This is a genomic window from Gallaecimonas xiamenensis 3-C-1 (genome assembly GCF_000299915.1).
Classification (GTDB): Bacteria; Pseudomonadota; Gammaproteobacteria; order Enterobacterales; family Gallaecimonadaceae; genus Gallaecimonas; species Gallaecimonas xiamenensis.
Genome location: NZ_AMRI01000001.1, coordinates 54364 through 110388 on the forward strand (window position 1 = coordinate 54364; position 56025 = coordinate 110388).

Annotated in this window: 48 protein-coding genes and 2 tRNA genes (2 of these 50 cut by a window edge); 17 read left to right on the forward strand and 33 right to left on the reverse strand. The window is 62.5% G+C overall.

Annotated elements, in window-relative coordinates; all coding sequences use genetic code 11:
* Positions 1-386: the final stretch of a lytic polysaccharide monooxygenase gene (locus tag B3C1_RS00310; protein ID WP_008482126.1), read on the forward strand. It extends 1048 nt beyond the left edge of the window; the window shows 386 of its 1434 coding nt (coding positions 1049-1434); its start codon lies off the left edge, out of view; it ends in the stop codon at positions 384-386.
* Positions 387-463: 77 nt separating this feature from the next.
* Positions 464-1249 (forward strand): thioesterase family protein, encoded by a 786-nt coding sequence (locus tag B3C1_RS00315; RefSeq protein ID WP_035480683.1) that lies wholly within the window; start codon positions 464-466, stop codon positions 1247-1249.
* 43 nt (positions 1250-1292) lie between these two features.
* Here B3C1_RS00315 and B3C1_RS00320 read toward each other — a convergent pair whose 3' ends face one another.
* Both B3C1_RS00320 and B3C1_RS00325 read right to left on the reverse strand, forming a co-directional pair.
* Positions 1293-1787, reverse strand: coding sequence for a DUF1543 domain-containing protein (locus B3C1_RS00320; RefSeq protein WP_008482130.1), 495 nt, complete (start codon positions 1785-1787; stop codon positions 1293-1295).
* Positions 1788-1838: 51 nt separating this feature from the next.
* Positions 1839-2777, reverse strand: coding sequence for a LysR family transcriptional regulator (locus B3C1_RS00325; protein WP_008482131.1), 939 nt, complete (start codon positions 2775-2777; stop codon positions 1839-1841).
* Positions 2778-2882: 105 nt separating this feature from the next.
* On the opposite strand from B3C1_RS00325, the gene B3C1_RS00330 reads away from it, so the two are divergent.
* Together B3C1_RS00330 and B3C1_RS00335 are read left to right on the forward strand one after the other, a co-directional pair.
* Positions 2883-4106 carry an efflux RND transporter periplasmic adaptor subunit gene (locus B3C1_RS00330; protein ID WP_008482132.1) on the forward strand — a complete coding sequence of 408 codons (1224 nt, stop codon included), beginning with the start codon at positions 2883-2885 and terminating at the stop codon, positions 4104-4106.
* A gap of 11 nt (positions 4107-4117) precedes the next feature.
* On the forward strand, positions 4118-7276 hold the full coding sequence (locus B3C1_RS00335) for an efflux RND transporter permease subunit (protein ID WP_008482133.1): 3159 nt from the start codon (positions 4118-4120) through the stop codon (positions 7274-7276).
* A gap of 58 nt (positions 7277-7334) precedes the next feature.
* Here B3C1_RS00335 and B3C1_RS00340 read toward each other — a convergent pair whose 3' ends face one another.
* Positions 7335-8321, reverse strand: a complete 987-nt coding sequence (locus tag B3C1_RS00340) for a CobW family GTP-binding protein (RefSeq protein ID WP_008482134.1) — start codon at positions 8319-8321, stop codon at positions 7335-7337.
* Entirely contained in the window at positions 8318-8617 is a 300-nt protein-coding gene (locus B3C1_RS00345; RefSeq protein WP_008482136.1) for a DUF440 family protein, read from the reverse strand. The genes B3C1_RS00340 and B3C1_RS00345 overlap by 4 nt, the downstream gene beginning before the upstream one ends.
* A 309-nt stretch (positions 8618-8926) precedes the next feature.
* On the opposite strand from B3C1_RS00345, the gene B3C1_RS00350 reads away from it, so the two are divergent.
* The 3 genes from B3C1_RS00350 (at position 8927) to B3C1_RS20705 (ending at position 12573) form a co-directional block, all read left to right on the forward strand.
* Complete coding sequence (locus B3C1_RS00350) at positions 8927-9376, forward strand: Fur family transcriptional regulator (RefSeq protein WP_008482137.1); 450 nt, start codon at positions 8927-8929, stop codon at positions 9374-9376.
* Positions 9377-9486: 110 nt separating this feature from the next.
* Positions 9487-11037, forward strand: a complete 1551-nt coding sequence (locus B3C1_RS00355; protein ID WP_008482139.1) for a methyl-accepting chemotaxis protein — start codon at positions 9487-9489, stop codon at positions 11035-11037.
* A 162-nt stretch (positions 11038-11199) separates the two neighbouring features.
* Positions 11200-12573: a family 43 glycosylhydrolase gene (locus B3C1_RS20705; protein WP_083858227.1), complete on the forward strand. Its 1374-nt coding sequence runs from the start codon at positions 11200-11202 to the stop codon at positions 12571-12573.
* Positions 12574-12623: 50 nt separating this feature from the next.
* Here the strand turns inward: B3C1_RS20705 and B3C1_RS00365 are convergent, their stop codons facing one another.
* Positions 12624-12875 (reverse strand): hypothetical protein, encoded by a 252-nt coding sequence (locus tag B3C1_RS00365; protein ID WP_008482141.1) that lies wholly within the window; start codon positions 12873-12875, stop codon positions 12624-12626.
* 157 nt (positions 12876-13032) lie between these two features.
* On the opposite strand from B3C1_RS00365, the gene B3C1_RS00370 reads away from it, so the two are divergent.
* Positions 13033-14136 (forward strand): adenosylhomocysteinase, encoded by a 1104-nt coding sequence (locus B3C1_RS00370; protein ID WP_008482142.1) that lies wholly within the window; start codon positions 13033-13035, stop codon positions 14134-14136.
* 104 nt (positions 14137-14240) lie between these two features.
* Positions 14241-15794, forward strand: coding sequence for a methyl-accepting chemotaxis protein (locus tag B3C1_RS00375; RefSeq protein ID WP_008482143.1), 1554 nt, complete (start codon positions 14241-14243; stop codon positions 15792-15794).
* Positions 15795-15821: 27 nt separating this feature from the next.
* Here the strand turns inward: B3C1_RS00375 and B3C1_RS00380 are convergent, their stop codons facing one another.
* The 8 genes from B3C1_RS00380 to B3C1_RS00415 form a co-directional block, all read right to left on the reverse strand.
* The gene (locus B3C1_RS00380; protein ID WP_008482144.1) at positions 15822-16604 is read right to left on the reverse strand and encodes a siderophore-interacting protein; all 783 of its coding nucleotides are present in this window, start codon (positions 16602-16604) and stop codon (positions 15822-15824) included.
* Positions 16597-16854 (reverse strand): hypothetical protein, encoded by a 258-nt coding sequence (locus B3C1_RS00385; RefSeq protein ID WP_156804407.1) that lies wholly within the window; start codon positions 16852-16854, stop codon positions 16597-16599. Before B3C1_RS00385 ends, B3C1_RS00380 begins: the two co-directional genes overlap by 8 nt.
* A 110-nt stretch (positions 16855-16964) precedes the next feature.
* Positions 16965-18239: a sugar MFS transporter gene (locus tag B3C1_RS00390; RefSeq protein WP_008482148.1), complete on the reverse strand. Its 1275-nt coding sequence runs from the start codon at positions 18237-18239 to the stop codon at positions 16965-16967.
* A gap of 214 nt (positions 18240-18453) precedes the next feature.
* Positions 18454-19782: a sugar MFS transporter gene (locus B3C1_RS00395; protein WP_336391097.1), complete on the reverse strand. Its 1329-nt coding sequence runs from the start codon at positions 19780-19782 to the stop codon at positions 18454-18456.
* A 109-nt stretch (positions 19783-19891) separates the two neighbouring features.
* A complete protein-coding gene (gene ybaK, locus B3C1_RS00400) occupies positions 19892-20359 on the reverse strand; it encodes a Cys-tRNA(Pro) deacylase (protein WP_008482150.1) in 468 nt (155 codons plus the stop codon).
* On the reverse strand, positions 20356-21273 hold the full coding sequence (locus B3C1_RS00405; RefSeq protein WP_008482151.1) for a bestrophin family protein: 918 nt from the start codon (positions 21271-21273) through the stop codon (positions 20356-20358). Before B3C1_RS00405 ends, ybaK begins: the two co-directional genes overlap by 4 nt.
* A gap of 79 nt (positions 21274-21352) precedes the next feature.
* Positions 21353-23494: a M3 family metallopeptidase gene (locus tag B3C1_RS00410; RefSeq protein ID WP_008482152.1), complete on the reverse strand. Its 2142-nt coding sequence runs from the start codon at positions 23492-23494 to the stop codon at positions 21353-21355.
* Between the two features lie 263 nt (positions 23495-23757).
* Positions 23758-25914, reverse strand: coding sequence for a M3 family metallopeptidase (locus B3C1_RS00415; RefSeq protein ID WP_008482153.1), 2157 nt, complete (start codon positions 25912-25914; stop codon positions 23758-23760).
* A 493-nt stretch (positions 25915-26407) separates the two neighbouring features.
* Here B3C1_RS00415 and B3C1_RS20050 point away from each other — a divergent pair, with 493 nt between their 5' ends.
* The 3 genes from B3C1_RS20050 to B3C1_RS00425 all read left to right on the forward strand — a co-directional run bounded on the left by B3C1_RS20050 (position 26408) and on the right by B3C1_RS00425 (position 27675).
* Entirely contained in the window at positions 26408-26545 is a 138-nt protein-coding gene (locus B3C1_RS20050) for a hypothetical protein (RefSeq protein ID WP_156804408.1), read from the forward strand.
* Positions 26546-26660: 115 nt separating this feature from the next.
* Positions 26661-26891, forward strand: coding sequence for a hypothetical protein (locus tag B3C1_RS00420; RefSeq protein ID WP_156804409.1), 231 nt, complete (start codon positions 26661-26663; stop codon positions 26889-26891).
* A 22-nt stretch (positions 26892-26913) separates the two neighbouring features.
* Positions 26914-27675, forward strand: coding sequence for a nuclease-related domain-containing protein (locus tag B3C1_RS00425; RefSeq protein ID WP_008482156.1), 762 nt, complete (start codon positions 26914-26916; stop codon positions 27673-27675).
* Between the two features lie 390 nt (positions 27676-28065).
* Here the strand turns inward: B3C1_RS00425 and B3C1_RS00435 are convergent, their stop codons facing one another.
* The 3 genes from B3C1_RS00435 to B3C1_RS20060 form a co-directional block, all read right to left on the reverse strand.
* A complete protein-coding gene (locus B3C1_RS00435) occupies positions 28066-28998 on the reverse strand; it encodes a chemotaxis protein (RefSeq protein ID WP_008482160.1) in 933 nt (310 codons plus the stop codon).
* Between the two features lie 115 nt (positions 28999-29113).
* Positions 29114-29992: a spermidine synthase gene (locus tag B3C1_RS20055; RefSeq protein ID WP_008482161.1), complete on the reverse strand. Its 879-nt coding sequence runs from the start codon at positions 29990-29992 to the stop codon at positions 29114-29116.
* The gene (locus B3C1_RS20060) at positions 29989-30621 is read right to left on the reverse strand and encodes a fused MFS/spermidine synthase (RefSeq protein ID WP_051012856.1); all 633 of its coding nucleotides are present in this window, start codon (positions 30619-30621) and stop codon (positions 29989-29991) included. The genes B3C1_RS20055 and B3C1_RS20060 overlap by 4 nt, the downstream gene beginning before the upstream one ends.
* Positions 30622-30844: 223 nt before the next feature.
* Here B3C1_RS20060 and B3C1_RS00450 point away from each other — a divergent pair, with 223 nt between their 5' ends.
* Positions 30845-32485: a hypothetical protein gene (locus B3C1_RS00450; RefSeq protein ID WP_008482163.1), complete on the forward strand. Its 1641-nt coding sequence runs from the start codon at positions 30845-30847 to the stop codon at positions 32483-32485.
* A gap of 45 nt (positions 32486-32530) precedes the next feature.
* On the opposite strand, the gene B3C1_RS00455 is transcribed toward B3C1_RS00450, so the two are convergent.
* The 5 genes from B3C1_RS00455 to B3C1_RS00475 all read right to left on the reverse strand — a co-directional run bounded on the left by B3C1_RS00455 (position 32531) and on the right by B3C1_RS00475 (position 40823).
* Positions 32531-35386, reverse strand: a complete 2856-nt coding sequence (locus B3C1_RS00455) for a hypothetical protein (RefSeq protein ID WP_008482164.1) — start codon at positions 35384-35386, stop codon at positions 32531-32533.
* Positions 35387-35578: 192 nt separating this feature from the next.
* Positions 35579-38560 carry a hypothetical protein gene (locus B3C1_RS00460; RefSeq protein WP_008482165.1) on the reverse strand — a complete coding sequence of 994 codons (2982 nt, stop codon included), beginning with the start codon at positions 38558-38560 and terminating at the stop codon, positions 35579-35581.
* Positions 38561-38727: 167 nt separating this feature from the next.
* The gene (locus tag B3C1_RS00465) at positions 38728-40545 is read right to left on the reverse strand and encodes a DUF885 domain-containing protein (protein WP_008482166.1); all 1818 of its coding nucleotides are present in this window, start codon (positions 40543-40545) and stop codon (positions 38728-38730) included.
* 108 nt (positions 40546-40653) lie between these two features.
* Positions 40654-40730 (reverse strand) — tRNA-Val (locus tag B3C1_RS00470).
* A 16-nt stretch (positions 40731-40746) separates the two neighbouring features.
* Positions 40747-40823 (reverse strand) — tRNA-Val (locus B3C1_RS00475).
* 270 nt (positions 40824-41093) lie between these two features.
* Between B3C1_RS00475 and B3C1_RS00480 the strand changes: the two genes are divergently transcribed.
* The gene (locus B3C1_RS00480; protein WP_008482168.1) at positions 41094-42635 is read left to right on the forward strand and encodes a S8 family serine peptidase; all 1542 of its coding nucleotides are present in this window, start codon (positions 41094-41096) and stop codon (positions 42633-42635) included.
* A gap of 41 nt (positions 42636-42676) precedes the next feature.
* Here the strand turns inward: B3C1_RS00480 and B3C1_RS00485 are convergent, their stop codons facing one another.
* The 3 genes from B3C1_RS00485 to dacB form a co-directional block, all read right to left on the reverse strand.
* A complete protein-coding gene (locus B3C1_RS00485; protein WP_008482170.1) occupies positions 42677-43657 on the reverse strand; it encodes a DUF3080 family protein in 981 nt (326 codons plus the stop codon).
* Positions 43654-45027, reverse strand: a complete 1374-nt coding sequence (locus B3C1_RS00490; RefSeq protein ID WP_035480636.1) for an MATE family efflux transporter — start codon at positions 45025-45027, stop codon at positions 43654-43656. The genes B3C1_RS00485 and B3C1_RS00490 overlap by 4 nt, the downstream gene beginning before the upstream one ends.
* Positions 45028-45109: 82 nt before the next feature.
* The gene (dacB, locus tag B3C1_RS00495; protein WP_008482172.1) at positions 45110-46519 is read right to left on the reverse strand and encodes a D-alanyl-D-alanine carboxypeptidase/D-alanyl-D-alanine endopeptidase; all 1410 of its coding nucleotides are present in this window, start codon (positions 46517-46519) and stop codon (positions 45110-45112) included.
* A 69-nt stretch (positions 46520-46588) separates the two neighbouring features.
* Between dacB and B3C1_RS00500 the strand changes: the two genes are divergently transcribed.
* From B3C1_RS00500 to B3C1_RS00510, 3 genes are read left to right on the forward strand one after another with little or no spacing between them, the layout of a single operon-like run.
* Entirely contained in the window at positions 46589-47167 is a 579-nt protein-coding gene (locus B3C1_RS00500; protein WP_008482173.1) for a DNA-J related domain-containing protein, read from the forward strand.
* A complete protein-coding gene (locus B3C1_RS00505) occupies positions 47168-47773 on the forward strand; it encodes a riboflavin synthase (RefSeq protein WP_008482174.1) in 606 nt (201 codons plus the stop codon). It abuts the gene before it with no gap.
* Between the two features lie 51 nt (positions 47774-47824).
* The gene (locus tag B3C1_RS00510) at positions 47825-48190 is read left to right on the forward strand and encodes a hypothetical protein (RefSeq protein ID WP_008482176.1); all 366 of its coding nucleotides are present in this window, start codon (positions 47825-47827) and stop codon (positions 48188-48190) included.
* Here the strand turns inward: B3C1_RS00510 and B3C1_RS00515 are convergent.
* The 9 genes from B3C1_RS00515 to B3C1_RS00555 all read right to left on the reverse strand — a co-directional run.
* Positions 48171-48773, reverse strand: coding sequence for an HD domain-containing protein (locus B3C1_RS00515; protein WP_008482177.1), 603 nt, complete (start codon positions 48771-48773; stop codon positions 48171-48173). The genes B3C1_RS00510 and B3C1_RS00515 overlap by 20 nt on opposite strands.
* Positions 48773-49642: a serine hydrolase domain-containing protein gene (locus B3C1_RS00520; RefSeq protein ID WP_008482181.1), complete on the reverse strand. Its 870-nt coding sequence runs from the start codon at positions 49640-49642 to the stop codon at positions 48773-48775. Before B3C1_RS00520 ends, B3C1_RS00515 begins: the two co-directional genes overlap by 1 nt.
* On the reverse strand, positions 49636-50607 hold the full coding sequence (locus B3C1_RS00525; protein ID WP_008482182.1) for a Gfo/Idh/MocA family protein: 972 nt from the start codon (positions 50605-50607) through the stop codon (positions 49636-49638). Before B3C1_RS00525 ends, B3C1_RS00520 begins: the two co-directional genes overlap by 7 nt.
* A 67-nt stretch (positions 50608-50674) precedes the next feature.
* The gene (locus tag B3C1_RS00530) at positions 50675-51097 is read right to left on the reverse strand and encodes a CBS domain-containing protein (RefSeq protein ID WP_008482183.1); all 423 of its coding nucleotides are present in this window, start codon (positions 51095-51097) and stop codon (positions 50675-50677) included.
* An 84-nt stretch (positions 51098-51181) separates the two neighbouring features.
* Positions 51182-51580: a hypothetical protein gene (locus tag B3C1_RS00535; RefSeq protein ID WP_008482184.1), complete on the reverse strand. Its 399-nt coding sequence runs from the start codon at positions 51578-51580 to the stop codon at positions 51182-51184.
* 82 nt (positions 51581-51662) lie between these two features.
* The gene (locus tag B3C1_RS00540; protein WP_008482185.1) at positions 51663-52826 is read right to left on the reverse strand and encodes an alpha-hydroxy acid oxidase; all 1164 of its coding nucleotides are present in this window, start codon (positions 52824-52826) and stop codon (positions 51663-51665) included.
* 42 nt (positions 52827-52868) lie between these two features.
* Positions 52869-53600 (reverse strand): SDR family oxidoreductase, encoded by a 732-nt coding sequence (locus B3C1_RS00545; protein WP_008482186.1) that lies wholly within the window; start codon positions 53598-53600, stop codon positions 52869-52871.
* A gap of 100 nt (positions 53601-53700) precedes the next feature.
* Positions 53701-54333: a DUF4253 domain-containing protein gene (locus B3C1_RS00550; RefSeq protein ID WP_008482187.1), complete on the reverse strand. Its 633-nt coding sequence runs from the start codon at positions 54331-54333 to the stop codon at positions 53701-53703.
* A gap of 80 nt (positions 54334-54413) precedes the next feature.
* Positions 54414-56025 carry the 3' portion of a carboxypeptidase-like regulatory domain-containing protein gene (locus B3C1_RS00555; RefSeq protein WP_008482188.1) on the reverse strand. The gene runs 689 nt beyond the window's last position, so the window shows 1612 of its 2301 coding nt (coding positions 690-2301); its start codon lies off the right edge, out of view; its stop codon occupies positions 54414-54416.

Consider the following 56025-nt stretch of genomic DNA (forward strand, 5'->3'; position numbering starts at 1 on the left):
TTGCCAGCAGTAACGGCTGGCAAGGGCAGTTGCTGCTGAGCCGGGACGGCAGCATCTTGGCCCAATGGCCCCTGTCCCTGACTGCCGGCGCCAGCCTGGACCAGGCTTACCTGCTGGCAGAGACAGGCCAATACCAGCTGAGCCTGCAGGGGGAGGGGGGTGATAGTCAGCAATGGACTTTCATCGTGCAGGCCAGCGGCGACTACGACTATGTCTATCCCCAAGGCCTTGGCAGCTACCAGGCCGGTACCCTGGTACTGGGCAGCGACAACAAGCGCTATCAGTGCAAACCCTTCCCCTTCAGCGGCTGGTGCAACCTGGCCCCAGACTACTACGGTCCTCCTGACGGCAGTGCCTGGCAAGACGCCTGGACGCCCCTGGAATAACCGGCTTTGAAAGGAGAGGCGGGGATGCAGCTGGCCGTGCTAGAGTGGGCTCTCGACTGGTAATGGAAGCAATGTCCATGGCATTCAATCTTTTACAACAGGCCTGGCGCCAAGGAATGCAGCCCCTGCAGATCCCAGAGGGCTGGAGCCAGGGTAGGGCTACCTTCGGTGGCCTGGTGGCCGCCATGCTTTACGAAAAACTGGCCAGCAAGGCGGCCCAGGGCAGCTTGCGCTCCCTGTCCTTCTCCTTTGTGGGTCCGGCGGTGCCGGGCAAAGTGGAAATGACCGCGTCCATACTGCGTGCCGGCCGCTCGGTCACCCAGGTGGAGGGCCGAGCCTGGCAGGGTGAGTCAGTGGTGTTGGCGGCCCAGGCCAGCTTTGGGGAAGGCCGGGCGTCCAGCGTCGTGGTGAGCCCAGCCGCAGCGCCGGCTTTTCCCGCACCGGAGCAGTGCCAGCCCATGCCCAAGGTGCCTGGGGTGATCCCGGAGTTTACCCAGTTCTTCGACTACCGCATCGCCGCCGGTGCCTTGCCTTTCTCGGGGGCCAGCAGCACCCAGTTGGGTGGCTGGGTGCGTTTTCACGAGGCACCGGAAGCGGTGACGGTGGGCCACCTGCTGGCCCTTATCGACGCCTGGCCGCCGGCGGTGCTGCCCATGCTGGCGGCGCCGGCGCCGGCTTCCAGCCTGACCTGGACACTGGAATTCATCGAACCTTTGCCGGCCCTTAGCGGCCAGCATTGGTGGCAGTACCTGGCCGAGGTGGAGCAGGCCGGTGACGGTTACGCCGTCACCCAGGCCAGGCTCTGGGACGCCGAAGGACGCCTGGTGGCACTGTCGCGACAAACGGTGACCGTATTCGGATAAATAGCCGCAAAAAAGGCCCCTGATGGGGCCTTCTTCATGGCATTCAAGACAATATGATGTAGTCGCTTTGCTGCAGCGTGCCGTTGTGGGGCCCCTGGTGCAGTTGGACATAACGACCGTCGATACAATCGATGGGAATACAGTCGTCCACGTCCAGTAGGGCGTCGGTGTGGGGCTTGTCCCAGTGGCTGGCGATACGGGTCTTGCCTATCTGCTTGGCTTCGGCTTTGTCCTTGGCCACCACCAGCAGGTATTGGTGGGCTTCGCCGAAGCTGCCGTCTTCGTAGCCTCCCAGGTTGAGGAAAAACAGCCGCAGGTCATCCTCGCCCGGCGCCTGATCCCCCAGGCGCACCTGGTAGTTGTCTATGCCATCCACCGTCAGCCAGGAGTCGATATGCAGACCCTTGGGGCTGCCAAACCACTGTTGGCGCAGCTGTTCGAAGGTCCCTTCGAATTCGTCAGCGACGGCAAACACCACGTCGTGTACTTCGATCTTGGCCTTGGGGTGTCTTCCCCCCAACATCACCACGTATAACATTGCGCGACTCCTTGATTTGCAAGGACATCTTAAAGCACCTCGGCATCCTTGTCAGCTAGCCAGCAGGCACTGGGGCAGGGGATTGTCGTCCCTGAGCTGCTGGGTAATGTCCGCCAAGGCCTCCCTGAGCCAGCGGTGGCCGGGGTTACGCTCGTTACGCTCATGCCATATCAGCGAGACGGGTTTGATGGGGATCTCTATGGGGGGCTTGGTCACGAACAGCTCGCCGCATTGGCTGTACTCGAAGATGGCCCCGAACGGCAGGGTGGCAATGAGGCTGCTTTCCTTGAGGAGCTTGGGCACCGCCGAGAAGTGGTTGGTGGTCATGGCCACCCGCCTTTCCAGCTTCTGGTCGGACAGCAGGCAGTCCACTATGCCCTGGGCATCTCCCGACAGTGACACCATCAGATGGTCTGCCTTGATGAAGTCATCCAGTCCCAGGGGTTTTTGGGCCAAAGGATGGTGGTTGCCCATGGCGCAGGCGTAATAGGAGTCGAACAGGTGCATGTGCCGCAGCTGAGGTGCCATATTGGGGCTGGCCTGGGCCAGGGTGAAATCCACCTCGGCATTGAGCAGCATGGACTCCATGCTGTTGGTGGTGAAGGGTACGGCGATGATATCGACCCCTGGGGCCTCCTTTTCCACCCGCTGGCGCAGCCGGCTCCAGTAAATATCCACCATCAGATCGGCCACCCCCAGCCTGAAAGCCTGGCGGGTACTGACCGGATCAAAGGGCTGGGGATCCACGGCGTCTTTGAGGGACTGGAGGTGCTGGCGGGTCTGCTGCCACAGGCCCTGGGCAAAGGGGGTAGGCACCACGCCCCGGCCGTCTTTGACGAACACCGGGTCGCCAAAGCTGACCCGCATCCTCGAGATGGCGTTGGACACCGCCGGTTGGGTCATGGCCAGGTGGTTGGCGGCCCTGGATACCGAGCCCTCGCGCATGATAGCGTCAAAAATCACCAGCAGGTTCAGGTCCAGTTGTTTCATAACATCACCAGAATCTATGTTTGATATTCAATATATAAATTAGACGTAATGGGTTTGCACCGCAAGAATACGTGACCTTAATCACGTTTCCCTGGAGTGCGAACCATGAAAGCTTTCCCCTCCCTTGCCCTCATTACCCTGCTGGTCATGGCGGGCTGTTCGCCCCAGGCGCAGCAGCCGCCAGCTGGCGCCCAGGCGCCGGCCGTTACCGTAGCCAAGGTGCTGCAGACCCCCATCAACGAATGGGACCAATTCACCGGCCGCCTTGAGGCACCCCAGCAGGTGCAGATCCGTCCCCGGGTGTCGGGCTTTATCGACAAGGTCGCCTTTAACGAGGGCAGCCTGGTGCAAAAGGGCGATCTGTTGTTCCAGATCGATCCTCGCCCTTTCGCCGCCGAAGTCAAACGTTTGCAGGCCGAGCTGCAACGGGCCCAGGCCCAGGCGCGCCAGGCCCGGGCTGAAGCGGCCAGGGCCGAGCGCCTGCGGGGCAGCCGTGCCATTGCCACCGAAGAAGCCGACGCCCGCCAAACCACCGCCATGGCGGCCGACGCCCAGGTACTGGCCACCGAAGCGGCCCTGGATGCGGCTCGCCTCAACCTGGAATACACCCAGGTGCGTGCCCCCGTGTCCGGGCGGGTCTCCCGCGCCTACATTACCCAGGGCAACCTGGTGAGTGCCGGTGACAGCCTGCTCACTACCCTGGTGTCCACCGACGCCATCTATGCCTACTTCGACGCCGACGAGCAGGTGTTCCTCAAGTACAACGAGTTGGCCCGCCAAGGGCTGCGCCAAGGCAGCCGTGATCAGAACCAACAGGTGCTGATGGGCCTGTCCAATCAGGACGATTTTCCCTTTAGCGGCCATGTGGATTTCCTGGACAACCAGGTCAACCCCCAGACCGGCACCATCCGTGCCCGGGCCGTGTTCAGCAATGAAGATGGCCGCCTTACCCCCGGCCTCTTTGCCCGCCTCAAGCTGGTGGCCAGCAACACCTACCCGGCGCTGCTTATTCAGGACAAGGCCATAGGCACCGACCTGGGTAAGAAATTCGTGTTGGTGGTGAATGACCAGCAGCAGCTGCAATACCGGGAGCTGACCCTGGGGCCGCGCCTGGAAGGGGGCCTTCGCATCGTCCGTGACGGCCTGAGCGCCGCCGACACCATCGTCATCAACGGCCTGCAGCGGGTGCGCCCAGGTATGACGGTGGCGGCCCAGACCGAACCCATGGCCTCTGAACAGCAATTGGCACTGCTGGCCCAGCGTGCCCAGGTCAGCCAGCAGGTACCTGACCGTGGCGCCGGCCACGACAGTGCCCTGGCGGCCCGTTAAGGAGACTTTGAGTGAACTTTTCCCAGTTTTTCATTAAAAGACCCATCTTCGCGGCGGTGCTGTCGCTGATGCTCTTGATTGCGGGCCTGCTGGCCGTGTTCAAGCTGCCCATCAGCGAATACCCCGAGGTGGTGCCCCCCACTGTGGTGGTTACCGCCAACTACCCGGGCGCCAACCCCAAGGTCATAGGGGAAACCGTGGCCACGCCGCTGGAGCAGGCCATCAACGGCGTGGAAGGCATGCTCTACATGTCCTCCCAGTCCACCGCCGACGGCCGCATGACCCTAACCGTCACCTTCGGCCTGGGGACCGACCTGGACGATGCCCAGGTGGCGGTACAAAACCGGGTGGCCAGGGCCCTGCCGCGCCTGCCTGAAGAAGTGCAGCGCCTGGGGGTGGTGTCGGAGAAGTCGTCACCTGACTTGACCATGGTGGTGCACCTTACCTCCCCCAACAACCGCTATGACATGCTCTACCTGTCCAACTTTGCGCTCCTTAACGTCAAGGACGAGCTGGCCCGCATCGACGGGGTAGGGGACGTGCGGCTGTTTGGCGCCGGTGACTATGCCATGCGTATCTGGCTGGACCCGGACAAGATTGCCGCAAGGGGCTTGACTGCCACCGACGTGGTCAATGCGGTGCGCGCCCAAAACCGCCAGGTGGCCGCCGGCTCTCTGGGGGCGCCGCCCAAGGCCAGCGCCTCGGATTTTCAGATCCTGATCAACGTCAAAGGCCGCCTCACCGACGAGGAAGAGTTTGCCAATATCGTGGTCAAGGTCGGTGACGACGGCGAAATTACCCGCATCCGCGACATCGGCCACGTGGCCCTTGGCGCCGACTTCTATGCCCTGCGCTCCTTGCTGGACAACAAAGAAGCGGTGGCCATTCCCATCTTCCAGCGCCCCGGCTCCAACGCCATCGCCATTTCCGATGCGGTGCGCGCCAAGATGGCCGAGCTGAAGAGAGACTTCCCCGAAGGGGTGGACTACGACATCGTCTACGACCCGACGGTGTTCGTGCGCGGCTCCATCGAAGCGGTAGCCCACACCCTCTTGGAAGCCATAGTACTGGTGGTGCTGGTGGTGGTGCTGTTCCTGCAGACCTGGCGCGCCTCCATCATTCCCCTGGTGGCAGTGCCCGTGTCCCTGGTGGGTACCTTCGCGGTGATGTACCTGTTCGGCTTCTCCCTAAACGCCCTTAGCCTCTTTGGCATGGTGCTGGCCATAGGCATCGTCGTGGACGACGCCATAGTGGTGGTGGAGAACGTGGAGCGCAACATCGCCCTTGGCAAGGGGCCCTTGGAGGCCACCCAGCAGGCCATGCGCGAGGTCACTGGCCCCATTATCGCCACCGCCCTGGTGCTGGCGGCGGTCTTTGTGCCTACCGCCTTTATCTCCGGGTTGACCGGCCAGTTCTACCGCCAGTTCGCCCTGACAATTGCCATTTCCACCTTTATCTCGGCCTTTAACTCCCTGACCTTGAGCCCGGCCCTGGCGGCCATCCTGTTAAAGCCCCACGGCGCCCCAAAGGACAGGCTGACCCGCATCATCGACGCCCTGTTTGGCTGGCTGTTCCGCCCCTTTAACCGCTTTTTCAACAAGGCGTCGGGCAGCTATGTGTTCGGGGTGCGCAAGCTTATCCGTGGCAGCGCCATCACCCTGGTGGTGTACGGCGGCCTGTTGGCCCTGACCGGCTACAGCTTCAACAAGGTGCCCACCGGTTTCGTGCCGGCCCAGGACAAACAGTACCTGGTGGCCTTTGCCCAGTTGCCGGACGCCGCCACCTTGGACCGCACCGAGGCGGTTATTCGCAAGATGAGCGAGATCGCCATGAAGCACCCCGGGGTCGCCAACTCGGTAGCCTTCCCTGGCCTGTCCATCAACGGCTTTACCAACAGCCCCAACAGCGGCATCGTCTTTACCCCGCTCAAGCCCTTTGCCGAGCGGACCGATCCCAGCCTGTCGGCGGCGGCCATCGCTGCCCAGCTCAACGCCGAGTTCGCTCAGATAAAAGAAGCCTATATCGCCATCTTCCCGCCGCCGCCGGTGCAGGGCCTGGGTACCATAGGGGGCTTTCGCCTGCAGGTGGAAGACAGAGGCAGCCTGGGCTTTGAGGAGCTCTACAAGCAGACCCAGGGCATAGTGCAGCAGGCCTGGCAGACGCCGGAACTGGCCGGGGTGTTCTCCAGCTTCCAGGTGAGCGTGCCGCAACTGGACGTGGACGTGGACAGGGAAAAGGCCATGACCCATGGGGTCGCCCTGCCCAGCATCTTCGACACCCTGCAGGTCTACCTGGGCTCGCTTTATGTCAATGACTTCAACCGCTTTGGCCGTACCTACCAGGTCAGCGCCCAGGCCGGCCCCGAGTTTCGCCAGGACCCAGAGCGCATCCGCCAGTTCAAGGTGCGTAACGACAAGGGTGACATGGTGCCCCTGGGCAGCTTCGTGACCCTGAGCCAGACCGCCGGCCCGGACCGGGTGATGCACTACAACGGCTATCCCACCGCCGAGATCAACGGTGGCCCGGCGCCGGGGTTCAGCAGCGGCCAGGCCCAGGCGGCCATCGAGAAGCTGCTGGCGCAGAACCTGCCCAACGGCATGACCTTCGAGTGGACCGAGCTGACCTACCAGCAGATCCTGGCCGGCAACACCAGCTACCTGGTGTTCCCCTTGGTTATCCTGTTGGTGCTGCTGGTACTGGCGGCCCAGTACGAGAGCTGGTCGCTGCCGCTGGCCATCATCCTTATCGTCCCCATGACGCTGCTTAGCGCCATGCTGGGGGTGATGCTGCAAGGAGGGGATAACAACATCTTCACCCAGATAGGCCTTATCGTGCTGGTGGGCTTGGCCTGTAAGAACGCCATCCTCATCGTCGAATTTGCCAAGGAGCAGGAAGAGCACCACGGCCAGGGTATCGTCGAGGCGGTACTGGAAGCCTGCCGCCTGCGCCTGCGCCCCATCCTGATGACGTCCATGGCTTTCATCATGGGGGTAGTGCCCTTGGTGATCTCCAGCGGCGCCGGCGCCGAAATGCGCCAGGCCATGGGGGTCGCGGTGTTCTCGGGGATGATAGGGGTGACCCTGTTCGGCCTGATGCTGACCCCGGTGTTCTACGTGGTGATCCGCAAACTGGTGGAACGTCGCCGCGCCCGCAAACAGACTGCGCACTGACAGGGTTAACGGAGCTAACCTGTGTTTTGCCGGCCCAAGGGCCGGCTTTTTTATGGGCTCAAGCCGGTAGCAGAGCGGCCCTGAGCCCTTGTTCCAGGGCCTCGGCGTCCAGAGCCTCAAGGTCGATAAGTTCCACTTTGCTGTCGCCGTCCACCCCAAGCTCGGTGATGGCCAAGGCGCCGTCCACGGCGTTAAAGGCCATCATGCCCTTTTCGGTCATCATCACCGCCTTTAAGCGCAGCACATCGAAGGCGCTGAACAGGAACCAAAGCTCGCGAAAGTCGAAGACGCAGCCGGGGGCGAACAGCAGCCCCAGGCTATGGACGCCGTCCTGTTGCTGGCTGCGGCTGATAAAAAGCTCGCCTTCGGGCACGCTGAGGCTGGCGGGCAGCACGCTGTCCACCGCCTGGGCCGGCGTTTGGGCCAGCTTTTGCGCCACCGGCCTGGCCGCAGTATCCAGGGCAGCAGGGGGCACCTGGCCCTGGCTGAGCCATAGGCGGTTTGGGGTCAGCCCCAGGCTGTCGGCCTTGGCAAAAGCCTCGGCTTTGTCCGGGCAGGCGGCCAAGTCGGTCTTGTTGAACACCAGCAGGTCCGCCAGGGCCAACTGCTGGCAGAAGGTGTCGTTGGTGAGATAGCGGTTGTCAAAGAGCGCCTGGGGATTGACCAGGGTCAGGGTAGCGCCCAGGGCCAACACCCCCTGGTACTGGCTGGCGCTTAGCTGCTGGACCAGGCTGGCAGGGTGGCCAAGGCCGGTGGGCTCGATCAGCAGCAGGTCGGGGCGCTGCTCGCGAATAAGCTGGTTCAGGGCCACCTGCATGGGCAGGCCCTGGGCGCAGCAGATACAGCCCCCCGGCACTTCGCGGATGGCGGCGCCGGTGTCGGACAGCAGGGCACCGTCTATGCCCACTTCGCCAAATTCGTTGACCAGTACCGCCCATTTCTGGCCCTGGGGTTTGTGGGCCAACAGGTGGCGGATGGCGGTGGTTTTACCGGTACCGAGGAAACCGGTCAGCACATGGGTGCGGATAGGGGCACTGAATGTCATGACTTCCAGATAAAACGGGGGGGCTGGCTGCCGTCAAGGGCGATAAGGATGCGGCAATGGATCACTTCGAACTCGTCCTGCTCGTCCAGCAGGCCGACCTGGATCTCGGTGTAATTGTCGGCGGCGAAGGGGCCGCCCAGTTCTTGGATCCATTGGGCACCGGGCAGCACGGCTTCAACGGCGCCCCGCTCTTCGAATTCCAGGGTGATATCCACCACGTCTTCCGGTGGCAGGTGGTCGGCGGCCTTGGCCAGAAACAGCTCGTAGCCCCAGTCGATGGCGTCGTCGATGGACATAACAGCTCCTTGGTATGAAGGGGCTATTGTCGCGCAAAAGTGGGGGTTTGGCAGGGGTTTTGTCCGTAGCGCCGGACCTTTCGCCGAAAAAAAGCCATCCATGGCAGACGGAAGTCCCAACACCAGGGAGAAACGTGGTGTGGGCTAAATCTAGCGGGCCGGTTGCCGGGCCAACAGGGCAGGGCGGCGCAACAGAGAAGGCTAAATGCTTGCTTACAAAGCTATTTTTGGATGACACCCGTCGCAGGTTGTGAAGCCGGGAGCTTTGGGCTGATAATAGCCCCCATCGCCACGACCGACACTGACCCCATGAAACGCCAAACCAGCCAACTGCTCCGTGAAGCCGAAGATCGCTGCCGCCAGTCGGGCCGCCAGTGGACAGCGCAACGTGCCGACGTGCTGGCGGTGATGGCCGATCAAACCGGCCCTGTGACCGCTTACGAGTTGCTGGACGCCATCAAGTCGGTGCACCCCAATCCCAAGCCTGCCACCGTCTACCGGGCCCTGGAGTTCTTTATGGAACTGGGGCTGGTGCACAAGCTCGATTCTGCCAACCGCTTTGTGCTATGCAGCCATCAGCACCAACACCACACCGCCCAGTTCCTGATCTGCGACGGCTGTGGCCATGTGGACGAAATTCCGGTGCCGGCCAAGCTGCTGGACGTATTGGAAGAGCAATCGGCGCGCCTGGATTTCGAAATGGCCGACAAGGGCCTGGAGATCCACGGCCACTGTAGCAACTGCCGCCACCAGCACTGACTGGCGGCCTTTTGACCGCTTTGTTCAATCCCTCGGCAAACGGTTGCTAAGCCCTTTCAGTTTGTAGGTCGCCTGTCGTTAAATAATGGCGTCTTATCCGAGTAGTAATCATGCGACAGAACCTGCCGGTGACAGGGAAGGAAAGGACTTTCAGCCCTAACACCAAACTGATCTCCACCACCGATCTGAGCAGCCATATCAGTCATTGCAACGACGCCTTCGTTGCCGTCAGCGGCTATAGCCGGGACGAATTGATTGGCCAACCCCACAATCTGGTCCGCCACCCAGACATGCCCAGCGCCGTCTTCAAGGTGATGTGGGAACATCTCAAGGCAGGTAAGCCCTGGATGGGCCTGGTGAAAAACCGCTGCAAGAACGGCGATCACTACTGGGTCAACGCCTACGTTACTCCCATCACAGAGCAAGGCCGATTGGTGGGTTACGAGTCGGTGCGCAGCTGCCCCAGCCGCGAGCAAGTGGCCAGGGCCGAGGCACTGTACCGGCGTATCCGTGATGGCCGCCCACCCAGTGCCTGGCACCTTGAACCCCAGCTGCTGGGCCTGGGGCTGGGCCTGGCCTTGTCCGGTGGGCTCTATGCCACCGGCTGGCCTGGTGCTTCCGAACTGGCCCTGCTGGCCACCCTGGCAGGCTATGGCCTGTGGAGCCGGCTGCAGCGCAACGCCATTTTCCGCGAGTTGAGCGCCTTGTTGCCGGCCGCCTTCAGCCACAAGGTGGCCGTACTCAGTTACACCGCCAACGACCCCCTGCTTGGCAACCTTAAGGTCAAGATCCTCAGCACCCAGGCCCACCTGGATACGGTGCTGACCCGCATCCGCGACGCCGCCACCGAAGTGGCCCGCCAGTCGGTGCTGGGACTTAACCAGTCGGAGCAATCTGCCGAGCAGATGCAGCGCCAGCAGCGGGAAACCGAGCAGGTGGCAGCGGCCATGCATCAGATGACCACCACCATAGGGGAGGTGTCGTCCCATGTGCAGGCCACGGCCGGCAAGGCCGAAGAAGCCAATCGCCTGGCCGAGCAGGGCCGCCGGGTGGCGGGCACCACCAGAAGCGCCATAGGTAAGCTCAAAGTGTCGGTGGACGACATAGGCCAGGCCGTCACCGCCCTGTCGGCCCAGAGCAACAGCATTGCCTCGGCGGCCCAGATGATCGAGCAAATTGCCGACCAGACCAACCTGCTGGCCCTTAACGCCGCTATCGAAGCGGCCAGGGCCGGGGAACAGGGCAGGGGGTTTGCGGTGGTAGCCGACGAAGTACGGCAATTGGCCAGGCGCACCCAGGAGTCTACCCAGCAAATCCACCAGATCATCAGTGAGCTGACCTTAAAGGCCCGCCAGGCGGTGGCCAGCGCCGAGACCGGCTGTACCGATGCCGAGCAGGGCCTGGAGCAGGTGGAAGAAGCGGAGTCCATGCTGCTGGGGATCTCCGAAGCGGTGGGCAGCATTGCCGACATGTCCATGCAGATGGCCACCGCCGTGGAAGAGCAGGCCCATGTGGCCGAAGAGGTCAACCGTCAGGTGGTGACCATCGCCAGCCTGGCCGACACCAGCCTGACTGAGGCCAAGGCCTCGGCGGGCACGGTGCGCCACCTGCGGGACGTGTCCGACCGGCTCGAAGAACTGGTGGTGCGATTCAGCCGCTGAAAAGGCGCCCCCAGGGGCGCCTTTTTTGATCCCGCCAGGGGGTGATCGCATTTTGTTGTTTTTGTATTACGATAATTCAATTACCGGCACCTAGGGGGATGTAGGAGCCGGCAAGTCGTGACCGCCCAAGGGCGGCAATACAAACACAACAAGGACAATCTTATGTTCAGCAGAAAACTCGCCTTGGGGCTGCTTTGCCTGCCCCTGGCCGCCTCGGCCATCCAACCAATCGAGGACGGCACCTATGTGATCCGCAACAAGGCCACCGGCAAGGTCTTGGACCTGGTCAACGGCAATGCCGCCGACGGCACCAACATCATCCAATACAGCCAGACCGGGGCCAGCAACCAGCACTGGCAGGTCAACTACCTGGGAGACGGCCGCTACCGGCTGGTTAACCAGGCTGGCGGCGGTGCGGCGGAAGTCTATGGCTGGGATAACAGTGACGGCGCCAATATCAGCCAATGGGCCAGCAACGGCCTGGCTATCCAACAATGGCTGCTGACCGATCAGGGGGACGGCACCTTCAAGGTGGTCAATGTCCACACCGGCAAGGCCATGGAAGTCTACAACTGGGACAGCAGTGACGGTGCCAATGTCTCCCAATGGACCGACAACGGCCTGGACATTCAGCGTTGGTCTTTCGAGTCCCTGGACACCGGCAATGCCTACCATTGGCCCCTGTCCGGCAACCTGGGCACCCATGACCCCACCGCCATGGCCGAAAACGGCACCTGGTACGAATTCCAGACGGGCCCCGGCATCTATCGCAAGGTTTCCTTCGACGGTGGCCTGAACTGGGAGCCCCTGCCGTCGGTATTGCCAGACGGCCTGGGGTGGTGGAAGAACTATGTACCGGATCAGGAAGGGATCGACGTCTGGGCACCGGATGTCAAAGCCTACAACGGCAAGGTCTGGCTCTACTATTCCATATCCACCTTCGGCTCCAGGGTATCGGCCATCGGCCTGCTGTCGGCCCCCAGCCTGGCCAGTGACAGCTGGACCGATCAGGGCCTGGTGCTCAACACCACGGCCAGCAGCAGCTACAACGCCATCGATCCGGATCTGGTGATCGACAAAGACAACAAACCCTGGTTGGTGCTGGGCTCTTGGAGCAGCGGCATCAAGCTCACGCGCCTCAACGCCAGCACCATGAAACCCAGCGGCAGCCTCTACAGCCTGGCCAGCCGCACCGGCGGCATCGAGGCCCCCTCCATCACTTACCGTAGTGGCTATTACTATCTCTTTGTTTCTACAGGGGTCTGCTGCGCCGGCACCGACAGCACCTACCAGATCCGCTACGGGCGCAGTACCAGCATCACCGGCCCTTACCTGGACAAGAACGGGGTGGACATGATGAATGGCGGCGGCAGCCTGCTGGACGGCGGCAACAGCCAATGGGTAGGGCCAGGGGGCCAGGACCTGGTCGGCAACGGTGTCATAGTCCGCCACGCTTACGACGCCAGCGACAACGGCAATGCCAAGCTGTTGATCAGCAAGCTGAACTGGGACAGCGCAGGCTGGCCCCGCTACTGACGAAAAAGCCCGGCAATGCCGGGCTTTTTAACAGGCAAGGTCTTGCCGCTTTAGCCTTTTAGGCCAGCATAGTGCTGGTAGGTGCTGATGGCTTTGGACGGGGCCAGGCCTTGCTGCTGGGCCTTGGCCGCCTTGGACTGGGCAAGAGCGTCGGCGGACAGGCTCAGGGTGTCGCTGGTGCTGGCCTGGCTTTGCAGGGTCGCTTGGCTTTCGGCCGCTGGCAGTGCCTGGCCCTGGGGCTTGGCCGCTTCCTGCCAGGACAGGGGGCGCTGGTTCAGGGTGGTGCTCAGGGTGCTGTTCATGATGTTCTCCTCAGTGTCATTGTCTTGGCACTGAAAAAACACGCAAGGCCGGGGCCAATAACGGCGCCTGCACAATCTTTCCCCATTGCCACGCCGCTCTTAACAGCCGCCCTTCCTTGAGGGAAAATGGCCCTTTACTCGTTGTCGGAAAACCAAGATGTACAAGGATTTTGCCGCCGAGCTGGCCTGGGCCAGCCTGCATATGCCCCGCACCAGGGCCGCCGTTGAGGCCCTGGGGGATCTGAGCCAGGTGCGCCTGGCCTGCAACATGCACCTGGATCTGAAGATGGCCCCCCTGGTGGCCGGTCTGTTGGACAAGGGGGCCCAGGTGTTCCTGACCACCTGCAACCCCACCACGGTGCAGGACGATGTGGTGGCCTACCTGGTGGCAAAAGGGGCCCAGGCCCATGCCTGGCGGGACATGAGCGACGCCGACTGGTCAGCCTCTTTCGACCAGGCCCTGGCCTGGCAACCTACCCACCTGTGCGAGATGGGGGCCGACCTCACCACCCGCTTGCATCAGCGCGAGCAGGGTCCGGCCATTGTCGCCGGCCTGGAGGCCACCGGTTCGGGGATCAGCCGTCTGGGCGGTGTCAGCCCCCGTTACCCCATCTTTAACTGGGACGATCTGCCAGTAAAAGAGGGGCTCCATAACCGCCATATGGTGGGCCTGACCGCCTGGCACACCTTCTTCCAGACCACCCACCTGACCCTCCATGAAAAAACCGTGGTGGTCATAGGTTATGGTCTGGTGGGTCAGGGAGTGGCGGCGTCGGCCAAAGCTTATGGAGGCCAGGTGCAGGTGGCAGAGCTGGACCCGGCCCGGGCCTTGCAGGCCCGCTACGATGGCTGGCCTGTGGTGGATCTGGCCGAGGCGGTCAAGGGGGCAGACGTCATCGCCACCGCCACCGGTGCCAAAGGAGTACTGAGCGCCCGCCACCTGGCAGCCATGAAAGACGGCGCCTTTATCCTCAACGTCGGCCATGTGGCCCAGGAAGTGGAACTGGCCTTCCTCAAACAGCACCCCCACAGCCAGCCCATGCCCTATGTGGACGCCTACCGGCTGCCCGGCAAGACCCTCTACCTGCTGGCCGACGGTTCCATGTTCAACCTCACCGCCGGCTACGGCGACAGCCTCAACGCCTTTGACGTGACCCTGGCGGTGATGGCCAGCGGCATAGGCCATATCGTCGGTGCCGGCGCCCAGGCCGCCCCCGGTCTTTACCTGCTCCCCGAGCCGGCCTGGAAGGCTGTGCTATAACCAAAGCAGACAAGGCCCCGGCATGCCGGGGCCATAAAGGCCTAAATTCTTGTCGTTAACAGGCCGATAACAAGGACGTCCTCTTTCCCAGGAAGGTTGTGGCCATGCGACAAAATCTCCCCGTCACCGGCAAGGAGCGCACCTTCGCTCCCGGTGCCAAGCTCATTTCCGCTACCGACTTGCGCGGTATCATTACCCATTGCAACGAGGCCTTTGTGGAGGTCAGCGGCTTTGAGCGCAGCGAACTGCTGGGCCAGCCCCACAACTTGGTGCGCCATCCGGACATGCCGCCGGCGGCCTTCAAGATCATGTGGGAGCACCTCAAGGCCGGAAAACCCTGGATGGGTTTGGTGAAAAACCGCTGTAAGAACGGCGACCACTATTGGGTCAACGCCTACGTCACCCCCGTCACCGAACAGGGCAAGGTGGTGGGTTTTGAGTCGGTACGCAGTTGCCCGTCCCGGGAAGAGGTGGCTAGGGCCGAATCCCTCTACGGCAAACTCAATGCCGGCAAGCGCACCGAGCCCTGGCTTAAGGTACCGCCCCAGGTATTGGCCCTTGGTTTGGCCCTGGGGCTGATCGCCGGCCTCTACCTGGCCGGTAACAACGGCTTGTCCGAAGCCCTGCTGCTGGCCACCCTGTTGGCCTACGGCGGCTGGGTCAGTGTCAGTCGCCAGCGCACCCTCAATACCCTTAACCAGCTGCTGGGCCAGGCTTTTTGCCATCCCCTTGCGGTGCAAAGCTATACCGACGACAAGGCCCTGCTGGGGGAACTCAAGGTACGTATCCTCAGTACCAAGGCCCATCTCGATACCATCTTGACCCGCATCGAGGATGCCTCGGCGGAGGTGTCTCGCCAGTCCCAGGCCGGGCTCAACCAGGCCCAGGCGGCCAGCCAGGAGATGCAGCGCCAGCAGCAGGAAACCGAACAGGTGGCGGCGGCCATGCACCAGATGACCACCACCATCAACCAGGTGTCCCAGCACGTGCAGGAAACGGCCGACAAAGCCGATGCGTCAACCGCCCTGGCTCGCAAGGGCCGCGACACAGCCGGCACCACCCGCCAGGCCATAGCCCAGCTTAAGGACACGGTGGACAGCATCAGTGCCTCGGTGGAGGCCTTGTCTGAGCAAAGCGATCGCATTGCCCAGGCTGCCCAGATCATCGAACAGATAGCCGAGCAGACCAACCTGTTGGCCCTCAACGCCGCCATCGAGGCGGCCCGGGCCGGGGATCAGGGGCGCGGTTTTGCGGTGGTGGCCGATGAAGTACGGCAACTGGCCAAGAGGACCCAGGACTCCACCAAGGAAATTCACCAGATCATCGACGAACTGACCCGCCGGGCCCGCAATGCCGTGGAGGTGGCCGAAAGCGGCCGGGCCGGCGCCGAGGCGGGCCTTGGCCAGGTTCAGCAGACCGAGACCATGCTCGACGAGATAGCCGAGGTGGTGGGGGCCATCGCCGCCATGTCCATGCAGATGGCCACGGCCGTGGAAGAGCAGGCCCATGTAGCCGAGGAAATTAACCGCCAGGTCACCACCATTTCGGGGCTTGCAGACAACAGCCTCAACAGCGCCAAAGACGCCGCCAGCAATATCCAGCGCCTGCAACAGGTGTCGGGGGGTATGCACGAATTGGTGGTGCGCTTTCGCACCTGATAAAAAGCCCGGCCAAGCCGGGCTTTTTTAATCGCTTTCGGTTTTCTTCTGCACCTGGTGCTGGTCCTCGGTGAGGCCAATTTTCCAGTAAGGGCTGGCGTACATGGCCTTGCGGGCAATGTCGCGCTCGTCCAATAAGAAGCGGCGTATGGCCCGCACCGCCGAGCCTTCCCCTGCCACGAAAATACTCAGGCTCCCTTGAGGCCAGGGCAGGGCGCGGATGGCTTCCAACTGGCCAAGGCTCGGCTGTTGGGGCTCAGGGTGGCACAGCCAATGAATGTGGATGCCAGCCGGGGCCGCTATGGGGTAGCGGTCCTCAGGGCTGGTGATCTCGAACACCGCATGGCCCTTGGCCGTGGCCGGCAGGGACTCGAGGATGCCGGCGGCGGCGGGCAGGGCGCTCATATCGGCGGCAAAGAGGAAATGCTCGGCGTCCAGATCGGTGAGTTTCAGGGGGCCGGGGCCGGCGATACCCACCTTGTCCCCCGGTTTGGCGGTCAGGGCAAACCGGCTGGCCGGGCCGCCGTGCTCCCCGTGCAGGGCAAAGTCGATGGTCAGCTGGTTGCTGGCCTTGTGGTAGTGGCGCACCGTATAGGTACGCACTACCGGCCTGTTAGGCCCCTGGGGGAAGGAGTCCAGGTCAGGTACCGCCTCCCCTGGTCTTGGCAGCAGCAGTTTGAGGTTGGCCCCTTCCTGGCCTTCGGGAAAGCCCAAAAGGGCTGGGCCGGTCAGTACCAGCCGCTGCATGTTGGGGGTCAGGCGCTGGCTGCTGTGCACCTCGACCAGGCGCGGCGCCGGTCTGTTACTCATGGCGGTCCTCCCATTTGGCTTCCAGTATGGCTACCCGTTGTTCCAGGGCTTCGAGGCGGCGCAGGCGATCGTCGCCCCTGTGCTGCTGATGCTTGCTGATGTAACGGCTGAGGATACGGCGCACCACTGTGGCCATGCTCACCTCGGCCTCCAGGTCGCCTTCCATCTCCGCCTTAAGGCGGTTGAGAAACTCCAGCTGTTCGGCGCTCAGGCGCACCGACACCACCTGGGACTTGCTGTCATCTTTCACTGGCACCTCCGTAAACATGGAAATCAATGTATACGCAATTGAGAATAATTACAATCTGGAGGCATTAAAAAGCCGGCAAGGGCTGCCGGCTTTGAGATGGAGTGAGGGGCTTAGGCGGTTTGGGAGCCCTTGAGGCCGTAGAAGGCGATGTACAGGTAGCAAAGGATGGGCAGGGCAAAGGCCAACTGGATGCCCAGATTGTCGGCGGCCACCCCCACCAGCAGCGGCACTATGGCGCCACCGACAATGGCCATGCACAAGATGCCCGAACCCTGGGCGGTGTGGTGGCCCAGGCCCTTGACGGCCAGGCTGAAGATGGTGGGGAACATGATGGAGTTGAACAGGCCCACCGCCAGCACCGCCCACATGGCCAGGGCGCCGTTGCCCAGCACGGCGGCAGCCAGCAGCAACACGGCAGCCAGGGCATTGAAGGCCAGCACCTTGCCGGCACCTACCTGGCGCATCACTGCCGAGCCGATAAAGCGGCCCACCATGGCACCGCCCCAATAGTAAGACACGTAATGGGCGGCGTCGGCTTCGGCCAGGCCGGCAATGTTGGCTTCACCCAGGAAGTTGACCAGCAAAGAGCCGATGCTCACTTCGGCGCCTACATAGACGAACAGGCCCAGGGCACCCAGCACCAGGTGACGGTATTGCCAGGCGGAGCCGCCTTGGGAAGCCTGGGCGGCAGCGGCATTGTCCTGCTCGCGCATGTCCGGCAGCTTGAGGTAGGCCAGCACGGCGGCCAGTACCAAGAAGGTGCTGGCCAGCAGCAGGTAGGGGAACTTCACGGCGTCCGCTTCGCTCAGGCGAAGGGCGGTAACCTGCTCCTGGCTCAGGCCGGTAAAGTCGGCGGTGGCGGCACCGAGGATCAACATGGCGCCAAAAGTGGGGGCCAGGGTGGTGCCAAGGGAGTTAAAGGCCTGGTTCAGGGTCAGCCGCGCAGAGGCGGTTTCCGGCTTGCCCAGCACCGTGACATAGGGGTTGACCGCCACCTGCAGGGTGGTGACACCGCTGGCCAGGATAAAGAGGGCGCCAAGGAACAGCTCGTACACCCGATAACTGGCGGCGGTGATAAACAGCAGGCAGCCGATGGCAGACACCACCAGGCTTATCACCAGGGCCCATTTGTAGCCCAGGCGCCGGGCCAGGGCGCCGGCCGGGTAGGACACCACGAAGTAGGCACCGAAGAAACAGAACTGGATCAGCATGGCCTGGGTGTAGTTCAGGCTGAACACGTTCTTGAGGTGGGGGATCAGGATGTCATTAAGACAGGTGATAAAGCCCATCATGAAGAACAGGAAGGTCATGGAGGTCAGGGCAAAGGTGTAACCCTGGTGTTCCTGCGATGTGGCTTGGGCAGTGTTTGGAAGTGCTCCGGCCATGGCGTGCAAACCTCTTTATGGTGTTGTTATTGGTGGGCCTCAAGGCCCGGCCCCTGGCTGGGGAAGGTGGAGGGATTCTGGTGGCAGGTCTGAGGCCTGTCAAAATGACTTTGACGTAAACTAACGAACAAATGCCCGAGTGGTTCCGTCGGGGGGTTGAGCGGATCGGGCAAACGGTTGGCTTTGGTGAAAATTAACTACCAAATGCCAGGGCTCAGGCCTTGGGCACTGAGCCGCGCAGGCCGTAGAAGGCAATAAAGAGGTAGCAGATTATGGGCAGGGCGAAGGCCTGCTGCAGGCCCAGCACGTCGGCCATGGCCCCCACCAGCACAGGTATGATGGCGCCGCCAACGATGGCCAGGCACAGCACCCCCGAGCCCTGGCTGGTATGCCGGCCCAGGCCCTTGAGGGCCAGGCTGAAGATGGTGGGAAACATGATGGAATTGCAAAGCCCCACCGCCAGCACCGCCCACATGGCCAGGCTGCCGCTGCCCAGCACTGTGGCCAGCAGCAGCCCCACCGCCGCCAGGGCGTTGAAGGTCAATACCGTGCCGGCACCTACCTGGCGCATCACCAAGGCGCCCAGGAACCGCCCCACCATGGCGCCGCCCCAGTAGTAAGCCACGTAGTCGGCGGCCTCGGCTTCCCCCAGGCCTGCTATCTGCGGCTCTCCCAGGAAGTTGACCAGTAAGGAGCCGATGCTCACCTCGGCCCCCACGTACACGAAGATACCCACGGCCCCCATCACCAGGTGCGGATACTGCCAGGCCGACCCCAGGGCGGCGGAACCGGCCAGGGCCTGCTCCGATTCCTCGGCGGCCACATCGGGCAATTTCAAGACCGCAAAGAGGGCGGCCAGCAGCAAGAAGGTACTGGCCAGCAGCAGGTAGGGAAACTTCACCACTTCGGCTTCCGACAGGCGCAGGCTGGCGATCTGCTCCTGGGTAAGGCCGCTGATATCGCTGGTGGCTGCTCCCAGGATCAAGAGGCCGCCGAACCAGGGGGCCACTGTGGTGCCAAGGGAGTTAAAAGCCTGGGTCAGGGTCAGCCGGGAAGAGGCGGTTTGCGGGTTGCCCAGCACTGTCACATAGGGGTTGGCCGCCACTTGCAGCAGGGTGACGCCGCTGGCCAGGATAAACAGAGCCCCCAAAAACAGGCCGTAGACTTTGAGGCTGGCTGCCGGTATGAACAGCACGCAGCCCAGGGTCGCCAGCACCAGCCCCAGTACCAGCCCCCACTTGTAGCCGATGCGTTTGATCAGATCCCCGGCCGGCAGGGACACCACAAAGTAGGCCCCGAAAAAGCAGAACTGGATCAGCATCGACTGGGTGTAGTTGAGGTTAAAGACGTTCTTTAAGTGGGGAATGAGGATGTCGTTAAGGCAGGTGATAAAGCCCCACATGAAGAACAGCGAAGTCAGGGCTACCAGCGCCAAACGGTATTGCCGGGGGCTGTGGGGCAGGGCCTGGGAAGGCGGCTGGGGTGTCGCTGTGGCCATGGTGTCGGTCTCTTGGAGGCTGGCTATTAAGTGTAGAGGAGCCATGGCGCTCCTTTCAGGGAGCGGGCCCTTTTGTAAGATAACGTACTTTTTTGAGGTATGCGGTCTAGGAAGGGGATGATTTTGCAGAAGTGGTGAAATAAAACAACAACGGCTACTTGGCCAAAGGCGCCAGTTGGCCCCGGGTCAGGCGGCAAAGGTCGAGGGGGGCCAGGGTGGCTTCCAGGCCGCGCCGCCCGGCACTGACATGGATGGCGGCCAGGTCCCCGGCGCTGGCGTCCAAAAACAGCGGCAGGCTCTTCTTCTGGCCAAGGGGGCTGATGCCTCCCACCACGTAGCCGGTGGCCTTTTCTGCCTCGGCGGGGGGCGCCATCTCGGCTTTTTTGGCCCCGGCCGCCTTGGCCAGCAATTTCAGGTCCAGCTGTTTGTCCACCGGTACCAGGGCCACCACCAGCTTGCCGCTGTCCAGGCGTGCCAGCAGGGTTTTGAACACTTCCCCATAGGGCAGGCCCAGGGTGTCGGCCGCCTCCAGGCCGTAGGCCGGCGCCTTGGGATCGTGCTGGTAGCTCAGCACCTGATGGGGGGTACCGGTTTTTTGCAGCAGCACGATGGCGGGGGTCATAGCAGCACTCTGTCCTTGGGCTCCAGGGGCGCCGGCAGGGGGCTTTCTCCCAGCAGGGCCTTGAGGTTTATCTCGATATTGCGGCTGATGGCGTCCAGAGGCAAGTCGTTGGGGTCGGCGTCGAAAGGGTCTTCAATCTCGTCCCCCAGGGCGTCGAGGCCAAAGAAGGTGTAGGCCAGCACCAATACCACCACCGGGGTCAGGTAGCCGACGGTGTCGATAAGGCCAAAGGGCAGCAGCAGGCAGTAGACGAACACGGTGCGGTGCAGCAGCAGCAGATAGGAATAGGGAATGGGGGTACTTTTGATGCGCTCACAGCCGCCGAGGATATAGGAAAGGCGGGTGATCTGGTCATCGATACGGGCCATCAGATCCGGGGCTATCTGGCCCTGGTGGCTAAGGGCGGCATAGCTTTTTGCAATGCCCAGCAGCAGGGCATTGGGCCTGTTGGGGCTGGCCTCGACGGCGGCCAGTTCCTCAGCGGGCAGCAGGGCGCTTAAATCGGTCTTGGCGCCGCCGCGCAGGTGATCTTTTAGGGCATAGACAAAGGCCAGCACCCGGTAAACCTGGCCCTTGGCCTGGGCCTGGTCTACCGCCGGCGGCAGGGAAAGGGCCTGGCGCGCCAGGTTACGGGAGACAATCAGCAGCTCACCCCAGAGGTTGCGCCCTTCCCAGAAGCGGTCGTAACTGACCGAGTTGCGAAAGCCGAGGAAAATGGCCAGCGGCAGGCCCATCAGCAAGAAAGGGGAGAAGGTCAGGGTGACCTTGTAATGGTAAAGCCAGCCGCCCCCCAGGGTGACCAGCAGGGCCACCAGCAACACCAGGGCCAGGCGCCCACGGATGCTTTTGAGGACAGAACCTTTATTGGAGAGCAGCATGGTCAGCAGACGCTGGGGGCGGGAACGAATGATCATGGCGGCACTGTTGCAGGGCAGGGGAGCAGCAGTGTAACGAAAAAGGGCGCCTTGCGGCGCCCTTTTTAGCGGGTGGAGCTTAGTCGACCAGGCCACGGCGCTTGAGCAGCGCGTCTGTGGTGGGCTTGGCGCCCTTGAAGTTGATGTAGTCCTGCATCAGGTCCTGGCTGTTGCCTTTGGACAGGATCTCCTTGCGGAATTTGTCACCGTTGCCCCGGGTCAGGCCGCCGTTGTCGGTCATGTGGGCAAAGGCGTCGGCCGCGAACACTTCGGTCCACAGGTAGGCGTAGTAGCCAGCACTGTAGCCGCCGGAGAAGGCGTGGCTGAAGTAGGCAGACTTGTAGCGCGGCGGTACCGGCGCGTAGTCGATGCCGTGCTTGGCCAGGGCCTGGTGTTCGAAGGCCTCAACGTCCTTGATCTCGGTGCCGGCGGGGATGGAGTGCCACTCCATGTCCAGCAGGGCCGCCGCCAGGTACTCGGTGGTGTCAAAGCCCTGGTTGAACTTGTGGGATTCGAGCACCTTGTCCAGCAGTTCCTTGGGAATGGCTTCACCGGTCTGGTAGTGCTTGGCGTAGTGATTGATGACGTCGGGGTTGATGTCCCAATCTTCGTTGAACTGGGAGGGGAACTCCACGAAGTCACGGGCGGTGGCGGTGCCGGCCAGGCTGGGGTATTTGACGTCGGAGAACAGGCCGTGGGCGGCGTGGCCGAACTCGTGGAACATGGTGGTCACTTCGTCAAAGGTCAGCAGGGTGGGCTGGCCTTGGGCGGGTTTGGGGATGTTCAGCACGTTGTAGACCACCGGCTTGGTGCCCAGCAGGCCGCTCTGGGTGACGAACTCGTCCATCCAGGCGCCGCCGCCTTTGCCTTCACGGGCATAGGGGTCGAGGTAGAACAGGCCAATGGAGCTGCCGTCCTGGTTGAACACCTCATAGGCGCGCACGTCGTCGTGGTAGACCGGCAGATCCTTGCGCTCTTTGAAGCTGATGCCGTACAGCTTGCCCATGGCGTAGAAGAGGCCGTCGTTAAGCACGGTGTTCAGTTCGAAATAGGGCTTGGTCAGGCTCTCGTCCAGGTCGTACTTGGCCTTACGCACTTTCTCGGCGTAGTAGGCCCAGTCCCAGGGTTGCAGCTGGAAGTCGCCGCCTTCCTTGGTGATCTCGGCCTGGATGTCGGCGGCCTCCACCTTGGCCTTGGCTACGGCTTTGGGAGCCAGGTCGTCGAGGATGCCGAACACGGCGTCAGGGGTCTTGGCCATCTGGTCGGCCACCACGTAGGCAGCCCAGCTGTCATAACCCAGCAGTTTGGCTTTTTCGGCGCGCAGCTGGGCCATTTTTACCAGTACCGGGCCGTTGCTGGCCATGGCGCGCTTGGAGGAGGTTTCCCAGATGGTCTTGCGCAGCTCGCGGTTTTCCAGGCTGCCCAGCAGCGGCTGGCGGGTGGTGTTGACCAGGGTGATCAGGTAACCGGTTTTACCGGCGGCCTTGGCGGCAGCGGCCAGGGTGTCGATGTCGCTGTCGGACAGGCCGGCCAGCTGGCTCTTGTCTTGCACCAGGATCACGTCGTCCTTGAAGGACTTGAGGATGTTCTGGCTAAAGTCGGTGGACAGGGTGGACAGCTGGCCGTTGAGCTCACGCATCTTGGCCTTGTCGGCCTCGGACAGCTTGGCACCGGCGCGGACGAACTGGCTGTAGTAGTGCTCGACCAGGCGCTGATCTTCGGCATTGAGGCTGTCTTTGGCGTTGTAAACCGCTTCAACCCGGGCGAACAGCTTGGGGTTGAGGTAGATGTTGTCGCTGTGGGCGGACAGCTTAGGGGCCATGTCCGCTTCGATGCGCTGGAACTGCTCGTCGGAGATGACGCTGGCCAGGTTGAAGAAGGTCTTGGATACCCGGGTCAGCAGGGCGCCGGTTTTTTCCATGGCGACGATGGTGTTGTCGAAGCTGGGGGCGTCGCTGTTGTTGGTGATGGCGGCAATTTCGGCGTTATGCTGCTTGATGCCTTCGGCAAAGGCCGGCTCGTAGTCGGCAGCCTTGATCTTGTCGAACTGGGGCGCCTGGTCTTGCAGGGGGCTCTTTTGCAGCAGCACGTTGCTGGTGGTCATGGCATGTTGCTCCGCAGCAGGGGCCTGCACCTGGGTGGTTTCATCTTTTTTATTGTCGGAACAGGCACTGAGGGCCAGGGCCGCGCCTATGGCGCTGGCGATAAGGGTCTTGCGCATTGGGATCTCCCTTGGGTGTGGCTTGCCCTCGGTTCTTGGCCGGGGTTCGAAGCCAACAGTGGTTAGCCTTGGCACCATAGCAAGAGCGGGCGGCCAGGGACAATTGCCGTTAACCGAGATTGGGATGGCTTTCACCTGGGAATTTGTAAGTAAAACTTACTGATTTCCCGAAATTTAACCGAGGATTTTCTTTGTTTACCTGCTGCTAACCGCCGGCCACAAAAAAGCCGGCCCCAGGGGCCGGCTTGGTCGTCGGGTATGGCTTATTCCACCAGGCCGCGACGCTTGAGCAGGGCGTCAACGGTGGGCTTGGCGCCCTTGAAGTTGATGTACTGCTGCATGGGGTCGAGGCTGTTGCCTTTGGACAGGATCTCGGTGCGGAACTTGTCGCCGTTTTCACGGGTCAGGCCGCCGTTGGCCTTCATGTGGGCAAAGGCGTCGGCTGCCAGCACTTCGGTCCACAGGTAGGCGTAGTAACCAGCGCTGTAGCCACCGGCAAAGGTGTGGCTGAAGTAGGGAGACTTGTAGCGCGGCGGGATAACAGCGTATTGGACGCCGTGCTTGGCCAGGGCCTTGTCTTCAAAACCTTGTACTGTGCCGGTGTCGGTGCCGGCGGGGAAGCTGTGCCATTCCATGTCCAGCAGGGCGGACTCGATGTACTCGAGGCTGTCAAAACCCTGATTGAACTTACGGGAGTCCAGCACCTTTTTCAGCAGGTCAGCCGGGATGGCTTCGCCGGTCTGGTAGTGCTTGGCGTAGTTGGCGATGACCTTGGGGTTGATGGCCCAGTCTTCCTCAAATTGGGAGGGGAACTCCACGAAGTCGCGGGGTACGCTGGTACCGGCCAGGGTCGGGTATTTGACGTTGGAGAACAGGCCGTGCAGGGCGTGGCCCATCTCGTGGAACATGGTGGTGGCCTCGTCAAAGGTCAGCAGGGCAGGCTGGCCTTCGGCGGGCTTGGGCACGTTCAGCACGTTGACGATAACCGGCTTTTGGCCCAGCAGGTTGTTCTGACCCACCATGGCGTTCATCCAGGCACCACCACGCTTGCCGTCACGGGCAAAGTAGTCGGCGTAGAAGAAGCCGATAGAGCTGCCGTCGGTGTCGAACACTTCGAAGGTGCGCACGTCAGGGTGGTAGACCGGCAGGTCCTTGCGCTCTTTGAAAGTGATGCCGAACAGGTTCTGCATGGTGAAGAAGATGCCGTTCTTCAGCACGTTATCCAGCTCGAAGTAGGGCTTGATCTGGCTCTCGTCCAGGTCGTACTTGGCCTTGCGCACTTTCTCGGCGTAGAAGGCCCAGTCCCAGGGCTGCAGCTCGAAGTCGCCACCGGCAGCCTTGATTTCCTTTTGGATATCGGCCGCTTCGGCCTTGGCTTTGTCCAGGACCTTGGGTGCCAGATCGTCGAGCATCTCGAAGACGGCGGCCGGGGTCTTGGCCATCTGGTTGTCCAGCACATAGTCGGCCCAGGTGGCAAAGCCCATCAGCTTGGCTTTGTCGGCGCGAAGGGCGGTCAGGCGCTGGATAACGGGGCCGTTGATGTCGGCGGCGCGGCCGGCGGAAGCCTTCCATACCTTCTCGCGCAGGGCGCGGTTTTCCAGGTTGGTGAGGATAGGCTGACGGGTGGTGTTCATCAGGTTGATGACGTACTTGCCGTCTTGGCCAGCGGCCTTGCCGGAGGCGGCCAGGGAGGCTATCTCGCCGTCGGACAGGCCGGCCAGTTCGGCTTTGTCTTCCACCACGACTGCAGCGTCTTTGGTGGCTTTGAGCACGTTCTGGGCAAAGTCGTTGGTGAGTTTGGCAATCTCGCCGTTGATCTCACGAACCTGGGTCTTCTGGCTTTCGTCCAGCTTGGCACCGGCGCGGACAAACTGCTTGTAGTAAATCTCTACCAGGCGCTTGTCTTCCCCTTGCAGGCTGTCACGGTTGTTGTAGACCGCTTCGATGCGTGCGAACAGTTTGGGGTTGAGGTTGATGTTGTCCTGGTGGGCGGACAGCTTGGGCGCCATTTCAGACTGGATGGCACGAATGTCGTCGTTGGAGATGGTGCCAGTCAGGTTGAAGAAGGTGCTGGCGGTGCGGCCGAGGATCTCGCCGGTTTTTTCCATGGCCACCACGGTGTTTTCAAAGGTGGGGGCTTCGGGGTTGTTGGCGATGGCGTCTACTTCGGCCAGCTGATCTTTCATGCCGCGCTCAAAGGCCGGCACGTAGTCGGTCAGCTTGATCTTGTCGAATTCGGGGGCTTCGTATTGCAGGCTGCTTTTAACGAACAGCGGGTTGCTGGCGGCCACTGCTGGCGCTTCGGACTTGGCCGCTTGGGCCTGGACTTGGGTGGTTTCTTGTTGTTCTACCGGCTCCTTGGAGCAGGCACTCAAGGCCAGAGCCGCACCAATGGCGGTGGCGATCAAGGTCTTACGCATGGATTTCTCCCTCAATGGTCAGGTTTATGGGGGCTAGCCCCTGTTGCCCGCAGGCAATCCGTTGTTAGCCTGTAACCTTAACAAGGCCCCTAAGCCAATAACAATCACCACTGGCCCGTGATTGCTGGCCGTTTAGCCTGTATTGGCCCCAGCTAGGGCCGTTTGGCCACTTTCTGGTCAATGGCGTGCCCCGGAGGCCGCTTCGGGCCTTTTGGCACCCGGCATGACCTGCATCAAAAAAGCCTGGCTGCCTCTGTCCTAGAGTAACCCCATGGCAGGACGGACAGGCGGAACAGCGCTTCCTCTCCAGGCCCTGCCTAGGCGGCTTAGGCCGTTCGACATGTTGAAATCTCTGTTAGTGATGGACTCGTTCAGAAACAGGAATTGGCCCGGCTTTGCCGGGCATTTTTTTAGTGGCCTTTCCCCTGACCTGGGTCAAGGAAAGGGCAGCGGGCGGCCGTTAGGCTGGTCCCATCATCAGGAGGACGGTGCCATGCCTAAAAATCCCCAGGCCAAGCAGCCCCCCATCCAGGGCCAGGACAACCACTTTGCGCTGCTTTTTGCCCTCTACCATGACAAGGCCCCCAAGTCGCTGGCGCCGCCAGCCCCCAAGCAACCAGCACCTCATTAGTCTGCTGTGGGTACCAAGTGCCCCTTGCCCGGCGTTGCCGGGCTTTTTTGTTGCCGATTTTTTGACCGGCATCAAACATCTAGCTTTGCCCAGGGGCTAGGCTTGGAAGCAGGAAATGACAGGATGCATTCCCATGCCTTGCACCCAGCAGCTTATTCAGCGCTACCCCGAGCTTCGCGAGCATATTCAAAACCTTGGCACCGACAACCTGCGCCTGGCCACGGAGATGAGCCAGCAAAGGCCCGATTGGGGCTGGGGCGCGGATTGCAGCCGCCAATTGTGCAACCAGTGGTTGCCTGAAGGGGAAGAAGACCCCTGTCCCCCTCCTTTGCCGCTGGCCTGCTAATGGCGTTACATGGCCCGCTGCCATGCTGAGCCTTTGGTGGCTGCTGCTGCCCTTGGCCTTGGGGCTGTTGGTACGGCTGCCGGCGCCGGCGTCTTTGACCGGGGCCCAGGGGGAGCGCAAGCTGGCCCGGCTGCTGGCACGCCACCTGGACGAGCGCTACCTGGTGGTCCATGACGTGACCCTGGCCATAGACGGCTCCACCACCCAAATCGACCACCTGGTATTGTCGCCGTACGGGGTTTTCGTGATTGAGACCAAGACCTACAGCGGCTGGATCTTCGGTAGCGAACACCAGGCCCAGTGGACCCAGCAGCACTATCGCCACAAGACCCGTTTTCAAAACCCCCTTCGCCAAAATTACAAGCATGTGCTGGCGGTCTGCCGCCAATTGGGCCTGCCTGCCACCCAGGTCCATTCCGTGGTGGCCTTTATGGGCAGCGCCCGCTTCAAGACTGCCATGCCCGCCAATGTCTGCACCGGCGCCGAGGTGCTGATCTATATCCGAGGTTTTCACCAGCCCTGTTTTGGAGACGCTGTTGTCAGCGCCCTGGCCAGTCGCCTTGAGAGGCGGCGCCTGGCGCCGGGCCGGGCCACCACCAAGCAGCATCTGGCTAACCTCAAGGCCGCCGAGCAGGGCCAGCCGTGCCCGGCCTGCGGCGGCGCCATGGTGCTCAGAAAGGCCAGAAACAGCCAAGAGCGCTTCTGGGGTTGTCGCCGTTTCCCCCAATGCCGGGGCACCCGCCCCCTTGTGCTGCCAAGCCTGACCGATAGCAACCCCCTGTAAGGGAGGCGCTTATGCTGTGCCGCGAACCGCAAAAGGTCAGTACCACCCTGGACGCAGAGCAGTATGAAGGGAGCAGGCGGGACATGAGGCTCAAGCCCTATCCCGAAGGCCGCCATTGGAAGATCCACTGCCCGCTTATCCCGGTCATAGAAAGCACCAACCAGGCCTATTACCTGGAGCACCAGAGTGATATGCCGTGGTTGGCGAGGCCATGGCCGCCCTTAGCTGGGTGGCGAGTAGGGCATTGGGGATTGGATGACAGGTTGGTTTAGCAGCCGTGATTTTCGAAAGGTGCGCCGCTCGTAGGATTTCAGGGTCGGGGTGACCCCCTCGGCCCAGCTCATCACCTTTTCATTAAAGGGATAAAAAAGCAGTCCTGGGCTGCTTTTTTCAGACGTCAACCAACTTGCTGGCCACTCCCGACACCACTGTGCCGCTATTGACATGGAGGGCGCCGCGCAGCATGCCGTGCAGCAGCTCGGCGGCGTCGAATTTGGTAAGGGCCTCGTTGGCGCCCACCTGATGGGCCTGGTCCAGGCTCATCTCGCTGGACAAGGAGGTGTGCAGTATCACGTAGCTGCCCGCCAGCCTGGGATCGCTGCGCACTTCAAAGGTCAGCTCGTAACCGTTCAGGCCCGGCATCTCTATGTCGCTGACCAGGATATGGAAAGGCTGATTGGTGGCGGCGGCTTCGCGCATCATGCCAAGGGCCCGGCGCCCATCCCCGCAACATTCAAAAGGAATGCCGGCGTAATTGAGGGCGTCTGACAACTGCTTGCGGGCCACCGCCGAGTCGTCCACCACCAGGATACGGTGGTTGCGCAGCAGTTGCTGGTCCTCGTGGGTCACGTCGGCATAGAGCTGCTCGCCCATGACCGGGAAGATGTGGGAGATCAGCATTTCGGTGTCCAGCAACTGGATAAGCTTGCTGTCGAAGTCGGTTACCCCCGATACAAAGATGTTCTTGCCCGACGTGCTGGGCATGGGGGTGATATCGCGCCAGTCGCACTCGATGATCCGCTCAATCTTGCGCACCATAAAGCCGATCAATTGACGGTGGCAGTCGGTGACGATGATAAAGCAGTTGGGCAACTCCTGGGGCTGGATCGGCCTATAGCCAACGGCAGCGGCCATGTCGATCACCGGAATGGGGTTGCCGCGAATGGGCGCCGAGCCCAGCACTGTCGGGTGGGCCTTGGGGATCACCGTCAACGGCTGGTAGGGCACGATTTCCCTGACCTTGAGGGTGCCAAGGGCGAAGGTCTGGCGCTCGTTGAGTTTAAACAGCAGCAGCCCCTGGGACTTCTGACCGGTCTTCGTCATGAATTCTGATGCCTTTGGTTTATCACGGGTCGAAAAGGGCCGGTCCTTGAGCCACCCAGCCTTCAACGGGATAAAGCGACCAAAAGCGCAGCAAATTTAATGACTTTGCTGATTTTTACTGGCGCTGCAACAGGTTAGCGGGGGCGTACTGGTCGGTCAGTACCCTGGCGTCCTGGTCCCAGTCGGGGTCTGTGCCCAAAAGGGCGGGGTAGTCTGCCAGGGGTATGCCATAGGGGGCAAGGCGTGGGGCTAGTGCCTCGGCACGGCGCTGCAGTAGATCCGGGTCGGGCAGGGAGCCTTGGCTGGCAATGATCACCCGGCTCAGGGTGACCTTGGGTTGGCGAAAGTTAAGGAAGGGGCCGAACACGGCCCTGTAGGTGGCCGACTCGTGGTGGTAGAGCTTGGAGCTGGAAAAGGTATTGGCCACCAGCACGCCGGCGGGGCTGAGCAGGGCTTTGACCTCTTCAAGAAACTCGCGGGTCATCAGGTGCTCGGGTATGTAGTCGCCGTTGAAGGCGTCCAGCAGTATCAGGTCGTAGTGGGCCTGTTTTAGGCCGGCCCTTTTGACGAAGACCCTGGCGTCGCTCACCGTCACCTGCATGTTGGCGGCTTCCTTAAAACCAAAGTAGGCCTTGGCGACCTTTACCACGGCCGGGTCAATTTCCACCACGTCCAGGCTGGCCTTGGGATAGAGCCGATGAAGCAGGGCCGGCACAGTGCCGCCACCCAAGCCCACCATCAGGATTTGCTGAGGCTCGGGGTTGAGCAGCAGGCCGGCGAAGGTCATCCGTACATAGGGAAACACCAGCTTGTCGCTATCCAGGTATTGGCAAGTCTGGTTTTGGTCACCACGGATTGCCGCAAAGACCAAGCAGCGTCGGCCGTCGGCCTCCACCACGGAAATGTCCTGATAAAGGGATTTCTCCCTATGTACGGTGCGGCCTTGGGCAGCCAGGCTGAGCAGCGTCAACAGCAGGTAGACGGCGAGTCTCATAGCCACTTCCTCAGGCTGATGGCCAGCAGGCCGCAGCAGGCCAGCAGGGCGATAAGGGTCCAGATAATGGCGTTGACCTCGAACCAGAGCACCAAATAGAAGGAGGTGGCCAAGGTGCCAAGGGCGCTGCCCAGGGTGGAGACGAAGTACAAAAAGCCGGCCACCTGGCCGCTGTGCTGCTGATGGCGAACCAGCAGGCGTACCGAGTAGGGGGCTATCATGCCGAGAATAACGGTGGGCAGCAGAAACAGGGCGCTGGCGGCAACCAAAGAGCCGTAGCGGGGATCGGCCAGGGCAATAAAGACCTGCTCCATCATGCCATCGCCGGCCAAGACTATGGGCAGCAGTGCCAGGGCCGACAACAGATAAAAACTGCCATAGCGGCCTAAACCGGGCTCATGCAATGACAACCTGCCGCCGATAAGGTAGCCAAGGGACAAGGCCACCATAAACACGGTGATGATACTGCCCCAGACGTAGATGCTGGAGCCGAAGTAAGGCGCCAAGATCCGCCCTCCCAGCAGTTCCACGGCCATGATGCTAAAACCGCTGGTAAAGGCCAGGGTGAATACCAGGGGAGGCAGGCCGGCGCTTTTGGCGGCACGGCATTGGGTCAGGGTGTCTTCCATGAGGAACTCGGCGAAAAAAGCATGCCCCATCTTGCGGTAAGGACAGCGCTGGCCGCAACGGCCACCCCGAAGGGACTTGTGCGGTTCGTCCTGAATTTTTGGCGCTTCATCCAGCTTGTCTCCATCTGGGCAAGGGGCGGGCCGCCCGCCCCCTTTGGGCCCTTCAGCTCGTTAGAACGGGCTCGAAGAGCCGGCCAAGGCAGCAGCGAACAGAGGAGTAAGGATGTATCCGGAGCGGGACTTTCTGATTAACACTTTCGATAACGGCGGTTATAACCAAGCCCAGCTGATCGCCCCCAAGAGCCGGCACCAGGGAGACTTGCTGTGGCAAACCAACCTTGAGGGCAGCACAGGGCGTGTGCTGCTGACCGAGGTTCTGGACGGGGGCCGCTTCTTGGTGGTGGACTGGAACGCCAAGGTGTACCTGGGCAACCCCTACCTGCGCCGCTGCCGATTGCTGTGCGATCTGAAAGGCAATGTCTTTGTCCAGGCCTTGGTGAGCCGCGACAAGAGCACCCTCTATCTGTGGAAAATGGACGAAGATCAGGGCAATTGGCTGCACCGGATCTGTCTGCGCCAAGAGCGGCTGGAGGCCAGCCTGGACCTGGACGCAGCCTATCTGGTTCAGGAGTTGGACGAAGACAGCCTGGATATGGGCATCAACAGGCCCTTGCGGCTGTTCGAGCGCCACGACGGCCAGTTGCTGTTCTACGACATGGACGCTCACACTCCCAACCACGGCCTGCACCTGGTGGACCCCCAAAGCGGCGCCAGCCAGTTCTTTCCCCTGTCCCACCCGGTGGCAGACCGCAACTACGAAGCGGCGGCCTTGGCCATCGACCCCAGTGGCCGCTATCTGGCCATGGCCTGCGCCGATCCCCAGGCCCTTTGCCGGCAGGATGGCGGATTCCAATACCTGGTCAAAACCGTCGATGTTGAGCGCTTTGTGGAGGGTGAGCCGCTGCTGGCCCGCATCTTCAGCGCCGCCGAGCTGGGTGACAGGGCCGCACCTTTGCGCACATTGGGGGCCGCACGCCATGTCGAGTTGGGTGACTATTACGATCGCCTAAGCACCATCGCCTTTACCGCCGATGGCGGCCTCTGGTTGACCTGGCGGGACGGTAAACAAAGCCGTCTTGGCCTGGATGGGGCAATGTTGCCACTGTTTGCCCCCCGCCCCCTTTTAGGCTGGAATGAGCCTTTCGACCTCAAGCGCCAGGCTCATGATCTTTACCAGGCCGCCAACCACTGGCTGGCCAGCGGCGCGGGCAGCACCGAGGCAGAGCTGGCTTTCGATATTCCGCTGATACCGCTGCAGCAGTGGCTGACGGTGGCCCCCGATATGGCCCATCAGTTGGCGACCCTGGACGCCACAGTGTTGCCGGTTCGGGACTGGCAGCAAGACGTCGATATTCTGGCCACCCTGGAACAGCTGGAAAGGCTGATGCTGGATGTGGCAAGCCTGGTCAAGCGCAAACGCCTGACCCTGATCTTTGACGACCCCAAGGGCCAGTACTGGGATGAAAAAGCCTTTGTCGAGCGGGCCCTTGGCTGTGTCGGCGGCGCCGAGATCCTGGCGCGGGTGCTGCGCAGCTTCCTGCTCTGCCCCGACGCCGGCAGCCTCTACAGCGACGAAGGTATGACCCCGGCCCTGGCCCATATGGCGGTGGCCCTGGCCTGTGAGGACGTCCGCTATATCGACGAGCTGCGGGCTTATCTGTGGGCCATCGACCTTAGCCACCAGGACCACTTCGATGACCATTGGCTCTGTGAGGCCCTGGGCCGTGCCCACCGGGGGCACCCACAGCTTGAACGCCTGCTGGGCGAGGTGCGTTCCTGCTTTTTTGAGCAGGTGTTCGACTGAATCGCCGAGTCGAAAAAGGGGCCACAGGGCCCCTTTTTTTTATTGTCAGGCCAGCAGGCTCCAGCCTTCCATCAGCCCGGCCAGCTTGTCCTGCTCGGCGATACTCAGGGTCTCCAGCACCGAGGTCTGGTCTTGCTCTTGCAGCCGGTAGAAGAGGCGGCGTACCTGGGGGGCCGGCAACTGGCGCAAGGCAAAGCGCAGCAGCAGATCCTGGCGCAGGGGCAGGGCGCAGAGGCGTTCGAACAGGGCTTCCTCGTTTTGGCTCTGCTCCCCATACAGGCCCAGGGCATCATCGCTGGACAGGGCGGTCAGGGGCAGCAGCCCCTGGTGGACTCGGGCATAGGCCAGGCCCTGGTGAGCCGATACCAATTGGTAGCCGCTCAAGCTGTGGTTGAGCAGCAGGGTGGCCAGGCGGTCGGCCATGGCCTTCGGCAGCAGCCAGAAGTAGTGGCCCGGGCTTAGCAGGTGTTCCTGATCCAGGCCGGCCAAGGGTCCCTGGCCCAGAGCCTTGAGGGCGCTGTCGTCGTCGCTCTGGCCTTCGATGTAGCAGCGCAGGGCCTCCAGGGTTGGTGCCACCCAATCCGGGTCAGCGAGGTTGGCCTGGATAAAGTGGCCAAGGGCCCGCCAGAAGGGGGCCATGGCCAGGGGCACCTGGGGGTGGCGCAGGTGCAGCAACAACTGGAACTGCCATTGACGCTGTTCACTGCGCCGGCCCAGGCCCCGGAACAGGGCTTCGGCAAAGGGCGGCGAGGCGGCGCAGTTGTCCAGCAAGGCCAGCAGTGGCTGCCAGGCCGCCGGACCATTGCCGGGCAGCAGGGCCTGGCGCAGGTGGGTGGCGGCGGTAAAGGCGCTCCATTGACTGCGGGGCACCCCCAGGCGCAACAGCGGTTCCCCCATATGGCGTATGTCCAGCAGTTGCTGCTGGTAACCGGGGCACTCCAGGGCCACCAGGCTGGCGATCAAATACTGGGGAGCAAGGTAAAGCAGCAAGTCCAGGAAGCGCTGCGGAGTCTGACCGCCGAGGCCGGCGCCGGCCAGCCAGTAACAGGCGGCCAGCTGCGGCAGCAGCGCCGCCTCTGCCAGCAGCCGGTAGCCGGGCTGTTGGTCTGAATAAGGCGCCTCGGGGTGCAGCCAGCGCAGCAGTTGACCCTTGAGGTGAGAGGCGTCGCTGGTCTGGCCCTCGCCGGCCAGGTAGAGGGCCAGGCGCTGCTGGTCCGCATCGCTTATGCCTTCGTCGTTGTGACTGTCCTGGCAGCGCAGCTGGGCCAGCACCGCCTGGAACAGATCGCCGGCCAGGTGCTGGGCCAGGTAACTGGCCATGGCTTCTTGGTCAAGGCCTGGGGCATCTTTGGCCAACAGGTAGGCCCCATAGGTACGGGCCAGGGGCAGATCGGGAAAGCCGGCCGGAGCCAACTCCCGGGGGTGCTCGGCCAGCAGCCTGGCCAGAACCTGGGCGCTGAGCTGGTAGGGGCGTTCGGCCAGGGAACACAGATCGGCCATCAGGGAGCGGGGTTTGGCCGGATAGCGGGCGACAAAGGCATCTTCTTCCAACAACTGGTAGGGCTTTATCACCTGCTCAAGGAGCCCCTGGGGCCAGATTGGCCGGCCCAACAGCCGATGGACGATGTCCAGCAACCTCAGGTATTGGTCTTTGGCGTCAGGGGCACCCCGTTCCAGGCGGGTCTCGGCGGCGGCCAGCAACAGCGGTGCCGCTTCGGTCAGGGCCTGGTTGGTCAGGGAACTGACACCTTCGTCGGCCAGCCAAAAATCCAGGTAATCGTAAAAACCCGGCGCCTGCTCCCGTTCCAGGGCGGCAAAATCAAAGGCGGCGAGGTTGTCCAGAGCCGGGCTATTGTCCCCGGTCTCCACATAGCTTTGCAGGGCGGCGCCGTCCGGCAGGCTGCCCACAAAGGTCAGCAGATCCAGGTAGGCCTCGGGGACTTCCACTTCCCGTTTGTCCTGCACCCAGCCTTGCCGTTCGCGCTCGCAAATGGCGGTCAGGGGGTATTGGGCTTCACTAAGAATGCTGTCGAGCAGCTGCTGGGCATGGTGGGCCAGGGGCAAATCCAGCCAGGGCAGGTGGGCCAGCAGGGTGGCCTGTTGCTGGTGGTCCAGGTGCCAGAGGTTGGGCTGGTCCCAGCTGTCCAGATCCTGGTAGAGGGCCAGCACCGGGTTCAGCTCCTCGTGGCGATGGCTCAGCAGCATGGGGGCGGCCAGCAGGCGGCGCTTAAGCTCGTCCTTGAACCAGCCCAGATCCTCCGGGTGTTCCTGCAGGTGCTGGGCCAGGGACGGAAGCCGGTTGGCGCTGTCGCTCAGTTCAGCATACATGGCCCGGCGAAAATGGCCGTTGTCGCACCACAGGTAGGCTTGGATCAGTTGCCGCTCCCAGCCTTTACGTTTGAGCAGATCATAAAGAAAGCTGCGATAGGGCCAGTAGTGGTGGCTGTCCCAACTGGGGGTGAAGAAGTGGCCGAGCAGATAGCTGTATTGGGGCAAGACCCTGGCCAGCACATAGAGGGCCTCGGCGCCGAATACCTGGTCGTGGTCGGCCAGCAGCAGGGCGCTGTCGTTGACCCGGCGACTGTAGGCCACCATGGCCTGGGCCGTGGCTACCACCTCCTGATGCAGCTCGGCGCGCACCAGGGCGGCGGCAAACAGCAGGGTTTCCCCCAAGGGGTGCAGCCCCAAGGCCAGGGAGCGCTCCAGCAGCGGCTTGTTGATGGTCAGATCGTCGACGCTGAGCGGCTGGCCGTTGTCGGCGTTGCGAAAGTCGAGGATCAACCGGCCGCCTTCGAAGGCCTGGTGGCTGTCCAGCAGTTGGCGATATTGGGCCAGGGCGGCGGCCAGGCTCGCCGAGGAGTCCAGCTGTACCCAAAGGGGACTCAGAAGTGGCTTTGTCATGATCGCTATCTGTTATGAAAAAGCCCGGCCCAAGCCGCCGGCTACCCTGGTAACACAAGGCTATCCGCGTGATTGGAAAAGACTTTTTGCTATTGCTCTTAACAGCGTTAAGGCGACTGAGACGGGCCTGAGGTGAAGCGGCGATAGCGGGGGACCATGCCGGTCCGGGCAGCGCCGGACCGGCATCTGTCTTTATTTCAGTAAATGCCGATATTTAACGGTTAGGGGCAAGGCCTTCTCGCGGATGCGAAGGTCGCTGTCCTGGCGTAGCAGGGCCAGCATCTTCAGGCCTTGGGGCTCCTTGGCGATGAGCTTGAGCAGGTTTTGCTTGCTGACGCTGTTCATGGCGGTAAACCAGCTGGTCTCGGCCTTGGGATCCAGGCGGCGCAGCACGCTGCGGCAGACAAACTCATCGAACTGAAAGAGCGCCAGTTCCAGTAGCTGCTGGGGGGCCGCTCCCTGGCGCTCCAGTTGCTCAAGGGCGTAGCGGTCCAACTCGATGCGGTTATCCTCCCAGCGGCCGTAGCGCTTGTTGCTGGGGTAATGGCGCCAGTCCAGGCAGCCCAGTTGCAGCCACAGCAAGCTGCGCCAGTCGCTATCAAAGAGGCAAAAACCCTCTACCCCCAACCCCAGGAACAACTGCGCCAAGCGGTCGCCGGTGTCTTTGGGTAGCAGCCAGAGCATGTCGCTCAGCTGCACCTGATGGGGGTTGTAGCGCCCCAGGGCCAGTTCTTCCATCAGGCACTGGTCCTTGATGGCCGCCAGGGCGTCGGCCAGGGGCAACTGCCCTTGCAGGTAGCCTTGCAGCTGGCCAAACAGGGTCTCGCCGCCGAGGCCGGGCAACAGGTTGAAGTCCACAAAGCGGCGTAGCTGGGTCCAAAAGAGCGGCCAGGGGAAGGGCTGGCCGCAGCGCAGGTGCAAGGCCATCTGGAACCAAGCCTGCACCTCTTCGCCGGCCAGGGCCAGGTGGCCAAGCCAAGCCTCGGCTGCCGCCGGGTGCTGGCCGTAATAATCGAGCCGGCCCAGCACTTTTTGCCAATAGCAGGGCTCATGGTTGCGAGGGTGCAATGCCTGCTGGTAATGGCCAAAGGTTGCCAGCAGTTCCAGCAGATGGGCCGGCACCGACAGCTGGGCCAGGAAGGCGTAGCAGGCCTCTTCATCCTGGGACGGGCTGAAGTCGTCCTGGGGCTGGTACCAGTCCGGCGCCTGGCTGGCGTCGGCAAACCAGCCGTTGGGGTTGGTCTTTTGGGTCTGGCGTACAAAGCGGCTCAGGGTAAAGACCGGGGCCAAGGCCAGCAGCAGCGCAAAAAGCCGCTTGGCCTCGGCCGCCGGGGTGGCGGCCAGCAGCTGCCAAAAGAGGCTGGCCAGTACCGGCTCGAGGTCGTCTTGTTCCAGCCATTCATAGGCCGGCTGGCTGGGGCTGTAAGGGGCCTCCTTTGCCAAAGCCTGGCCAAGGGCCGCCGCCGTTTCCTCTACGGCTTCGCCGCTTTGCAGGTAGCGCTCAAGGGCCTGGCAGCAGGGCTTTGGAAGGGCTGCTGAGCTCAAGGTTGCCCACCAATCTTTTACCAGCTGCTGGCCAAGATAAGCCACCAGGGCAGCCTCGCCCTGGTGCTTAGCCAGGTGATAGGCGGCAAAGGCCCTGGCCTTGGGGCTGTCCGGCCAAAGCTCAGGGGCGGGCAGGGGGCCGCCCAGCTTGGCCTCGATAGCCTGCATTGCCTTGAGGTTAAGCCCTTCTCTTGCTGCCAGCAGCGCCTGTGCCAGCTTGTCCTGGGCTGGCAGCGAACGGTGGCGGCTTTGGCTAAGGCTGAGGTCGATGTCGTACTGTTTGGCCAGGTCCTGGTAGAAGCTGGCCGGCCACTGGGGGTGGGCCAGCAGGGCGTCAAACACATCCAGCAACCGCCAGTAGATGTCCTGGTCTTTGGCCGTCGCCAACAGCCGTTCCGCCCCCATCAGCACCAGGCCGATGTTGCCGGCCATGATGTCGCAAGAGAGCTCTTGCGGGGAGTCATTGGCTACCCAAAACAGCAGGTGCTCGTAGAGATCCGGGGCCTGGGCGCGTTTGAGCTTTCTAAAATCAAAAGGCGGGTACTGGCCAAGAAAGCGGTTGTCGCCCCCTCGCACCACATAGTCTATCAGTGCCTGGCCCCTGGGCAGACTGGCGAAAAAGGCCCGCAGGTAGTCCCAGCTCCGGTCTGGGGTTGCCGCTTGGTCCTCCTCTTCAGCAAGCTGGGAATGCCAGTCGAGGCGATCGCTGTCGCTGATGATGACCCAGGGGCCTTGCCCTTCCTGGCGCAGCCGTTGCAAAAGGGCGCTGCCGTGCTGGGCCAGGCTCTGGCCGCACAGCAGCTGGGTATCGAGGCGGGCAACCAGATCATCGTTGTCATAATTGCGCCAGCCTTGTTCGCCCCAGCTGTCGAGGTCGTAGAAGAAGGCCATCAGCAAGGAGGGGAAGTCGGTGTACTCTTCTCTGTCACTGAAAGCCAGCAGCGGCACTGCCCTTAGCCGCCTGACCAGGCTGTTTTGGAAGGCGGCCAGGGCCTCGGGGTGGTGGGTCAGGTGGCTGGCCAGGGACGGCAGTGGCGTTGGGTGCTCTTCGCCTCCGTCGTACATGGCGCGGCGAAAACGGTCGTTGTCACACCAGAGGTAGGCCTTGATAAGGTCCTGGGTCCAGCCCCTTTCCTGCACCAGGCGATAGAGCAGCATGCAGCTGGGGTAGTCCAGGTTGGTGTCCCAGTAGGGTACCAGGGCATGGCCCAGCAGGTAGCTGTATTGGGGTAGCTGCCGGGCCAGCAGGTAAAGGGCAAACACCGCGAATTGCTGCTCGCCGTCTTCGTCGGCAAAGAGGTAGGCGCTGTCGTTGACCCGGCGGCAATAGGCCACCATGGCCCTGGCGGTGGCCGCCACCTCGTCGTTGAGTTCAGGGTGGGCCAGGGCGGCGGCAAACAGCAGCATGTCGAAGCTGTAGTGGATCTCCCACTCGTCAAAGCAGGCCAGCAGCGGCAGGGCTTGGCTCCAGTCGTCCCGGTCCTGGCGTTCCTGAACTGCCAGGTAGTAGCTGTCAAAGGCTTGGTGGTTATCCAGCAGAGTACGAAACTGGCTGAGGCTGGCTTGGAGGCTGGCAAGGTTGCCGGGCTCTATTTCGAGGTAACGAACGGGGTTGTGCCTTAACGACATGGCAATCCTTTTGCGAAGGGCTTGGCCCTTTTCCTTTGACTGTGAGGGGGCTTTATACCGCAATAGGGCGGCGAAGGCAGAAGGAAAGCTGAGGCGAGGTGGTCTGGCTGGTTAAAGATCCAGCAAAAGGGCAGAAAAAAGGCCGGTTATACCGGCCTTTTTCCCGTTTAGGCTTGGTGCTCGGCGATGTAGCGGTCAACCAGCTGTTCCAGCACGTCCAGGGGCACGGCGCCGTTTTTCAGCACCAGATCGTGGTAGTCGCGCAGGTCGAACTTGTCACCCAGGGCGGCCTTGGCCTTTTCACGCAGGGACAGGATCTTCATCATCCCCACCTTGTAGGCGGTGGCCTGGCCGGGCATGACGATGTAGCGCTCTATCTCCGCTACCACGTCGCTCTCGGCCATGCCTGTGTTGTCTTTCATATAGGCGATGGCCGCTTCGCGGGTCCAGTGCTTGTGGTGGATACCGGTGTCCACCACCAGGCGCACCGCCCGGAACAGCTCGGCTACCAGGCGCCCTATGTTGTCGTAGGGGTCCTTTTCAAAGCCCAGCTCCCAGGCCAGGTACTCGGCGTAAAGGGCCCAGCCCTCGGTGTAGGCGGTGAAAGGGGACATACGCCGGAAAAAGGGCATGCTGTCCTGTTCCATGGCCAGGGCAATCTGGAAATGGTGGCCGGGAATGCCTTCGTGGTAGGCCAGGGTACGCATGCCAAAGCGCGGGGTGGCCTTGATGTCGAACAGGTTGGCATAGAAGCGGCCGGGGCGGCTGCCGTCCAGGGAGGGCTGCTCATAGTAGGCGCCGGGAGCGGTCTTTTCCTTGAACTGGGGAATGCGCACCACTTCCATGCCGGCCTTGGGCCTGATGCGAAAGGCCTGGTCCAGGCCGGCGCTCACTTCGTCCAGTATGGTCTGGTAGTCGGCCAGGATCTGGGCGCGGCCAGCGTCGGTGTCGGGGTAGTAGAAGCGCGGATCGGCGCTGAGCTGGTCCATGGCGGCGGTAAAGCCCTGGCTGACGTCACGGCCTTCGGCGGCCAGTATGGCCAGGATCTCACCCTGGATGCGGGCCACTTCCGACAGCCCCAACTGGTGGATTTCGTCGGCGCTCATGTCGGTGGTGGTGTAGATCCGCAGGGCCTGGGCATAGGCCTTGTCACCGTCCGGCAGATGCCAGAGGCCGTCGTCGGTACCGGCCTTGTCCTTGAGCTTGGCAAAGTAGTCAATCAGGTGCTGGTAGGCCGGGTATACCTGGCCGCTGATGGTGGTTTCGGCCTCGGTCAGCAGGGCGTCCTGGCTGGCCGTGGGCACCTTTGTGTCGGCCAGTTTGCGGGCCAGGGCCTGGTAGAGGATGTTGTCGGTGACCGGGGTGGCCACAAAGGCCTGCATTTCGTCCAGCACCCGCTCGATAACAAAACGGGGCGGGATTATGCCCTTGTCTTCACGTAGCTGAAGGCCTTCAAGAACCTGGCCGAACTTGCGATCAACCGCCCTGAGACGGGCCAGGTAATACTGGGCGTCTTCCTCGTTTTGTACCCTGTGCTGACCGTCCATAAAGCTGGGAAAGTTGCTCTGGGCCCCAAACAGCTGGTTGACTGGGTAGTTGTGGTAGCGGTAGGGCTCGGCGGCCTTGGCGCTGTCCAGCAGGTACAGGGCGATGTCCTTGGACAGCTTGTCTTCGCTGCTCAGGTCGCTGTCCGGGTATTGGTTGATGACGTCACGGATCTGGCTGACTTTGGCGAACAGTTGGTCGGCCTTGGCCGGGCTCTCGTCGTCCAGCTCGGCGTTGTGGCCCTTGATGCCCAGGTTTTCTAGGAAACCAAGGGAGGTGAGGGTTTCGGGGCTTTCAAAGGCCAGCTTCAGCACTTCCCGGTCCAGGAAGGCGCGGAAAAAGAAGGGTTTCTTGGCGTACCACTCGTGGGCGGCCAGGCCCCCGGCCGCCAGGATCAGCAGCAGCAGGGTCAGTCCCAGCCTCTTGAATAATGTCTTCACGTTGCAGTTCTCCTTTTGCACTGCAACGACACTAACAGATTGTTAACAAAAGGGAAGTGTAAGGGGAGCAAAACAAAAAGCCCGCTCAAGGAGCGGGCTTTTGCGATTTGGTACACCCGAGTGGACTCGAACCACCGACCCCTACCATGTCAAGGTAGTGCTCTAACCAACTGAGCTACGGGTGTAAAGCAATCTGAATTTTGGTACACCCGAGTGGACTCGAACCACCGACCCCTACCATGTCAAGGTAGTGCTCTAACCAACTGAGCTACGGGTGTATCGCCAACCTACCGGCTGGAACGGACGCCAATAATAGCGATGCTCTTTAGGCTGGGCAAGTGCAAAAGCAACGGCAAGCATTTGTTTGGCGAGCTTTTATGCAGACTGGGCCAAAAGGGCCCCTGTGATCTCTCTCATAAAGCCTTAAATACGGCGTTTGTTTCTTAATTGTTAACTAAAAGTTTGGCTTTGGTGGTGCCATACTGCTGGCACAGGGAAGAGGGGATGCCGAGGGACTGGCTTGATAACCATAACGAGGAAGCCACTTCATGCAGAGCAAATACCTAGCGCCGCTGGCTGCGGCCGTTTCCCTGGCCTTGATCGGCACCGCCCAGGCTGACGAGCGCTATATCGTTGCCTTCAAAGAGGGTAAGGGGCCACAGGTCAAGGCCGCTGCCCAGGGGCTGGGAGGCCAGGTTAAGCTGGAACTCAAAGCCCAAAACGCCCTGGCCATGGCCTTGCCGGCCCAGGCCCTCAAAGGCTTGCAGAACAACCCCAATGTGGACTTCGTCGAAGCTGACGTTAAACGCTATCCCCTGGCCCAGACTGTGCCTTACGGCATCACCATGGTGCAGGCCCCCCTGGTGTCCGATGCCTTCGCCGCCAACCGCACCGTCTGTATCATCGACTCGGGCTACGACAACAGCCATGAAGACTTGAGCAGCAATAGCGTTACCGGCAGCAGCGATCCCACCGGCGCCGGTGACTGGTTTGATGATACCAACCACCACGGCACCCACGTGGCCGGCACCATAGCCGCCTATGACAACAGTGTCGGGGTAGTGGGGGTCAATCCCCATGGCACCCTCAAACTCCATATCGTCAAGGTCTTTGACGAAAACGGCTGGGCCTACTCTTCGTCATTGGTGGGAGCCCTCAACAAGTGCGTCGAGAACGGCGCCAACGTCATCAACATGAGCCTGGGTGGCTCCCTCAAGAGCCGCACCGAGGACCAGGCCTTTACCCAGGCCTACAACAACGGTGTACTGAGCGTGGCTGCTGCCGGTAACGACGGCAATACCCGCCATTCCTACCCGGCGTCCTACAACTCGGTGATATCGGTGGCCGCCATCGACCAGAACAAGGCCCATGCCGACTTCTCCCAGCGCACCAGCCAGGTGGAGCTGTCGGCCCCCGGGGTCAGCGTGCTGTCCACTGTGCCCATGGGCACGGCCCTGGTTGCCAGTGCCAGTGTTGGCAGCAGCGACTTTGAGGCTATCGGCATGGAAGGCTCGCCCCTTGGCAGCCCCAGTGGCGCCCTGGCCGACTGCGGCACAGGGGAGAGTACCTGTGATGCCGACCAGAAGATCTGCCTGATCGCCCGGGGCAACATCAGCTTTGCCGACAAGGTACTGGCCTGCCAAAACGGCGGCGGCCTGGGTGCCATCATCTACAACAACGAGCCAGGCGCCTTGAATGGCACCCTGGGAGAGGTGGTGACCGCCATTCCCTCGGTTGGGGTGACTGCCGACGACGGCGCCCTGATGCTGGGGCAGTTGGGCCAGAGTGCCACTGTCGACATAGGCCAGGGCAACTATGCCTACTATGACGGCACCTCCATGGCCACCCCCCATGTGGCCGGTGTGGCTGCCCTGGTGTGGAGCCATCATGACAGCTGCTCTGCCGCCGAGATCCGCAGCGCCCTGACCGCCACCGCCGAAGACTTGGGCGTTGCCGGCCGTGACGACAGCTTCGGCTACGGCCTGGTGCAGGCCAAGGCGGCGGACGACTACCTCAGCGCCAATCCCTGCGGCAGTGGCTCCGGCGGTAATGGCGGCAACCCAGGCAAAGGCAAGGGCGGCAAGAAATAGGCTGTTGCCTTGATGAAAACGCCACCCTAGGGTGGCGTTTTTTATTGCCCGGGGCGCAGCCCGCAGCGGCCAAGAAAATCCTGCCAGGCCTTGGTGTGGCGGTCGATGGCGGCCTTGAACTGGCCGCTAAGACTCTGGGGTTCAGGGCTTGCCAGCAGCGCAATGGCGGCAAGGTCCGGGTGGGGTAGGGCGTCCACCAATGGCCAGAGGCTTTCCTTCAAGGCCCTGTCGGCACTTTGCAGCCGGCCCAGATAAGGCTGGACCTCCTTGCCGTAGTAGCTGAAGAAGAAGTCCCTGACCCGGCGCGCCTGCTGTCCCGGCTTGCCGTTGACGCACAGCAACTTGGGCCCCTGGTTATTGATAAGGGCGGTGGCCGCGTCCAGGGCGTAGCGGGCGTCGCTCAGGGCCTGGTTGACCCGGGCCAGTGGCCTGGCACTGGCAAAGCGGCCCAGGCTGGCTTCCAACCGGGCCTGGCCTTTGGGGTCCGGCCCCTGGCGCAGGCGGTACAGATCGCTAAAGAGGCTCTGGGCATCGGCAATACCGGCAAAATCCCCGGGGCCGCGCCGGTCGTGGTGCCAGTTGGCTTTGAAGGCTTGGTCCTCTGCCAGCAGCTGCCAAAGCACCAGGGGCAGGGCCTGGGTCTTTTGCGCCGCAAGGTCTGTGACCAGGGTCTGAAGGTCCGAGTCTTCGGGGTGGCAGGCGTTCAGGCCTTCCAAGAGGGTCAGCTCATAGAGCAGCCGCTGGGAGGGCGGTGCCGTTTTGCCAAGGGGGGCGTTGCGCTCGCCGATAAGACCCAGGAGATTGCAGTGGCGCAGGGCAAAGGTCTGGCGCAGGTTGATGGTGAGTTGGGGAACCGCCAGGGCCCAGGCCCTGCCGCCGCCTTTTTCAAGGAGCGGCGGCGAGAGGGCCGGGGCCTGGGTGTCCAGTACTGCCGCCAGCCTTTGGGGATAGCTGGCCAGGGGCGTAGGGGCCGGGTTGCAGCCGGTCAGCACCAGCGCCAGCAACCAGGCCCCCTTTTTCATGCCACCACTTCCAGGGGGATCTGCGCCTGGGCGCTGCGTTTGTGCAGTACCCTGACCCGCAGCACCAGCATGATGGCGGCGCTGGTCAGGCCGGCGATAAAGCCGATCCAGAAGCCGTGGGGCCCCATGGCCGGACGGATAAGGTCAGTCAGGCCCAGGGTATAACCCAGGGGCAGGCCAATGCCCCAGTAGGCCACCAGGGTAATGAGGAACAGCGCCTTGGTGTCCTTATAGCCACGGATGGCGCCGCCGGCCACCACCTGGAAGGCGTCCGGCAGTTGGTAGATGGCGGCCAGCAGGATCAGCTGGGACGCCAGGGCCAATACCGCCAGGTCGTCGGAGTAGATAGTGATGATGCGCTCGGAGAAGAACACCGTCAGCAAACAGGTGGTGACGGCGATGATCTGCCCCAGGGTATAGCCGGCATAACAGACCTTCTTGGCCTGCTCCGGGTGGCCTTCGCCCATGGTATGGCCGACCCTGATGGTGACGGCAATGGCCAGGCTCATGGGGAACATGAACATCAGGGAGCTGAAGTTGATGGCGATCTGGTGACCGGCCACCACCACGCTGCCCAAGGGGGAGATCAGCAAAGCGACCAGGGCGAACAAGCTCACCTCGAAGAAAATGGCCAGGGCTATGGGAATACCGATCTTGGCCAGGTGCAGGATCACTTCTTTGTCCGGCTTGTGCAGCTGGCGATAGAGGCCGATGTGGCGATAGCGCTTGGACAGCAGGGTATAGGCCAAAGCCGCAAAGAACATGAACCACATCACCAGGGCCGTGGCCAGGCCGCAGCCGGCGCCACCCAGCTCGGGCATGCCGTACAGACCATGGATAAAGATGTAGTTGGCCGGAATATTGACCAACAGGCCGCAAAAGCCGATGACCATGGTGGGTATGGTATGGCTCATGCCTTCTACATAGTTGCGCAGGCTGTTGTACAGGGCAAAGGCCGGCAGGCCAGCGCAGATAAAGTAGATGTACAGCTCAGTTTTCTTGGCCATGCCCGGCTCAACCGCCATCTTGTCCAGCACCAGGGGGGTGAGGGGAGCCAGGGCGATGATAAGCACTGTGATGCCAAGGGCCAGCCAGGCCCCTTGCTGCACTATGGCGGCGATGGGACCGTCGTCCTTGGCGCCGTGATGGTTGGCCACCATGGGGGTCAGGGCCATGCAGATCCCCAGCACAAAAAGGGCCATGGGCCACCACAGGCTGGCACCCACTGCCACGGCGGCCATGTCGGTGGCGCTGACCTGGCCGGCCATAACGGTGTCGACAAAGCCCATCAGGGTTTGGGAAAGCTGGGCGACCAGTATGGGGGAAGACAAACGTAACAAACGCCCCATTTCATTGAACATAGACGGCATCCAGAAGGGAAAGATAGGTCGGCGGCATTGTACTGCCTCAGTGGGACCCAGGTCAGCCCAATACCACCAATGGTGCTTTGGCTCAGCCAGCCTGATAGAGGGCGTTGAGCAGTTCCCGTTCAAAGTCGGTCAATTGCCGCTGGGCCGCCTCTTCGTCCGACCCCGGTGCCAGGCCAAAAGTCATCAGTGCAAAGAGGTAGCGCTGCCCTGAGGCGGCGGTGAAGTAACCGGCCAGATTGCTGCTGCCGTTGAGGGTACCGCTCTTGGCCTGGACATTGCCCTTGAGGGGCGGGCTGGTCAGGCTGTGGCGGTACTTGAGGGTGCCGCTGATGCCGGCCAGGGGCAGGCCCTGGTAGCTGGCCAGCTCGGTATGGGCGGCCAGAAAGGCCAGCACCGCCCCAAGGTCCCTGGCGCTGACCAGGTTGTCCCGGGACAGGCCTGAACCGTCCACCAAGGTGGCCGGTGCCAGGGTGATACCGGCCTTGTCCTTGAGGGTGGTTCGAACGGCCCTGGCCCCCAGGGCGAAGGTGCCGGCCAGGCCGCTTTGGCGGCCCAGGGTCTTGGCGATATTGTCGGCGTAGAGGTTGTCGGAGTCGGCCAGCATATGGGCCAGCAGTTTGCCAAGAGGTTTGGAGTGCAGTACTGCCAGGGGCTGCCATTGGCCCTTGGCCCTGTCCTGGCGGCGGATCTTGCCGCTAAGGCGCAGGCCCTGGCGGCCCAGTTCCTGGTCCAACACCCCTTGCACATAGGCGCCGGTATCGTTGACGGCGAAATTCAGGGGCCAGAGCCGGCGCTGGTCGGTGACGCAGCCGTGCAGGTGGTAGTGGTTGGCCGGGCCCCTGTCCACCATCAGGCCACATTGGCGGCGCTGCTGCTCTTCGAGGCTGACCGCCGCCACCTTGCTGGTCACGCTCACCGGCTGGTGGGGCGGCACATAAAAACGGGTGCCCTGGTTTTCAAGGCTGAGGCTGGCCGCCACACAATTGTGGTCCAGGGTCAGGCTGGAGGCCGGGGCGCTGTAGCATACCGCCAGGTTGTCCCAGGGCCAGCCCGGGCCCCGCTCGTAACCGCCAAAGGCGCTGCCATCCAACAACAGATCCCCTTGGATACGGGTAATGCCCTTGTCCTTCAAGGCCCTGAGCAGCGATACCAATTGGGGTCTGTCCAGATCCGGGGCGCCGCTAAAGCGTAGGCGAAGGTCTCCCTGCCAGCTGTTGCCCTGCTGGTGGCCAAGGCCCTCAAGGGCGGTGTCGAAGCGAAAGTCGTCCCCCAGGGCCAGCTCGGCGGCCAGGGCGGTAAAGAGCTTTTGGGTGCTGGCCGGGGGCAACAGCAGGTCGGCGTTATGGGCCACCTGTAATTGGCCTTGGCCCAGGGGCTGGACATACAGTGCCACCTGGCTGCCGGCCGGCGGTTGGGCCAGGCGTTCTTGCCAAGACTGGGCTTGAAGAGGAAGGCAGAGCAGGGCAAGGAGCCCAAAAAACAGGAAACGCATGGAGACGGCCTTTTGATTCAACGCTTTGCCATGATGCCACGGCTGTCATCCCCATGTTACCTTTGGCCCATGGAAAATCCCCTGAACGGCGCCATCCTGGCGCAACTGGCCGAGCACCCCCAGGGCCTGAGCGAATACGCCCTGTTGCAGGCCCTGGCCGGCCATCCCTTTTTACAGGCCTTGGATCAGGGCGGCGATCTGGGGCTCTTTCGCCGCCACTTTGCGTTGATGAACGGCCTTTACCAACTGCGCCAGCGCCTGGCGGCAGACGGCTGGTGGCTGGCCATCTCGGCCCTCAATATCCAGTTGCAAAGCGCCCAGCCCACAGATGCAAGCCTTACCAGCCATGACCCCCTCGGCGCTTATTACCTTGACTGGCAAGAGTTGGACAACACCGACGCCGAGGCCGTCGAGACCCTGCTGCACGGCTTTTGGCGCCGCTTTGCCGGGGAAGAGCGGGCCCAGGCCCGGCAGGACGCCCTTAGCCAACTGGGGCTGGCGCCGGACGCCGACTGGCGTATGATCAAGAGCCGTTTTCGGGCCCTGGCCGCCCGCCACCACCCGGACAAGGGTGGTGACAGCCAGCAATTTATCCGTATCCGCCAGGCCTATGAATGCCTGGCGACCAGCCGCAACAGAGGTACTTAGATGTTTACCGGCATAGTTCAGGGCACAGGCCAACTGGTGGCCGTCACCGACAAGACCGACTTTCGCACCCACGTGGTGCGATTTCCTGCCGAACTCCTTGGCCAACTGGAACTGGGGGCCTCGGTGGCCCATAACGGCTGCTGCCTGACCGTCACCAAGGTGGACGGCCAAGAGGTGCATTTTGACCTTATCAAGGAGACCCTCCAGGTCACCAACCTGGGCGCCCTGGCGGTGGGGGACTGGGTCAATCTGGAGCGGGCCGCCCGCTTCGGCGACGAGATAGGTGGCCACGCCATGTCCGGCCATATCCACTGCACCGCCGAGCTGGTGGACATTATTCAAAGCCCCGACAACCGTACCCTGCGCTTTGCCCTGCCTGAGCCCTGGCGCAAGTACGTGCTGACCAAGGGCTACATAGGTGTTGACGGCATTTCCCTGACGGTGGGCAAGGTGGCAGAGGGCTGCTTTGAGGTGAACCTTATCCCCGAGACCCTGGCCCGCACTACCCTTGGCCAGAAAACCCTGGGGGCAGCCATCAATATCGAAATCGACCCCCAGACCCAGGCGATAGTGGACACGGTGGAAAGGGTACTGGCCAACCGCTAAAGGCGCTTTGCCTTTGGCCGATAGGGTGGCAACTGCACAAGGAGTCAGCGAATGTTACCCCTGGTTGAACGTGTTAATGCCGGCCTGGCCCAGGCCCCGGTCAAGCTTGCCAACCCCATGGCCGAGGAAGCCACTGGCCAGGAAGAGGCCGAGCAGATAGACCCCAACGATCCCCTGTCCATGCTCAAGCAGCGCATCAAGGAGCTCAAGGAGAAAGCCAAGGAGCTGGAGGAGCAGATCAAGGCCGTGGAAGACAGCGGCCTTGGTGAAGAGCAAAAGTCGGCCCAGCTCGACGCCCTGCGCCAACAGTTGCTGGAAGTGCAAGGCGCCCTGATGGACGCCTACAACCAACTGGCCGAGCAAAGCCGCAAGCACGGCGGCGGCAGTGTCGGCAGCCTTATTGCCACCCTCGCTTGATGGCGGCGGCCAGGTTGGCCCTGGCCTGTTTTTCCCGCCGCTCGAAAAAATAGTTGCTGTGATAGAGCCTGGGCGCCCTGGCGATGCTGCGTAGCACCTTGGCCCTGCCTGCCTTGTACAGCAGGCTAGGCACATGGCGGTATTCTTCGCGGATCTGCTGCTGGTAGCGGTCAAAGGCCTGTGGGTCGGCTCCCAGTATGGCCAGGTCCAGATCCAGCAGATAGCCCTCGTCGGCGCTGCTGGGCTGGGCCGGGTGGGCGGTCAGGCGCACCAGGTGGGCCACCTTGGCCACCACGTCCTCGGCCTCCCCCAGTTCGGTCAACCAGTACTGGGCCCACAGGGCGCTTTGGGCTTCGTTGTCCTTGGCCTTGGGGTCATAAATCACATCATGAAACCACAGGGCCAGCTCCACGGCGTCGCCGTCGTCCAATTGATCTTTCACCTCGTCCAAGAGCGCCAGGCAGTCCTGGATATGGTCCAGGTTGTGGTAATGGCGGTGGGGTTCCTGGTAATGGGCCACCAGGGCTTCAAAGGCGGCTTCCCCCTTGGGGAAGCGGGCCAGCCAGCGGGATTTTAGGTCCATCAATCGTCCTTAAGCTGCCTGCGCAGATTGTCTTCGTGGAAAAAGGCCCGGTTAATGTCGTCCAGTCGCCAGGACACCGACTCCAGTACCACCAGGCTTTGGCCCCTATCCCAGGTCAGCAGGGACTGGTAACCAGGCACATAGCCAACATGGCTCACTTCACTGCCCTGCAATTGTACCCCAAAGCCATAGCCCAGTTGGCCCCAGCGGTAGGGCCGCTGCTGCCAGGGGTGGGTCATGGCCTGGTAACTGGCCGGGCTCAGCAGGTTCCCCTGGTGCAGGCACAGGTTCCAATGCCACAGATCCCGGGCACTGGCCACCAGGGTACCGGAGGCCTGCTCCCGGGGCATCAGCGCCAGGGTGTCTACCGGCGTCAGGCGGCCGTCAGGTTGCTCCTGTGCCCCGGTAATGGGGCTGCCCCCCAGCATGGCGCAGCGCCGGTAAAGGCCCTTGACCAGGGCACTGAAAGGCTGCTGGCGGACCTTGGCCAGGGCTTGGCCCAAGAACTGGTAGCCAAGGTTGGAGTAGGCAAAACGGCTGCCGGGGTTAAAGGCCAGGGGCTGGCCTTTGGCCTGCACGCCGCTGCTGTGGTCAAGGAGCATGCGCAGGCTCACCTGGCTGGCCCAGGGCGCCTTGAGTTCGGGCAGGTAGCGGCCTATGGGGTCGTCCAATTGCCAAAGGCCGTCGTCCACCCCTTGCAGCACCAGGGCGGCGGTGAGCTGCTTGCTGACAGAGCCAATCACATAGGGGGCGTCGATATCCCCCTGGCTAAAGGTGAGCTCCCGGCCCTTGGCCACCAGCACCACCCCCTGCAAGGGGCGCGGCGCCGGGCTCAGGCTGAGGGCGCTGGCCAGCAGCAGGCTCAGCATCCCTTGGCTTTGGCCAAGATCTGGTCCACCACCACCTGGTTGGCCCGGGAGTCGGCAAGGCTTACCCCTTGGGCGGCCTCGCCGCCGATGGCCTGGCAGAGGTTATTGACCATGTTCAGGTAGTGGTCGCCGTTGCCGAAAAAGCGGCTCTCACAGTGGCTGCCTTTGTCGGTGTAAAGGTCGACCCGGGCGCCGTGGGGGCCGTCCATGGGGTTGAAGGGGGCGTTCATTTCGATGCGGCCCAGCTCCCCGTGGATACTGAAGTACTGGCTGCGTTCTTGCTGGGTGCCGCAGTAAAAGTTGGCGCGGGCACCGCCAAAGTCCAGGTTGAAGTCCACGAAGCGGTCTATGCCGTAGTCCGGGTCCAGCTCCAGGTGGGCGTCCAGCAGTGTCGGTTCCCCCAGGGCCATGCGCCCGGCAATGATGGGGTAGACCCCCACGTCCCTCAGGCCGCCGCCGCCCATGTCAGGGTGGTTGCGAAAGTCGCCGTCTTTCTTGTTGAAGTAGGTGAAGTGGCCGCTGGCCTTATAGATGCGGCCAAGGCGGCCTTCGGCCAGCAGGCTTTTCACCCAGTCCCACTGGGGGTGAAAGGCGATCATAAAGGCCTCCATCACCCGCTTGCCGTGGCGCTTGGCTGCCTCTGCCACCAAGTCGATATCGGCGGCGGTCAGGGCCATGGGCTTTTCCACCAGCACGTGCTTGCCGGCGGCCAGGGCCTTGAGGGTCCATTCCACATGGAGGTGGGTGGGCAGGGGGATATAGACCACATCCACCTCTGGGCAGGCCAGCAGCGCCTCGTAACTGCCAAAGGCCAGGGGGGCGCCCTGGCGCTCGGCATAGTCTTGGGCCCGGGCCAGGTCGCGGCTGGCAACCGCCTGCAGGGTACAAAGGGGGGATTTGTTGATGGCCGGCAACACGAACTTGTGGCCAATCTTGGCAGTGCTGAGGACGCCGAAACGCAGCATGGCAACTCCAGATAGCGATGATGGCGCTACCCTAACCGCCCCTGGCCCCCAGGTCAAAACCTGGGTTTTACAGCTGGGCCGCCAGCAGGATCCGGCTCAGGCGCACAAAATCCGAAGAGGTCAACAGCCCGGCCAGGCGGCCGTCGGGGTGCACCACCGGCAGGCAACCGTGGCGGTGGGCCAGGAAGAAATCCGCCACCTGCAGTAGGGGCGTGTCGGGGGCAACACAGGCCGGGTCCTTGGTGAGCAGCTCCTTGACCGGTTGCTGGCTTTCCCGCCGTTCCAGGGCATTGGCACCATAGGTGGCCAGCAGCCGGATAACGGCGGCGATCAGCGCCTTTTGGGTGAGCATGCCGACAAAGTTGTCGCCGTCCATCACCGGGATATGGCGTATGCCCTTGTCCCGCATCAGGTCGTGGGCGTCTTTGAGGCTGGCCTCAAGGGGCAGGGTGATGAGCTCCCGGGTCATGATGTCGGCGGCGGTTTGCATGCAAGGCTCCTTGTCAGAAAAGTTCATCAGACCCCAGTCTAGCCAGCTGCGCCCTGATCTGGCGCAAAGGGCCGGCCTTGGGCGTCAGTATTCCAGCTCTGCCTGGCACTGGCCCTTGAACGACGAGGTAAAGGACAGCAGCAGCGGCGCCATCAGCAATACCTTGACGACAAAGAACGGGCAGAAAACGAGGCCGCACAGGCTGCCAATCCTGACGGCAATGGGCCTTCTGGTGCTCAGGCCCTTAAAAACCAAGGTAAGGCCCACCAGAGTCAGGAACAGGATACCCAGCACCTCGAAGGCATCCACCCTGGCCGGGTCGGCTACCCCAAGGCGCAGCCAAAAGGCACGCAGGAAGGCCGAATCCCGGGCCGCTTCGTTGAGGCAGTCACTGACCACGGCAATAGCGATGACTAAGGCAACCAGCAAGGTTGCCAGCCAGGTGCCGGCCTGAGACAACCTGAAGGTGGTGGTACTGGGCATGGGCTCTCCAAGGTCAGGGGCGCGGCAACGGCGCCGCTCATCAAAATAAGGCGGCGCAGCCCCCTGTGACCTTGAAGAAAGGCTATTGATAGCTGTCCAGGAATCCCTTTGGCAGCAGCAAGTTATGGCGGCCCAGCTCGGTAACCTGGCGCTCGCCGCAAAGGGCCATGGACACGTCCAGTTCCCGCTGCATCAGCTCAAGGGCCTTGCTGACCCCCGCTTGCCCCATGGCCCCCAGGCCATAGATATAGGCGCGCCCGGCCATGGCTCCCTTGGCCCCCAGGGCCAGGGCCTTGAGGATGTCCTGGCCGGAGCGAATGCCCGAGTCCAGGTAGACCTCGGTCTGGTGGCCGACGGCGGCGACGATGGCCGGCAACATGCGGATACTGGACAGGGCCCCGTCCAGCTGGCGGCCGCCGTGGTTGGACACCACTATGGCGTCGGCGCCGAAATCGGCCGCCTTGCGGGCGTCTTCTTCATCGAGGATGCCCTTAAGAATAAGCTTGCCGCCCCACATGTCGCGGATACGGCGGATCTTGTCCCAGTCGAGCTTGAGGTCGAACTGTTCGGCGGTCCAGCTCATCAGCGAGGAGGCGTCGGTCACTCCCTTGGCGTGGCCGACGATATTGCCAAAGTGGCGGCGTTTGGTGCCGAGCATCTGCAAGCCCCAGCCCCATTTGGTGGCCAGGTTGGCCAAGGTGGGCAGAGTCAGTTTCGGCGGCGCCGACAGGCCGTTTTTCAGGTCCTTGTGGCGCTGGCCGAGGATCTGCAGGTCCAGGGTCAGCACCAGGGCCGAGCAGCCCGCCCGCTTGGCCCGTTCGATAATGGCGGCCAGAAAGTCCTGGTCCCGCATCACATAGAGCTGAAACCAGAACGGCTGGCGGGTGTGGGCGGCCACGTCTTCGATGGAACAGATGGACATGGTGGACAGGGTATAGGGCACCCCGAAGGCCTCGGCGGCCCGGGCCGCCTTGATTTCCCCGTCGGCGCATTGCATGCCGGTCAGCCCCACCGGGCTCAGGGCCAGCGGCATGGCTACCGGCTGGCCCAGCAGGGTGTCGGCGGTGGAGCGGCCGGACATGTCTACCGCCACCTTTTGCCTGAGGCGGATCTGTGCAAAGTCGCTGCAATTGTCCCTGAAGGTCTGCTCGCTATAACTGCCCGACTCGGTGTAGTCGTAGAACATCTTGGGCACCCGCCGCCGGTACAGGCGCTTGAGATCCTCAATACAGGTGATAACGGCCATATAGCCTCCTTTGCTGGCCGGCGCCCTAGGCGCCTTGGGGGATCATTTACCGCCGGCGATATCCAGGATACTGCCGGTCACGAAACTGGCCTGGTCCGACAGCAACCAGGCGATGGCGTTGGCCACTTCCTCAGGGCTGCCGCCTCGCTTGAGGGGGATCTGTGGGCTCAGCCGCGCCACCCGGTCCGGCTCGCCGCCGTCGGCGTGCATCTGGGTATGGATAAAACCGGGGCGTACGCCGTTGACGCGGATGCCACGCTCGGCCACTTCCAGGGCTAGGCCCTTGGTCAGGCTGTCCATGGCGCCTTTGGCGGCGGCGTAATCGATGTATTCAAAAGGGGCACCGGTGCGGGCCGCTGCCGACGATACATTGACGATGGCGCCGCCCCTTGGCAGCTGGCCAAGGGCCTGGCGACAGCACAGGAAGCAGCCCAGCACATGGGTGCTGAGCACCTGGCTAAAGCGGGCCAGGCTGATGCCCTCAAAGGGCGTTTGGGTAAAGAGGATACCGGCGTTGTTGACCAGGTGGGTGACGGGCCCCAACTGGCGGGCAGTGCACTCAAAGAGGCGGGCCACGTCGGCTTCCTGGGTGACATCGGCCTGGCAGGCCATGGCTTGGCCCCCTTGGGCCTGGATCTGCGCCACCAGGGCCTGGGCTTGGTCCTGGCGCTGGCGGTAGTTGACGCAGACCCCATAACCTTCTTTGGCTAGAAGAAGGGCGGTAGCGGCGCCGATGCCGCGACTGGCCCCTGTGACGATAACCACCTTTTGCATGGGAATGTCCTGGCAGGATATGGGCGTCTTTACCCTGCTCCTGCCAGGGGGCGCTGTCCAGGCGCCAAAGGGCAGGGCGCCTGGGGGGCAGGTTAAGGCGTCAGCGCCAGAACAGGTAGATGGCGCCGTTGTGCTCGATATTGGCGGCCAGGGCGTCGATGGAATTGACCTGGGGGTTGAGGATATCGGGGTTGATGGTATAGGCCGCCTTGGCCAGGGCAAACCAGTCCGGGTTCGGCCCCAGCACCTTGGCCCGTAACCAGTCGCCACCGGCGCCGACAAGCTCCAACTGGAACTGCTGGCAAAGGTCCTGGTAATAGTCTTTGACCTGGGCGTTGGAGGGCTGGCCATTAGTGCCCTGGGTGGCGGCGGCGTCCAGGTAGGACTGCTCGTCCCGGGTGGGCACCACCACCAACAGATCGTCGGCAAAACCGTAGAAGTGGCCATAGACATAGACCTGGCTGGTGCTGTTCACCATGGCTTGGCGCAGCTTGACCAGGGTGTCGCTGGCGGTATCAGGGGCGATGCGGATCATCAGGCCAGGGGTGTCTTCTACCTTGCCGCCGGCGCCGGGCTTTTTCAGCTGGCGCAGGTTCTTGGCATAGGGGCGCAGGGCGGCCCTGGCGATATCGTCGATACCGTTGGCGTCCAGCAACTGCTGCTCTTGGCTGCTGTAACGGGGGCCGCAGCCGGCCAGCAAGGCCAGCAAGAAAAGGATAAGGGTGCGTTTCATCGGGGGTCCTTTGGAAAAAGCACTGTCAGGGGTTAAGGCGGCCTTGGGGCCCGGCCGCTGAAGAAGCCGGGCCCTAGGGCTTAGAGCGGGCTTAGGGTAATGGCCAGGGCCTGCTCGCCGGCGGGCAGGATATGCCACTGGCGATAGGGCCTGTAACCGGGGGCCGTGACCTGGATGTCGTAGTTGCCGGGTTTAAGGTGCATGCCCTGCTCGAAGCGGGGGCTGATGTTCATTATCCGCACCTGGGCCTTGGCGGCATTGGTGTTGATGGTCAGCGCCACGTCCTTGAGCACCGGTTTTTGCACCTTGGCCCACTCATCCGGCTGCAGGTCGATGGCCGCCAGGCCATGGGCCAGGGGGGCAAAGGCCCGGTAGATGCCCATATGGGCCTCCAGGCTGCGGCCCAGGGGGTGTAGCAGCGGCTGGGCGTGCAGGGTCCAGCGCAGGGCATAGGAAAAGGCCAGGTTGCTGGACTCTTCCACCTTGGTCAGGAAGTAGTTTACGGCGCTGTTGGGGGCTTGGGTGTAGCGGTTTTGTACCAGCAGCACCGGCAGCGCCAATACCAGCAGCGGCGGCAGCAGGGCCGCCCCCAGGCCTGCCCAGCGCTGCCAGGGGGCCTTGGCCTTGGGCGCTGCGCTGTCGCCTGCTGGCCTTGCCAGCTGCAGGGCCTTGAAGGGCAGCTTGATAAAGGTCATGCAGATCAGGAACAGGCTCAATGACATGGAGATGGGGGGGATCACCACAGAGCGCAGGGCCTGTTTGCCGGCGTCGGCAAAGCGGCCGCCGTCGGCAAATTCCTTCTGAGACTCGGCCAGCATGGCCAGGTAATGCTGGGTGCGCCGTTCGATGTTGGGGTCCAGCACATGGCGCTTGAAGTTCGCCCTGTTCCAGTCGGCCCTGACCCCTTTGACATAGAGATCCCCCATGCGATCGGCAATGCGGGCTTGGATCTGCGGGTGCTGCTGGAAGGCGTCCCAGCTGAGGTTGATGGGCAGGCTCAGGCCACGGGCGGCCATTTCCTGCTGCCAGCGCTGGTCGGCTTCGGCCTTGACCTTGGCGGCGACGGTGCGGTCAAACAGCGGCTTGTCATTGATGGTCCAGCTGGCCGGCAGATCCAGGCCCTTGGCCTTGATGGCCCGGCGCAGCTTGACCTGGGTTTGGGGGTGGCTGCGAAAGGCGGCCAGATTGGCGATGTCAAAGGGGTAGCCGGTTTCCTTGCTAAAAAGCGCCTGGAAGTTGGGGTGGGCCAGGAAGCGCTGCTGGTAGTGGTCCGGGCTGTCGGTGTACTTGTAGCGCTTGTCCTTAAAGCCGCCGTCGCCGCCGGTGGCCCAGTTCAGGGCCTGCAGGGCGGTGGTCAGGCCGCCGGTGAGCACCCCGGTCAGCACCGTGTTGGTGATGTTTTCGGTGGTGCTGACGTCCTCGACGATCAGCCAATAGTTGGCGTCGACGTTACCTATGCCGGCCTTGTTGATCATGGCCTTGTAGTTGGCGTCCTGCTTGGTGTAGCAGCGGTTGCGCCGCTCGGTCTTGTCGTAATGTTTTTTGCAGTCGGCCCTGTCTTCGAAGTAGCGGTAGATCTTGGGACCGTACTCCTGGGCCCGGGCCGAGGCCTTGGCGATATGGGCCTTCTGGGCCTGCTGGTAGCGGCTCCAGCCCTGGTTCACTTCCTGCTCCAGGCTTTGCCAGTACTGG

Excerpts from the sequence above, each read along its gene's own strand:
- B3C1_RS00315 (WP_035480683.1), top strand. The coding sequence starts at position 464 with ATGGCATTCAATCTTTTACAACAGGCCTGGCGCCAAGGAATGCAGCCC.
- B3C1_RS00320 (WP_008482130.1), bottom strand. The coding sequence starts at position 1,787 with ATGTTATACGTGGTGATGTTGGGGGGAAGACACCCCAAGGCCAAGATC.
- B3C1_RS00325 (WP_008482131.1), bottom strand. The coding sequence starts at position 2,777 with ATGAAACAACTGGACCTGAACCTGCTGGTGATTTTTGACGCTATCATG.
- B3C1_RS00330 (WP_008482132.1), top strand. The coding sequence starts at position 2,883 with ATGAAAGCTTTCCCCTCCCTTGCCCTCATTACCCTGCTGGTCATGGCG.
- B3C1_RS00340 (WP_008482134.1), bottom strand. The coding sequence starts at position 8,321 with ATGACATTCAGTGCCCCTATCCGCACCCATGTGCTGACCGGTTTCCTC.
- B3C1_RS00345 (WP_008482136.1), bottom strand. The coding sequence starts at position 8,617 with ATGTCCATCGACGACGCCATCGACTGGGGCTACGAGCTGTTTCTGGCC.
- B3C1_RS00350 (WP_008482137.1), top strand. The coding sequence starts at position 8,927 with ATGAAACGCCAAACCAGCCAACTGCTCCGTGAAGCCGAAGATCGCTGC.
- B3C1_RS00355 (WP_008482139.1), top strand. The coding sequence starts at position 9,487 with ATGCGACAGAACCTGCCGGTGACAGGGAAGGAAAGGACTTTCAGCCCT.
- B3C1_RS20705 (WP_083858227.1), top strand. The coding sequence starts at position 11,200 with ATGTTCAGCAGAAAACTCGCCTTGGGGCTGCTTTGCCTGCCCCTGGCC.
- B3C1_RS00365 (WP_008482141.1), bottom strand. The coding sequence starts at position 12,875 with ATGAACAGCACCCTGAGCACCACCCTGAACCAGCGCCCCCTGTCCTGG.
- B3C1_RS00370 (WP_008482142.1), top strand. The coding sequence starts at position 13,033 with ATGTACAAGGATTTTGCCGCCGAGCTGGCCTGGGCCAGCCTGCATATG.
- B3C1_RS00375 (WP_008482143.1), top strand. The coding sequence starts at position 14,241 with ATGCGACAAAATCTCCCCGTCACCGGCAAGGAGCGCACCTTCGCTCCC.
- B3C1_RS00380 (WP_008482144.1), bottom strand. The coding sequence starts at position 16,604 with ATGAGTAACAGACCGGCGCCGCGCCTGGTCGAGGTGCACAGCAGCCAG.
- B3C1_RS00390 (WP_008482148.1), bottom strand. The coding sequence starts at position 18,239 with ATGGCCGGAGCACTTCCAAACACTGCCCAAGCCACATCGCAGGAACAC.
- B3C1_RS00395 (WP_336391097.1), bottom strand. The coding sequence starts at position 19,782 with ATGGCTCCTCTACACTTAATAGCCAGCCTCCAAGAGACCGACACCATG.
- ybaK (WP_008482150.1), bottom strand. The coding sequence starts at position 20,359 with ATGACCCCCGCCATCGTGCTGCTGCAAAAAACCGGTACCCCCCATCAG.
- B3C1_RS00405 (WP_008482151.1), bottom strand. The coding sequence starts at position 21,273 with ATGATCATTCGTTCCCGCCCCCAGCGTCTGCTGACCATGCTGCTCTCC.
- B3C1_RS00410 (WP_008482152.1), bottom strand. The coding sequence starts at position 23,494 with ATGCGCAAGACCCTTATCGCCAGCGCCATAGGCGCGGCCCTGGCCCTC.
- B3C1_RS00415 (WP_008482153.1), bottom strand. The coding sequence starts at position 25,914 with ATGCGTAAGACCTTGATCGCCACCGCCATTGGTGCGGCTCTGGCCTTG.
- B3C1_RS20050 (WP_156804408.1), top strand. The coding sequence starts at position 26,408 with ATGCCTAAAAATCCCCAGGCCAAGCAGCCCCCCATCCAGGGCCAGGAC.
- B3C1_RS00420 (WP_156804409.1), top strand. The coding sequence starts at position 26,661 with ATGACAGGATGCATTCCCATGCCTTGCACCCAGCAGCTTATTCAGCGC.
- B3C1_RS00425 (WP_008482156.1), top strand. The coding sequence starts at position 26,914 with ATGCTGAGCCTTTGGTGGCTGCTGCTGCCCTTGGCCTTGGGGCTGTTG.
- B3C1_RS00435 (WP_008482160.1), bottom strand. The coding sequence starts at position 28,998 with ATGACGAAGACCGGTCAGAAGTCCCAGGGGCTGCTGCTGTTTAAACTC.
- B3C1_RS20055 (WP_008482161.1), bottom strand. The coding sequence starts at position 29,992 with ATGAGACTCGCCGTCTACCTGCTGTTGACGCTGCTCAGCCTGGCTGCC.
- B3C1_RS20060 (WP_051012856.1), bottom strand. The coding sequence starts at position 30,621 with ATGGAAGACACCCTGACCCAATGCCGTGCCGCCAAAAGCGCCGGCCTG.
- B3C1_RS00450 (WP_008482163.1), top strand. The coding sequence starts at position 30,845 with ATGTATCCGGAGCGGGACTTTCTGATTAACACTTTCGATAACGGCGGT.
- B3C1_RS00455 (WP_008482164.1), bottom strand. The coding sequence starts at position 35,386 with ATGACAAAGCCACTTCTGAGTCCCCTTTGGGTACAGCTGGACTCCTCG.
- B3C1_RS00460 (WP_008482165.1), bottom strand. The coding sequence starts at position 38,560 with ATGTCGTTAAGGCACAACCCCGTTCGTTACCTCGAAATAGAGCCCGGC.
- B3C1_RS00480 (WP_008482168.1), top strand. The coding sequence starts at position 41,094 with ATGCAGAGCAAATACCTAGCGCCGCTGGCTGCGGCCGTTTCCCTGGCC.
- B3C1_RS00485 (WP_008482170.1), bottom strand. The coding sequence starts at position 43,657 with ATGAAAAAGGGGGCCTGGTTGCTGGCGCTGGTGCTGACCGGCTGCAAC.
- B3C1_RS00490 (WP_035480636.1), bottom strand. The coding sequence starts at position 45,027 with ATGCCGTCTATGTTCAATGAAATGGGGCGTTTGTTACGTTTGTCTTCC.
- dacB (WP_008482172.1), bottom strand. The coding sequence starts at position 46,519 with ATGCGTTTCCTGTTTTTTGGGCTCCTTGCCCTGCTCTGCCTTCCTCTT.
- B3C1_RS00500 (WP_008482173.1), top strand. The coding sequence starts at position 46,589 with ATGGAAAATCCCCTGAACGGCGCCATCCTGGCGCAACTGGCCGAGCAC.
- B3C1_RS00505 (WP_008482174.1), top strand. The coding sequence starts at position 47,168 with ATGTTTACCGGCATAGTTCAGGGCACAGGCCAACTGGTGGCCGTCACC.
- B3C1_RS00510 (WP_008482176.1), top strand. The coding sequence starts at position 47,825 with ATGTTACCCCTGGTTGAACGTGTTAATGCCGGCCTGGCCCAGGCCCCG.
- B3C1_RS00515 (WP_008482177.1), bottom strand. The coding sequence starts at position 48,773 with ATGGACCTAAAATCCCGCTGGCTGGCCCGCTTCCCCAAGGGGGAAGCC.
- B3C1_RS00520 (WP_008482181.1), bottom strand. The coding sequence starts at position 49,642 with ATGCTGAGCCTGCTGCTGGCCAGCGCCCTCAGCCTGAGCCCGGCGCCG.
- B3C1_RS00525 (WP_008482182.1), bottom strand. The coding sequence starts at position 50,607 with ATGCTGCGTTTCGGCGTCCTCAGCACTGCCAAGATTGGCCACAAGTTC.
- B3C1_RS00530 (WP_008482183.1), bottom strand. The coding sequence starts at position 51,097 with ATGCAAACCGCCGCCGACATCATGACCCGGGAGCTCATCACCCTGCCC.
- B3C1_RS00535 (WP_008482184.1), bottom strand. The coding sequence starts at position 51,580 with ATGCCCAGTACCACCACCTTCAGGTTGTCTCAGGCCGGCACCTGGCTG.
- B3C1_RS00540 (WP_008482185.1), bottom strand. The coding sequence starts at position 52,826 with ATGGCCGTTATCACCTGTATTGAGGATCTCAAGCGCCTGTACCGGCGG.
- B3C1_RS00545 (WP_008482186.1), bottom strand. The coding sequence starts at position 53,600 with ATGCAAAAGGTGGTTATCGTCACAGGGGCCAGTCGCGGCATCGGCGCC.
- B3C1_RS00550 (WP_008482187.1), bottom strand. The coding sequence starts at position 54,333 with ATGAAACGCACCCTTATCCTTTTCTTGCTGGCCTTGCTGGCCGGCTGC.